Annotated in this window: 54 protein-coding genes and 9 pseudogenes (1 of these 63 only partly in view); 33 read left to right on the top strand and 30 right to left on the bottom strand. The window is 64.0% G+C overall.

The features are described 5' to 3' along the window. The 3 genes and pseudogenes from ACZY1I_RS10025 to ACZY1I_RS10015 form a co-directional block, all read left to right on the top strand. Positions 1-306 carry the 3' portion of a hypothetical protein gene (locus tag ACZY1I_RS10025; RefSeq protein WP_463754181.1) on the top strand. The gene continues 3 nt to the left of window position 1, outside the view, so the window shows 306 of its 309 coding nt (coding positions 4-309); its start codon lies off the left edge, out of view; the stop codon is at positions 304-306. A gap of 14 nt (positions 307-320) precedes the next feature. Continuing rightward, complete coding sequence (locus ACZY1I_RS10020; RefSeq protein ID WP_463754180.1) at positions 321-485, top strand: hypothetical protein; 165 nt, start codon at positions 321-323, stop codon at positions 483-485. A 232-nt stretch (positions 486-717) separates the two neighbouring features. Further along, a pseudogene (locus ACZY1I_RS10015) lies at positions 718-1,110 on the top strand (serine/threonine-protein kinase); the annotation flags it as partial. Positions 1,111-1,314: 204 nt separating this feature from the next. Here the strand turns inward: ACZY1I_RS10015 and ACZY1I_RS10010 are convergent. The 5 genes and pseudogenes from ACZY1I_RS10010 to ACZY1I_RS09990 form a co-directional block, all read right to left on the bottom strand. Beyond that, a pseudogene (locus tag ACZY1I_RS10010) lies at positions 1,315-2,145 on the bottom strand (alkaline phosphatase family protein); the annotation flags it as partial. 1,005 nt (positions 2,146-3,150) lie between these two features. Continuing rightward, positions 3,151-5,496, bottom strand: a pseudogene (locus ACZY1I_RS10005) (PE family protein); the annotation flags it as partial. Positions 5,497-5,731: 235 nt separating this feature from the next. Beyond that, the gene (locus ACZY1I_RS10000) at positions 5,732-6,214 is read right to left on the bottom strand and encodes a hypothetical protein (protein ID WP_463754179.1); all 483 of its coding nucleotides are present in this window, start codon (positions 6,212-6,214) and stop codon (positions 5,732-5,734) included. Beyond that, a complete protein-coding gene (locus ACZY1I_RS09995; RefSeq protein WP_463754178.1) occupies positions 6,211-6,423 on the bottom strand; it encodes a hypothetical protein in 213 nt (70 codons plus the stop codon). The genes ACZY1I_RS10000 and ACZY1I_RS09995 overlap by 4 nt, the downstream gene beginning before the upstream one ends. Positions 6,424-6,905: 482 nt before the next feature. Next, positions 6,906-8,078, bottom strand: coding sequence for a PPE family protein (locus ACZY1I_RS09990; RefSeq protein ID WP_463754177.1), 1,173 nt, complete (start codon positions 8,076-8,078; stop codon positions 6,906-6,908). A gap of 334 nt (positions 8,079-8,412) precedes the next feature. On the opposite strand from ACZY1I_RS09990, the gene ACZY1I_RS09985 reads away from it, so the two are divergent. The 3 genes from ACZY1I_RS09985 (at position 8,413) to ACZY1I_RS09975 (ending at position 10,973) form a co-directional block, all read left to right on the top strand. Next, a complete protein-coding gene (locus ACZY1I_RS09985) occupies positions 8,413-9,291 on the top strand; it encodes a helix-turn-helix domain-containing protein (RefSeq protein WP_463754176.1) in 879 nt (292 codons plus the stop codon). Positions 9,292-9,417: 126 nt separating this feature from the next. Then, positions 9,418-9,957: a VOC family protein gene (locus ACZY1I_RS09980; protein ID WP_463754175.1), complete on the top strand. Its 540-nt coding sequence runs from the start codon at positions 9,418-9,420 to the stop codon at positions 9,955-9,957. Then, on the top strand, positions 9,957-10,973 hold the full coding sequence (locus ACZY1I_RS09975; RefSeq protein ID WP_463754174.1) for an aldo/keto reductase: 1,017 nt from the start codon (positions 9,957-9,959) through the stop codon (positions 10,971-10,973). The genes ACZY1I_RS09980 and ACZY1I_RS09975 overlap by 1 nt, the downstream gene beginning before the upstream one ends. 774 nt (positions 10,974-11,747) lie before the next feature. On the opposite strand, the gene ACZY1I_RS09970 is transcribed toward ACZY1I_RS09975, so the two are convergent. Beyond that, positions 11,748-12,353, bottom strand: a complete 606-nt coding sequence (locus ACZY1I_RS09970) for a methylated-DNA--[protein]-cysteine S-methyltransferase (RefSeq protein ID WP_463754172.1) — start codon at positions 12,351-12,353, stop codon at positions 11,748-11,750. After that, positions 12,340-12,847, bottom strand: a pseudogene (locus ACZY1I_RS09965) (RNA polymerase sigma factor). The gene ACZY1I_RS09970 and the pseudogene ACZY1I_RS09965 overlap by 14 nt, the downstream one beginning before the upstream one ends. Positions 12,848-13,015: 168 nt before the next feature. Here ACZY1I_RS09965 and ACZY1I_RS09960 point away from each other — a divergent pair. Further along, positions 13,016-13,522 (top strand): methylated-DNA--[protein]-cysteine S-methyltransferase, encoded by a 507-nt coding sequence (locus ACZY1I_RS09960; RefSeq protein ID WP_463754171.1) that lies wholly within the window; start codon positions 13,016-13,018, stop codon positions 13,520-13,522. A gap of 239 nt (positions 13,523-13,761) precedes the next feature. Here the strand turns inward: ACZY1I_RS09960 and ACZY1I_RS09955 are convergent, their stop codons facing one another. The 3 genes and pseudogenes from ACZY1I_RS09955 to ACZY1I_RS09945 form a co-directional block, all read right to left on the bottom strand. After that, positions 13,762-13,911: a hypothetical protein gene (locus ACZY1I_RS09955; protein ID WP_463754170.1), complete on the bottom strand. Its 150-nt coding sequence runs from the start codon at positions 13,909-13,911 to the stop codon at positions 13,762-13,764. 702 nt (positions 13,912-14,613) lie between these two features. Next, positions 14,614-15,111, bottom strand: a pseudogene (locus ACZY1I_RS09950) (MMPL family transporter); the annotation flags it as partial. A gap of 243 nt (positions 15,112-15,354) precedes the next feature. Next, positions 15,355-16,605, bottom strand: a complete 1,251-nt coding sequence (locus ACZY1I_RS09945) for an EspA/EspE family type VII secretion system effector (RefSeq protein WP_463754169.1) — start codon at positions 16,603-16,605, stop codon at positions 15,355-15,357. Between the two features lie 448 nt (positions 16,606-17,053). On the opposite strand from ACZY1I_RS09945, the gene ACZY1I_RS09940 reads away from it, so the two are divergent. The 3 genes and pseudogenes from ACZY1I_RS09940 (at position 17,054) to ACZY1I_RS09930 (ending at position 20,013) form a co-directional block, all read left to right on the top strand. Continuing rightward, on the top strand, positions 17,054-17,191 hold the full coding sequence (locus ACZY1I_RS09940) for a hypothetical protein (protein WP_463754168.1): 138 nt from the start codon (positions 17,054-17,056) through the stop codon (positions 17,189-17,191). A 66-nt stretch (positions 17,192-17,257) separates the two neighbouring features. Continuing rightward, positions 17,258-18,420 (top strand): annotated as a pseudogene (locus tag ACZY1I_RS09935) (IS3 family transposase). A gap of 339 nt (positions 18,421-18,759) precedes the next feature. Further along, entirely contained in the window at positions 18,760-20,013 is a 1,254-nt protein-coding gene (locus ACZY1I_RS09930) for an EspA/EspE family type VII secretion system effector (protein WP_463754167.1), read from the top strand. Between the two features lie 393 nt (positions 20,014-20,406). Here ACZY1I_RS09930 and ACZY1I_RS09925 read toward each other — a convergent pair. After that, positions 20,407-20,791 (bottom strand): annotated as a pseudogene (locus ACZY1I_RS09925) (integrase core domain-containing protein); the annotation flags it as partial. Positions 20,792-20,824: 33 nt separating this feature from the next. On the opposite strand from ACZY1I_RS09925, the gene ACZY1I_RS09920 reads away from it, so the two are divergent. From ACZY1I_RS09920 to ACZY1I_RS09900, 5 genes are read left to right on the top strand one after another with little or no spacing between them, the layout of a single operon-like run. Then, positions 20,825-21,688 carry an SDR family NAD(P)-dependent oxidoreductase gene (locus ACZY1I_RS09920; protein WP_463754166.1) on the top strand — a complete coding sequence of 288 codons (864 nt, stop codon included), beginning with the start codon at positions 20,825-20,827 and terminating at the stop codon, positions 21,686-21,688. Positions 21,689-21,701: 13 nt separating this feature from the next. Beyond that, on the top strand, positions 21,702-22,271 hold the full coding sequence (locus tag ACZY1I_RS09915; protein ID WP_463754164.1) for a nuclear transport factor 2 family protein: 570 nt from the start codon (positions 21,702-21,704) through the stop codon (positions 22,269-22,271). After that, positions 22,268-23,347, top strand: a complete 1,080-nt coding sequence (locus tag ACZY1I_RS09910) for an NAD(P)H-dependent amine dehydrogenase family protein (RefSeq protein WP_463754163.1) — start codon at positions 22,268-22,270, stop codon at positions 23,345-23,347. Before ACZY1I_RS09915 ends, ACZY1I_RS09910 begins: the two co-directional genes overlap by 4 nt. 4 nt (positions 23,348-23,351) lie before the next feature. After that, positions 23,352-23,957 (top strand): TetR/AcrR family transcriptional regulator, encoded by a 606-nt coding sequence (locus ACZY1I_RS09905; RefSeq protein WP_463754162.1) that lies wholly within the window; start codon positions 23,352-23,354, stop codon positions 23,955-23,957. A 53-nt stretch (positions 23,958-24,010) separates the two neighbouring features. Further along, the gene (locus tag ACZY1I_RS09900) at positions 24,011-24,862 is read left to right on the top strand and encodes an alpha/beta fold hydrolase (protein ID WP_463754161.1); all 852 of its coding nucleotides are present in this window, start codon (positions 24,011-24,013) and stop codon (positions 24,860-24,862) included. A 5-nt stretch (positions 24,863-24,867) separates the two neighbouring features. Here the strand turns inward: ACZY1I_RS09900 and gnd are convergent, their stop codons facing one another. Next, a complete protein-coding gene (gene gnd / locus ACZY1I_RS09895; RefSeq protein ID WP_463754160.1) occupies positions 24,868-25,896 on the bottom strand; it encodes a phosphogluconate dehydrogenase (NAD(+)-dependent, decarboxylating) in 1,029 nt (342 codons plus the stop codon). Between the two features lie 145 nt (positions 25,897-26,041). Between gnd and ACZY1I_RS09890 the strand changes: the two genes are divergently transcribed. Further along, complete coding sequence (locus ACZY1I_RS09890) at positions 26,042-26,875, top strand: adenylate/guanylate cyclase domain-containing protein (RefSeq protein WP_463754159.1); 834 nt, start codon at positions 26,042-26,044, stop codon at positions 26,873-26,875. Here the strand turns inward: ACZY1I_RS09890 and ACZY1I_RS09885 are convergent. After that, positions 26,827-27,036, bottom strand: coding sequence for a hypothetical protein (locus tag ACZY1I_RS09885; RefSeq protein ID WP_463754158.1), 210 nt, complete (start codon positions 27,034-27,036; stop codon positions 26,827-26,829). The two genes, ACZY1I_RS09890 and ACZY1I_RS09885, sit on opposite strands and share 49 nt — an antisense overlap. A 440-nt stretch (positions 27,037-27,476) precedes the next feature. On the opposite strand from ACZY1I_RS09885, the gene ACZY1I_RS09880 reads away from it, so the two are divergent. Then, a complete protein-coding gene (locus tag ACZY1I_RS09880) occupies positions 27,477-28,169 on the top strand; it encodes a guanylate cyclase (protein ID WP_463754157.1) in 693 nt (230 codons plus the stop codon). 12 nt (positions 28,170-28,181) lie between these two features. Here ACZY1I_RS09880 and ACZY1I_RS09875 read toward each other — a convergent pair whose 3' ends face one another. From ACZY1I_RS09875 to ACZY1I_RS09860, 4 genes and pseudogenes are all read right to left on the bottom strand, one after another. Next, positions 28,182-28,694, bottom strand: coding sequence for an OsmC family protein (locus ACZY1I_RS09875; protein ID WP_463754156.1), 513 nt, complete (start codon positions 28,692-28,694; stop codon positions 28,182-28,184). Between the two features lie 316 nt (positions 28,695-29,010). Continuing rightward, positions 29,011-29,552, bottom strand: a pseudogene (locus ACZY1I_RS09870) (hypothetical protein); the annotation flags it as partial. A gap of 353 nt (positions 29,553-29,905) precedes the next feature. Continuing rightward, on the bottom strand, positions 29,906-30,259 hold the full coding sequence (locus tag ACZY1I_RS09865; protein WP_463754155.1) for a VOC family protein: 354 nt from the start codon (positions 30,257-30,259) through the stop codon (positions 29,906-29,908). Between the two features lie 63 nt (positions 30,260-30,322). Further along, on the bottom strand, positions 30,323-31,606 hold the full coding sequence (locus ACZY1I_RS09860) for a serine hydrolase domain-containing protein (protein WP_463754369.1): 1,284 nt from the start codon (positions 31,604-31,606) through the stop codon (positions 30,323-30,325). A 149-nt stretch (positions 31,607-31,755) separates the two neighbouring features. On the opposite strand from ACZY1I_RS09860, the gene ACZY1I_RS09855 reads away from it, so the two are divergent. Both ACZY1I_RS09855 and ACZY1I_RS09850 read left to right on the top strand, forming a co-directional pair. After that, a complete protein-coding gene (locus tag ACZY1I_RS09855) occupies positions 31,756-32,097 on the top strand; it encodes an HNH endonuclease (RefSeq protein ID WP_463754368.1) in 342 nt (113 codons plus the stop codon). After that, the gene (locus ACZY1I_RS09850) at positions 32,094-32,546 is read left to right on the top strand and encodes a DUF6010 family protein (protein WP_463754154.1); all 453 of its coding nucleotides are present in this window, start codon (positions 32,094-32,096) and stop codon (positions 32,544-32,546) included. Before ACZY1I_RS09855 ends, ACZY1I_RS09850 begins: the two co-directional genes overlap by 4 nt. On the opposite strand, the gene ACZY1I_RS09845 is transcribed toward ACZY1I_RS09850, so the two are convergent. Together ACZY1I_RS09845 and ACZY1I_RS09840 are read right to left on the bottom strand one after the other, a co-directional pair. Further along, positions 32,540-32,692 (bottom strand): hypothetical protein, encoded by a 153-nt coding sequence (locus tag ACZY1I_RS09845; RefSeq protein WP_463754384.1) that lies wholly within the window; start codon positions 32,690-32,692, stop codon positions 32,540-32,542. The two genes, ACZY1I_RS09850 and ACZY1I_RS09845, sit on opposite strands and share 7 nt — an antisense overlap. Positions 32,693-32,739: 47 nt before the next feature. Then, positions 32,740-32,949 (bottom strand): annotated as a pseudogene (locus ACZY1I_RS09840) (hypothetical protein); the annotation flags it as partial. Between the two features lie 192 nt (positions 32,950-33,141). Here ACZY1I_RS09840 and ACZY1I_RS09835 point away from each other — a divergent pair. Further along, positions 33,142-33,537: a DUF732 domain-containing protein gene (locus tag ACZY1I_RS09835; RefSeq protein WP_463754153.1), complete on the top strand. Its 396-nt coding sequence runs from the start codon at positions 33,142-33,144 to the stop codon at positions 33,535-33,537. Between the two features lie 9 nt (positions 33,538-33,546). Here the strand turns inward: ACZY1I_RS09835 and ACZY1I_RS09830 are convergent, their stop codons facing one another. The 3 genes from ACZY1I_RS09830 to ACZY1I_RS09820 all read right to left on the bottom strand — a co-directional run bounded on the left by ACZY1I_RS09830 (position 33,547) and on the right by ACZY1I_RS09820 (position 34,808). Then, entirely contained in the window at positions 33,547-33,918 is a 372-nt protein-coding gene (locus tag ACZY1I_RS09830; protein ID WP_463754152.1) for a hypothetical protein, read from the bottom strand. A 40-nt stretch (positions 33,919-33,958) separates the two neighbouring features. After that, positions 33,959-34,366, bottom strand: coding sequence for a VOC family protein (locus ACZY1I_RS09825; RefSeq protein WP_463754150.1), 408 nt, complete (start codon positions 34,364-34,366; stop codon positions 33,959-33,961). 70 nt (positions 34,367-34,436) lie between these two features. Next, a complete protein-coding gene (locus ACZY1I_RS09820) occupies positions 34,437-34,808 on the bottom strand; it encodes a DUF2255 family protein (RefSeq protein ID WP_463754149.1) in 372 nt (123 codons plus the stop codon). Between the two features lie 170 nt (positions 34,809-34,978). Between ACZY1I_RS09820 and ACZY1I_RS09815 the strand changes: the two genes are divergently transcribed. Further along, complete coding sequence (locus ACZY1I_RS09815) at positions 34,979-35,974, top strand: DUF6670 family protein (RefSeq protein ID WP_463754148.1); 996 nt, start codon at positions 34,979-34,981, stop codon at positions 35,972-35,974. Here the strand turns inward: ACZY1I_RS09815 and ACZY1I_RS09810 are convergent. The 4 genes from ACZY1I_RS09810 to ychF all read right to left on the bottom strand — a co-directional run bounded on the left by ACZY1I_RS09810 (position 35,971) and on the right by ychF (position 38,865). Beyond that, on the bottom strand, positions 35,971-36,537 hold the full coding sequence (locus ACZY1I_RS09810; protein ID WP_463754147.1) for a dihydrofolate reductase family protein: 567 nt from the start codon (positions 36,535-36,537) through the stop codon (positions 35,971-35,973). The genes ACZY1I_RS09815 and ACZY1I_RS09810 overlap by 4 nt on opposite strands. 97 nt (positions 36,538-36,634) lie before the next feature. Next, the gene (locus ACZY1I_RS09805; protein WP_463754146.1) at positions 36,635-37,177 is read right to left on the bottom strand and encodes a nitroreductase/quinone reductase family protein; all 543 of its coding nucleotides are present in this window, start codon (positions 37,175-37,177) and stop codon (positions 36,635-36,637) included. Between the two features lie 53 nt (positions 37,178-37,230). Continuing rightward, complete coding sequence (locus tag ACZY1I_RS09800) at positions 37,231-37,698, bottom strand: nuclear transport factor 2 family protein (RefSeq protein WP_463754145.1); 468 nt, start codon at positions 37,696-37,698, stop codon at positions 37,231-37,233. A gap of 93 nt (positions 37,699-37,791) precedes the next feature. Beyond that, positions 37,792-38,865, bottom strand: a complete 1,074-nt coding sequence (gene ychF, locus ACZY1I_RS09795; protein ID WP_463754144.1) for a redox-regulated ATPase YchF — start codon at positions 38,863-38,865, stop codon at positions 37,792-37,794. Positions 38,866-38,971: 106 nt separating this feature from the next. On the opposite strand from ychF, the gene ACZY1I_RS09790 reads away from it, so the two are divergent. Further along, the gene (locus tag ACZY1I_RS09790; protein ID WP_463754143.1) at positions 38,972-40,255 is read left to right on the top strand and encodes a DUF6542 domain-containing protein; all 1,284 of its coding nucleotides are present in this window, start codon (positions 38,972-38,974) and stop codon (positions 40,253-40,255) included. A gap of 16 nt (positions 40,256-40,271) precedes the next feature. Here the strand turns inward: ACZY1I_RS09790 and ACZY1I_RS09785 are convergent, their stop codons facing one another. Beyond that, positions 40,272-41,282, bottom strand: coding sequence for a 4-hydroxy-3-methylbut-2-enyl diphosphate reductase (locus ACZY1I_RS09785; RefSeq protein ID WP_463754142.1), 1,011 nt, complete (start codon positions 41,280-41,282; stop codon positions 40,272-40,274). Positions 41,283-41,391: 109 nt separating this feature from the next. Between ACZY1I_RS09785 and ACZY1I_RS09780 the strand changes: the two genes are divergently transcribed. The 4 genes from ACZY1I_RS09780 to ACZY1I_RS09765 are packed head-to-tail and all read left to right on the top strand — an operon-like array spanning position 41,392 to position 44,673. Next, on the top strand, positions 41,392-42,003 hold the full coding sequence (locus ACZY1I_RS09780) for a lipid droplet-associated protein (RefSeq protein WP_463754141.1): 612 nt from the start codon (positions 41,392-41,394) through the stop codon (positions 42,001-42,003). Then, positions 42,000-43,253, top strand: a complete 1,254-nt coding sequence (gene xseA, locus ACZY1I_RS09775) for an exodeoxyribonuclease VII large subunit (RefSeq protein WP_463754140.1) — start codon at positions 42,000-42,002, stop codon at positions 43,251-43,253. The genes ACZY1I_RS09780 and xseA overlap by 4 nt, the downstream gene beginning before the upstream one ends. Beyond that, the gene (locus ACZY1I_RS09770; protein WP_463754139.1) at positions 43,243-43,503 is read left to right on the top strand and encodes an exodeoxyribonuclease VII small subunit; all 261 of its coding nucleotides are present in this window, start codon (positions 43,243-43,245) and stop codon (positions 43,501-43,503) included. Before xseA ends, ACZY1I_RS09770 begins: the two co-directional genes overlap by 11 nt. A 54-nt stretch (positions 43,504-43,557) precedes the next feature. After that, positions 43,558-44,673 (top strand): 3-beta-hydroxysteroid dehydrogenase, encoded by a 1,116-nt coding sequence (locus ACZY1I_RS09765; RefSeq protein WP_463754367.1) that lies wholly within the window; start codon positions 43,558-43,560, stop codon positions 44,671-44,673. On the opposite strand, the gene ACZY1I_RS09760 is transcribed toward ACZY1I_RS09765, so the two are convergent. Beyond that, a complete protein-coding gene (locus ACZY1I_RS09760; RefSeq protein ID WP_463754138.1) occupies positions 44,660-46,195 on the bottom strand; it encodes a carboxylesterase/lipase family protein in 1,536 nt (511 codons plus the stop codon). The genes ACZY1I_RS09765 and ACZY1I_RS09760 overlap by 14 nt on opposite strands. Positions 46,196-46,288: 93 nt before the next feature. Here ACZY1I_RS09760 and ACZY1I_RS09755 point away from each other — a divergent pair, with 93 nt between their 5' ends. From ACZY1I_RS09755 to ACZY1I_RS09740, 4 genes are all read left to right on the top strand, one after another. After that, positions 46,289-47,407, top strand: a complete 1,119-nt coding sequence (locus tag ACZY1I_RS09755) for an AI-2E family transporter (RefSeq protein WP_463754137.1) — start codon at positions 46,289-46,291, stop codon at positions 47,405-47,407. Positions 47,408-47,429: 22 nt separating this feature from the next. Continuing rightward, entirely contained in the window at positions 47,430-48,020 is a 591-nt protein-coding gene (locus ACZY1I_RS09750; RefSeq protein ID WP_463754136.1) for a TetR/AcrR family transcriptional regulator, read from the top strand. Between the two features lie 95 nt (positions 48,021-48,115). Continuing rightward, entirely contained in the window at positions 48,116-48,862 is a 747-nt protein-coding gene (locus ACZY1I_RS09745) for a cysteine hydrolase family protein (RefSeq protein WP_463754135.1), read from the top strand. Further along, positions 48,849-49,787: an aldo/keto reductase gene (locus tag ACZY1I_RS09740; protein WP_463754134.1), complete on the top strand. Its 939-nt coding sequence runs from the start codon at positions 48,849-48,851 to the stop codon at positions 49,785-49,787. The genes ACZY1I_RS09745 and ACZY1I_RS09740 overlap by 14 nt, the downstream gene beginning before the upstream one ends. A 161-nt stretch (positions 49,788-49,948) precedes the next feature. On the opposite strand, the gene ACZY1I_RS09735 is transcribed toward ACZY1I_RS09740, so the two are convergent. Together ACZY1I_RS09735 and ACZY1I_RS09730 are read right to left on the bottom strand one after the other, a co-directional pair. Continuing rightward, positions 49,949-50,746, bottom strand: a complete 798-nt coding sequence (locus tag ACZY1I_RS09735) for a dienelactone hydrolase family protein (RefSeq protein ID WP_463754133.1) — start codon at positions 50,744-50,746, stop codon at positions 49,949-49,951. A gap of 25 nt (positions 50,747-50,771) precedes the next feature. Continuing rightward, positions 50,772-51,365 carry a DUF4245 domain-containing protein gene (locus tag ACZY1I_RS09730; RefSeq protein WP_463754366.1) on the bottom strand — a complete coding sequence of 198 codons (594 nt, stop codon included), beginning with the start codon at positions 51,363-51,365 and terminating at the stop codon, positions 50,772-50,774. A 103-nt stretch (positions 51,366-51,468) separates the two neighbouring features. Between ACZY1I_RS09730 and glpX the strand changes: the two genes are divergently transcribed. The 3 genes from glpX to ACZY1I_RS09715 all read left to right on the top strand — a co-directional run bounded on the left by glpX (position 51,469) and on the right by ACZY1I_RS09715 (position 55,144). Continuing rightward, the gene (glpX, locus tag ACZY1I_RS09725) at positions 51,469-52,557 is read left to right on the top strand and encodes a class II fructose-bisphosphatase (protein ID WP_463754132.1); all 1,089 of its coding nucleotides are present in this window, start codon (positions 51,469-51,471) and stop codon (positions 52,555-52,557) included. Between the two features lie 41 nt (positions 52,558-52,598). Then, on the top strand, positions 52,599-54,014 hold the full coding sequence (locus ACZY1I_RS09720) for a class II fumarate hydratase (RefSeq protein WP_463754131.1): 1,416 nt from the start codon (positions 52,599-52,601) through the stop codon (positions 54,012-54,014). Positions 54,015-54,148: 134 nt separating this feature from the next. Further along, complete coding sequence (locus tag ACZY1I_RS09715) at positions 54,149-55,144, top strand: hypothetical protein (protein WP_463754130.1); 996 nt, start codon at positions 54,149-54,151, stop codon at positions 55,142-55,144. Positions 55,145-55,278: the final 134 nt, after the last annotated feature.

Here is a 55,278-nt window from a genome sequence, read left to right as displayed (position 1 = left end):
AATCTGAATCTGAAGCGGACGGTCACCGGAGCGTTGCTTTCCGGAGTTGGCGCGGTCGCCACTCTGGGGTTGGCCAGCCTTGGCCCCGGGGTAGGCACCGCGCAGGCCGAGGTGAGGTGCGACCCGGTTTGCCACGGCACCTGGTGCCCAGGCGACCCGGTGTGGTCACAGGTCCGCGACCTGATGAACACCTGGGACAGGAATGTCTGCCATGAGTTCCACCAGGTGTTTGGTTCTACCTACGCCGAGGGACCGCTTCCGCCGGGAACGTTTGTGTGCCCGCCCATTTCGTTCATGTGCCCCTGAATCCGCTAAACGGAATGGCCATTGACTACGGCGAGGAGTGCGACACCCGCACGGCCCTGCGTAGTTGCAGTCGCGGAACGCTGGGGGTTGTCGCGAAGACGATGCGCCGGTGGATCGACCGCACCGAGGTCGACGCCGTTACCCGCGACGCCGCTACCCACCGATACGGCGCGGGGTAAGGACGAGACCGCCAATCTGGTGGGCGAATACACTCACCCCATTGCTGGCAGGCATTGCGCGCGAGGGGTTTACAGCAAACTGGTTCAGCCAAATCCATTAGCGTGCTGGGCCTTCTCCGACCCAACTTCATTCGCGCCGAAGCTGATGCCGATTTTCTGTCGCCGCACTGCATAACGAAATGGAGATGCGCTGGTATGCCCGCCCGAAGAACGACGCACGCGGCGACGGACGGTGAGCACCGCGGAGGGCACCCCGTTCGGCCGGTATCGGCTGATCGCGCTGCTGGGCCGCGGTGGGATGGGCGAGGTGTGGCAGGCCCACGACACCGTCACCGACCGGGCGGTCGCCATCAAAGTTCTGCCTGACTACCTTTCTGACGACGCGGACTTCCAGCAGCGGTTCCGACGAGAAGCCCATGCGGCAGCGCGATTAGAGACACCTCATGTGGTCCCGATCTATGACTACGGAGACATCGACGGCCGGTTGTTCGTCAGCATGCGACTGATCAACGGACGGAACCTGGCCACGACGCTGTCCGAAGGCCCACTCGAGGCCGCGCGAGCGGTACGGATCGTCACGCAGGTCGCGGAAGCCTTGCACGCAGCCCACGAAATCGGCCTGATCCAAGACTGTCGAATGATGCTGTGGCAGAAATATAATCGCCGCGCAGGACGTCGTCGAGGATCGTCAAGGCAGCTTTGCGCGATCCAACCCCCCGACGCGAACCGCGCGCACCACGCGACTCGGGTGCGGGCTCTTGAAGATTGCCGAAAGCTGTTGGGACGTTTAGCAGGGGCGTTCCTCGACGCGCGGCAGCGGGATCCGTTACTAGGACCAGAAATCGTTCATGGGTTGGGCGTACATGTCGTTGTACGTGAGCGGTGCCAGCGGAATTCCAGGCGCCGGACCCAAGGCGTATTCAAGCGTGCTCATCAGGCCGTAATGGTTGTAGTACGAGTTGGTGACGAAGTGGCCGGACTGCATCCCGCCGGCCACGGCACCGGCGTTCGGAATGACGATCATCGGAATGTGGTTGCCTTGGTTGCCGATGCCCAGCGAAATGTTGTTGTAGTCCTCGTCGAACGTGACGATGATCGCGTCCCGCTGCCCCGGCGTGTTCCAGGCTGTCGAGTTTTGAATGCTGGACACGGTTTGTTGGACGAACTGGTCGCCGGCCGCGGTGTTGTATTGATGATTGGTGAGTTGGCTGACAAGCCAATTGGCGGCGCCGCCGGGGAAATCGACCGGGCCTTCCATGTTGTTGGCCCCGTCGGCAGCGATCCACGAAAACCGTGGGGTGGTAGCCGAACTCTGCAGATCGGTGCTCAGCTGGGTTAAGGGGAGCAGGTGTGTCTGCAAGTAGGCGGGGGTGTTGTTGTACACGTAGCTGAACGTGGCGAAGGGTAATGCGTCGACGGCGTAGTCACCGGATGACACGATCGCACCCGGGTAGGGCATGCTCTGCGCGTATCCAGCCCACGTAATGCCCGCGGTATCCATTTCTTGCATGAGGCTCGGCGCGTTGATGGAGCCCGAGGGCGGGTTGTAAATCAGGCCGAAGTCCGATCCGCCCATGATGCGGAAGTAGTTGGGGTCGCTGGGGTGGCCCAGCGCGTAGTAGTTGTTCGCATAACCGTAGGTGTCGACCAGACTGTTCAGGTATGGCGCGTTGACGCTGCCTAGGATGTCGGCGGCACCCTTGTTCTCCATATAGATCAGGAACACGTGATCGAGTTGTCCGACATGGGATGTCGGCACGGTCAGGGCTGGCGCTGTGAGGCTTGGAACGCCGACTGTGAACGACAAATTATCGACGTAGGCGTTGTTGTAGTTGCCCAGGACGGGGTTGTGGTCGGCGAAGGTCGCGGTCACCACCGCTGAGGTGGCGCCCACCGGGATGGTCCCGGAGATGTCGCGTGGTTGAAATCCGGTCATTCCTAGGCGATCGAGCGCGGTCACCGGTGCGATAGTGCCGGTGCCCAGAGTGACCCCGCCAGCACTGAGGAAGCTGACCTGCACTGAGGTCGCGGACGGGTCCAAGAGGTAGCCGCCGAACATTCCGCTGAGCGTGTAGGGCGTAGTGCCTGTATTGATTTTTGCGGAAGCGGCAGTGAGGTTGACGGTTTGGCTGATGGAGGACGTGGCAACAGGCCCGCCACCTGCGAAGTTATTACCTCCACCGGGGGGTGGGTTACCTGGGAAGCCCAGGCCCAAGAAATTCGGCAGGGTGGGGAACGGAGTCGCAGTCGGCGAGGGATAAGTGAGCGGGGTGCCGTAGGGAATCACGGTCGGGGTGCCCGCCATTGTCCAGCCCGGAATGGTCACCGAGCTAAAGCCAGTCGTGGACGGGGTGGCTATTTCGAAGCCGGGGTTGACAAGCAAGTTCTCGCTCATCGGCAATCCGGGAATCCCGTTCCGGCCTAACAGCCAACCGCCGGGCCCGATGGTGCCAGGGCCACCTAGCAGCCCGAGAGTCGCACCGTTGCCGCCATTTCCGCCGTTGCCGCCGTCGCCGACCAACAAGGAACCGCCACCAGACCCGCCGTCGCCACCGCTGAATCCGGGGCCGGCCTCCGCACCGGCGCCGCCGCCTCCGCCGTTACCCAGCAACGACCCGCCGCCCCCGCCGTGCCCGCCTGCACCGCCCGTGCCCGCTATGGCGAATCCGCCGGGCCCACCGGCACCACCGCTGCCGAGCAAGCTCGCGTTGCCACCGAGCCCGCCCTGCCCACCGAGACTGCCTGCGGTGCCGCCAGCGCCTCCGGCACCGCCCGAACCCAGCCAGCCAGCGCCGGCGCCGGTCCCGCCGAGGCCACCAATGCCGGCAATGCTGGATCCGCCGGTCCCACCGGAGCCGCCAGTCCCGGCGAGCGGACCGCCAGCGCCGCCGTTCCCGCCGGGCCCGCCGGCGCCGTTCTGGCTGGAGCCGCCGTCACCGCCGGTCCCGCCGGCACCGAATAGCGAACCGCCGAACGTGCCGGAACCGCCGCCGAACGACGCGCCGCTGATACCGGCGGCCCCGCCCGCCCCGCCAGTGCCGCCGCCTGACTGGATGGACGGTCCACCTACCCCGCCGGTGCCGCCGCCGGCACCGACCAGCCCGCTAAGCAGCCCACCCGCCCCGCCGGACCCACCGGCGCCGGGTCGCAGACCAGCTGTCAGTTGGCCCGTCGACCCGCCGGATCCACCCGCCCCGCCGGAGCCCAGCAATCCGCCAGTCCCTCCTGCTCCGCCGCTCCCGCCGTTACCGTCGCCTCCGAGTGCTGTGGCGCCGACACCGCCGGCCCCACCGACCCCGCCATTACCGAAAATCAACCCGCCATTGCCGCCCATACCGCCGGCCCTGCCGACACCTGAGGCCCCGAACCCGCCGGCTCCACCGGCCCCACCGGCTCCCAAGAACCCGGCCGCGCCGCCGGGCCCGCCGGGCACTCCGTTGGCGCCGGAGCCTCCGGCCCCGCCGTCGCCGAGCAACCACCCACCGGGCGCGCCAGCGGCCCCGCTACCCGCGGCACCAGCGATGCCATTGCCGATCAGCGGGCGACCGGTCAGCGCCAGGCTGGGTGCGTTGATCACGTCGAGGGCCACCGCGGGCAATAGCAGTCCGTTGCCGCCGATTGCGCCGTTGCTGCCCGTCGGCGCACCGATCCCGCCGTTCCCGCCGCTTCCGCCAAGGCCGAGCAACATGGCCCTGCCGCCCGCTCCGCCGGTCCCGCCGGCCAAGCCGGTAGCGCCTTCCGCGCCGGCCCCACCGGTGCCGCCGCTGCCCAACAGCAGCGCACCGGTCCCGCCGGCGCCGCCCGCCCCGCCGGCCCCAGCCACCGCGAATCCGCCGGCTCCGCCGGTCCCGCCGAAACCGATCAAGCCAGCGTCGCCGCCAGCCCCGCCGAGGCCGCCGGTGCCAGCGCCAAAGCTGTTACCGCCGGCCCCACCCGAACCGCCGGAGCCCAACCACCCGGCATGGCCGCCGGCGCCGCCCGTACCTGCGGTACCGGACAAGCTGGTGCCGCCGGTACCTCCGGTGCCCCCGTTCCCGAATAAGGGGCCGGCCGCGCCGCCGGCACCACCGGACCCGCCGTCCCCGATGCCGCCTAGACCGCCGGTGCCACCGGCCCCGCCCACGCCGGCGAGCGGGCCTCCGGCGCCACCAGCCCCGCCGACACCGCCGGTGTTGCCGACTCCGCCCGCCCCACCGGTGCCGCCACCGGCGCTAACCAGCCCACTGAGAAGCCCGCCGGCACCACCGGTCCCGCCGACACCGCCAGTTCCGGCCGCCGCGAATCCGCCGACCCCGCCGGCCCCACCCGCACCGAACAACCCGCCGGCACCGCCGGTCCCGCCGACCCCGCCGGCACCGGCCGCCGCGAACCCGCCCGCCCCGCCGGCTCCCCCGGCGCCCAACAGCCACCCGCCATTCCCACCCTGGCCTCCGGCGCCACCGCCGGTGCCTCCGGAACCGCCGGCCCCACCAGTACCGATCAAGCCCCCGGCTCCGCCGGTTCCACCGACTCCACCGGCCGCGCCGGCCCCGCCAGCTCCGCCATCACCGAGCAACCACCCACCGGCTGCCCCATTGGCCCCCGTCCCAGGGGCCCCGCTGGCGCCATTACCGACCAGCACACGTCCGGTCAACGCCACCGAGTAAGCGTTCACCGTGCTCAACAAATCCCGATCCAGCAGGAACGCCAGTTGCGGGTTCTGTAGCAACAACCCCAACAACGTTCCGTTGCTCGCCTCAGCCGCCGCGTACGAGCCGGCACCCGCCCCCAACGCCTGCACAAACTGCTGCTGAAATACCGACGCCTGCTTGCTCAGTGCCTGAAAAGTCTGCGCATGGACGCCAAAAAACCGCGCAGCCGCCTGAGACACCTCATCAGCGGCCGCCGCCGAAATTTCCGTGGTCGACGGCGCAGCCGACTCCGCGGCCCGCCTGATCGCCTCCCCCACTGTGCGCAAATCCGCCGACGCGGCGGCCAAAGCGTCAGGTGCTGCTATCAGGAACGCCGGCATGTGCGGCTCCCATCAATCAATTCGCGACAGGAATAGTAGAACCGCTAACGCTATTCACCAGAGACGCATATGTGAAGCCCAACTTTCCGATGACTGAACGAGGCGCGCCGGAGAGGTCGTCCCGGGCGTGCTAAGTGCTTGTCCAGCTCAAGAAATAACGTGGAAATCGCTTCTTCGGCGAAGAGCTTTCCACTCAAAGCGATTAAACAATCCCAATTACTCAGCTGTACAGAACTCATCCACCAGCGCCACCGAGCGCTGCGATAGCAACGGTGGACAAAGCGCCGCTCAACCACAACGCCGCCTGCTTGGCCTTGACGCGCTCGGGCTCGTCAAGATCGTGATCCTGCCCGGCACCTTCCAATGCGGCAACGAGGCGCTCAAGCAGGTTCTCAGGCGTCGGCCATTGCCCTGCGGCGCGCAACGCGTCACCGGTCGGGCGCCCGACGAACAGCCGGTAACCGCCGCCGGCCGTCAGCCCTTCCCGAAAAAAAGGCTCTGTATACAGAGCCTGGACGGCGCGCTGGGTGACGTTGTCGGCGAGTCCGACCATCGCTGCGATGTCGCTGGTGCGGATTTTCTCCCTGCCGGTGTCCTCGTAGAGTTTGACCGCTGCCTTGAGTACCGGTAGGTCGCGATTCGTCCACGTATCGGGATTCACTGTCGGTGTCCTGGTTGCCGCAGGGGCTACCTGGTCGGCTGCGTCATTGGCGGTCATGAATCCAAGAGTTTCTCGAAGCCGTGATTGCGGATGGAGATTTCCATCATCGGTGTCAACTCGTGGGCTGTGAGCCACGTCTTGATCATTCGGGCCTGTTCGGCCCGAGGCGAGTCGTCCACCCCGTGGTGGCCAAACAGGGCCTGGACGGTCGTCGGCACGTAGTCCTCGGCGCCCTCCGCGTGCTGCTCGTCATCGAATTTGCCCATGAAATCACTTCCGGTTGGACGCCGGCCGGTTGCGTTGTGGGGGTGCAGTCCCAGGCAAGAAGGCGCGGCGAAATCCAGCGCGCACCGGGCCAACGCCACACGCATGATGCCGAGTTCGGGTAACCCACGTCTTGAGCCGACAAGCCCAACTCAGCACCACGCCGTCTGTCGGACAGCCACGCCACTTTCATCGTGCGTGTACCCAACGTTGATCCGTTCAGACGCCTGGGCGATGCCACATCGGCTGAATGAATGACCTCGGACAGCGGTCGGTCGAGGGTTTGCGCGCTGACGCACTCTGGAACCGTTACGGGCGACTACTTGCGGGCAAATAGAACAAGGACGTCGTCGGAATCCTATTGCAGGCGTGGCTATCTCGGGCTCGCGTCACGACGCGGCGGGGCTCCCCGTTACGAGAGCCCAGCAGAGGGCAACAGCTTCTGAGCATGCCGAGCGCGGCCATCGACGGGCCGATACCCGCGTTATCCGACGCCGGATCGCGGTATCACGCTCGGCCGGTTCTGCACCACGTGTGGATTGCCGCCGCCGCGTCCCGTCATGCCGCCGGGCATACCCCCTCCTGCGCCAGCACCGCCGCCCATGGGCATCGGCATCATCGGCATACCGCCGCTGGCACCCGCAGCCCCTGCGGCTTGCACCATCTCGGCGGAGTTCGCGCCCAAGCCCGACATCGCAGCCGTGGACATCGTCTTGGGTACCGAACCCTGCCAGGTCGGCGGCACGGACATCGCGCCTACCAAACGGGCTTGGCCAAGTCCTCCCGCCATCCCGGCACCGAGGCCGCCGCCGCCCAGACCCTTCAGCGGATTGACGTCACTGGCCAGCATCGGCACCGCCCCCAGATCGGCCGCCGTCGCGCCCGCGAGTCCAGCCGAGCCGGCACCGCCTACCTGACCCAACTGCATCAACGGCCCGATCAGCAGGCTGGCAGGGGTCGCCCCCACCTGCAATAGCGAAAGTGCCGACTGCAACGGCAGGGACGCCGCCGCTGATTGGACAGCCACCAACGCACTCGGAACAGTCCCTACGACACCTTGCAGGAGCGGGCTCACCCCGGCCGACGCTGTGGTGGCCACCCCACCAAGCGACACAGCCAAGCCCGCAAGGTCCACCGGCGGCGCAGCAAAAGGCGTCAAGCTCTCGGCCACCGCCGACGCGCCACCGTGGTAGCCCACCATCGCCGCAACATCCTGCGCCCACATCTCGACATAGTCGAACTCGTTGGTGAAAATCGCCGGAGTGTTGAAGCCCAAAAAATTCGTTGCGATCAACGACTGCAACGACATCCGGTTGGCAGTCACCGCAGCCGGGTGCACCGATGCAGTCAACGCCGCCTCGAACGCCGTCGCCGCCGCCCGCGCCTGACCGGCCGCCAACTGCGCCTGCGACGCCGCCGAACTCAACCACCCCACATACGGAGTGGCCGCGGCCGCCATTGACACCGCCGCCGGACCCGCCCACGGCCCGCTGGCCAGGCCGAGAATCACCGAGTCAAACGACGACGCTGAGGCAGCCAGATCGGCTGCCAGACCTTCCCACGCCGTCGCGGCGACATGTAACGGCCCGGACCCGGCCCCGGCGAAGATCCGCCCCGAGTTGATCTCCGGCGGCAACCAGGCAAAATCCAACATCACTGCTCCCCCAAACCTGCCAGAGGCGCCGCGAGGCTCGCGGCAGCGACTGTCTTGGACTTGGATTGAACCTGCAACGTCACGTTTCGATTCCTCCGCAAAAGGGTTGGCTTTGACACGGGTCCTGTGATCGAGCACACGTCATTCGGAGCTACGGCGACCACGGACGGGTCCGGGCCTCGAATAATCCACGCAATGTCCCGACCAGCGCACTGGGGTTCAAGCCTGGATGCATCCTGGCTTGCCCAGCGGGATAATGGGCAGCGCGGGACCGCCGCTCTCGCCCCGCGGTCGTCTTGGACACGTCGACGGCTACCGATTAATCCGGGAGGCTTGATTGAGCATCGAGACGATGGGCGATCGAAGGCGTGAGACCTGCCTGGTTCTCGGCAGATCCGTAGAGACGCTCGACATCGTGGTCGAGCGCCGCACCAATGGCGCCGGATCGCATAGTCCGCAGGCCTATCCCTGTAACGAATTGATCGTCATGTTCGGTGGCCAGGCGCTGGTCAAGCGTTCAGGCGAGGGCATCAATGAGCAGTGCTTCGCCCGCGCCGGGACGGGGTGGACGGGACCGGTCGGCTTCGTCGAGAAAGCCGAACTCTCCGGTCCCATCGATTGCGTGCACCTGTGCCTGCCGCCCGGATTGATCCACCGGAGTGCCGAGCAAGATTTCGACGTCGAACCGAGCAAAGTCGAACTCGCCTTTGCGGGCGGCTTTCAGGACAGCTTCATCAATGAGGCTGCGCGAGCACTGTGGAGCCTGTCAGAACAGCCGTCGCATTCCGCGGACCGGCTGTTTGTGGACGGATTGACCGCCGCACTCGTTGCTCACGTGATCAAGCGCTACACGGTCGATCGATGGAAGCCCAAGCGGATGCCACGAGCGCTCGACCCGCAGCGCCTGAAGGCAGTGATTGACTACATCGATGCGAACCTGTTCGAGCCGCTTGCGCTCGATCAGCTGGCAGCGGAAGCATGCTTGAGCCCATTCCACTTCTCGCGCTTGTTCAAGGAGGCCACCGGCTCTTCGCCGCAGCGCTACGTCACCGAGCGCCGCGTTGAGGCCGCGAAAATTGCGCTGAAATCGGAACATTCGTCGCTCATCGAGATCGCAGTGCAGCAAGGATTCGGCTCGCTCGACAACTTCATTCGGGTCTTTCGGAAGAACACGGGCGAGACGCCCGCCCGGTATCGACGGCAAGCGCTGGGCTGAGCAAGGACTGCGGGGAGCAAGAAGCGTCGGAAAGTTCGCAAGAAGCGTCGAGAAAGACGCGACACTGGTAGCTAGCCTTTCTGGAAAGTCAGCACTAGAAGGCGCATCAGAACGCGGGGACCTCGAATGGCTTACTACCCACTAGCTGTAACCCATGTCGGCATGACCGTGACCGATGTCTACACCGCGACCGCTTGGTACACAGAAGTGCTCGGCTGTCGCCACACGATCGGTCCGCTGCACATCAGGGACGACGGTTCTCCGATCGGGAACGTCTTCAAGGGAATCTTCGGCGAGCGCATGGAAGATCTCTACGTCAGCCACCTCGCCACGGCGAACGGTGTCGGCATCGAGCTGTTTCAATTCGTCACTCCGCCAACGGAAGACAACGTGAAGAACAACTTCGAATACTGGAAGACCGGAGTCTTCCACTTCTGCGTGGTCGATCCCGATATCGAGGGCCTCGCCAAGCGCATCGACGATTCGGGCGGGAAGCAGAATTCGGCGGTGTGGACGCTTTTCGAAGGCGAGCCGTTCAAGGCTGTCTACTGCCAGGATCCATGGGGCAATCTGATCGAGATCTACTCGCACTCCACCGAACTCATGTACGCCAACCGCGACACCAGCGCGATGATGGTTCCCCGTGAGTTGACGGACCGTACCTAGTGAGCATCAGGAGCACATTGCTTGCCGGTCCGCTCGGCTTCGGGACGGCACCGCTGGGAAACATGTACCGGAGCATCTCCGAAGACGAGGCGATCTCGACGGTCGATGCCGCCTGGGCGGCGGGCATCCGGTTCTTCGACACCGCCCCCTTCTACGGGGCCGGCCTTTCCGAGATTCGGCTTGGGAAGGCGCTGAAGAAGTACCCCCGCGATGAGTACGTGATCGCCACGAAGGTCGGCCGCCTGGTGCTGCCGGAACTCGTCGACACCAGCACACGCACTTTCGGCGAGAAGGGCGACATCTTCAAGGACGGCAATGCCAATGCGATCGGTTGTGACTACACGGCCGAAGGCACGAAGAGATCGATCGCGGAGAGTCTCGAGCGGTTGGGTGTCGATCGCCTCGACTACGTCTTCATCCACGACCTCGCCCAGGACTTTCATGGTGACGCATGGGTTTCGAAGTTCGTTGAGGCGCAGCACGGGGCCTTCCCCGTGCTGGATAAGTTGCGCGATGACGGCGTCATCAAAGCTTGGGGTCAGGGCACGAACAAGGTCGAGCCGATCGAGATCGGGCTCGAGCTCGCTGAACCGCGTGCCAACGGAATGCTCCTGGCCGGCCGATACACCATCCTTGATCACGAGTCCGCTCTGCAGAGGTTGATGCCGCTCGCGACCAAGAAGAACGTCGATGTCATCGTAGGGGGACCGTACAATTCGGGTGCCCTCGTGGGTGGCGCGCACTTCGAATATGGACCGATCTCGCCAGAGATCGCCGAGCGGGTCGCGAGGATTACCGCCCTTTGCGAGAAGCATGATGTCCCGATCAAGGCTGCTGCGCTGCACTTCTCGCTTGCCCATCCCGCGGTTGCCGCGGTCGTTCCGGGTTCCAGCAGGCCTAGCCGAATCGCAGAGGATGTCGCCGCAGTCGACTTCACGGTCCCTGCCGCTTTCTGGCGCGACCTCAGGAGCGGTGGCCTGGTAGCGGCGGCGGCACCGTTGCCCATCGACGTGTAGGCGCCATTCAGCCAGTCCTCACGGAGTAGCACCTCACGCCGACACGCCCCTGAGAGAATCGAGGATGCGATCGAGTTCGGCCGCTGCCGCTGCCGTCGCTACGAAATCCCCCACCGCGGAGGGCGGTTGGCACCCGGTACCGTGCGACGCAAAGCCGGGTGAGCTGCCGAGTCGTCGATCTGCACTGGGTAACCAGCCCGAATCACTTCAATGATCGATGGTGGCGTGAGCACGACAGCTGAGCCGGTCGTGGGGCGGGACACTTTCTCCCGGTAGATGTTGGCTAACGGATGCCACAGCGAAAGACGGTCACCGACGACGACGGCGGGTCCCGATTCGGTTGCCACGAACACGCCGTCGGGGAGAGTGCTCCACCGGGCGCTGAACCGACGTGCGTTGGTCCGCTCTTGATGGAGCTCAGCATCGATGTCTTTAGCGTAAACGCCAGTGCTGCTATGTGTTTGAGCCCATAGCGAGCGGTAACTTCGGTAGGCGGTGTTCCGGCATTCACCGCACGGCCGGTGTCCGGCGGCGAAAGCCACGGCTTCATCAAGAAAGAAGAGCGGCGTGTAGCGATTGGGTTCCCACTGTGGCACCCGTCGTCCCCGAAACGACAGGGCGCATGTGATCCAGGCCTTGGAACCATAGTTTCGGACGATGTCACGCGTGCCGCGACCCCGATGCAGTCGTCCGCGATTACCCGTCCATGCGCCTCGACCGGGAACAGCGATGATGTCGCCGAGCGGTGAGACCCTATTGCGTGCCGGCGCTTGCCTATTCACTTCTGCGCTCGGCATCAAGCAGGGTGCGTTTAGCGGCAGGACCACCACGGTAGGAGCCGACAACCCCATCGGAGCGAATGACCCGATGACACGGCACGACAATGGGAATCGGATTCGTCGCGCATGCGGTCCCGACCGCGCGAACGGCCTTGGGGGAACCGGCCAGTCCGGCAAGCATGGCGTAGCTGGCCGTCGTACCGTAACCGACATCTGTGTTCAGATGTTCCAGCACCGTGCGCCGAAAGCCCCGCGATAGCGACCAATCCAGCGCCACGTCGAATCGGCGCCGGCTGCCGGCGAAATACTCGTCGAGCTGACGCGCGACAGGATCCAGCTGCTTGGGTGCCTCGAGTATCCGCGGACTAATCCGCTCAGCAAGAGACAACAAGACGCTTTCGTGGCCTTCATTTGCGAACGCCACGCGGACAAGTCCGCGCGGAGTGGCTGCGAGAAGCAGCGGTCCGACGACGGAATCCACAGTGCGATAGGCAATGTCGAGCAATCTATGAGCTTGAGCCTCGTTTTCCAGACGCGCATGCAGGCGCCTCAGATCGTCGGGGGCAATGGGGTAATAGCGGGTCAGATCAGGTGAAATCATCGTCATTCCTTGCGGTCTCGACAAATGGATAGGTACGTCTCAGGTTGGCGATGCCATCCGCTGCGGCACGCCGGGCAGCGGCAACGCTGTTGTTCAGAATTTTCGCGACCTCTGCATAGGGCAGTCCTGCCAAGTAGTGGTAGGCAACAGCCTGGCGCTGTTTGGGCGGCAAGGCGCCGACAGCGGCTTCCAGATCGAGGTCGCGGCTATCGGCCCGTTGCAATGCGGGCGAATCCGGCGCGTCAGCGACGGGAATCGCGCGTCGCGATGCGGCACGCGATATCGATTGCTTTGCGGTGCGCGATGGTGACAAGCCACGCTTCGACGTTGGCATCGGCCGGCAACTGGGGGTAGGCCTTCAGCGCAGCCAAGAATGTTTCTGACCATGCATCATCAGCATCGGCGTGCCCGATCACAGCACGCACAACCCGCAGTACCGTGCCACCGTGGAGTGCCACGATGCTCTCGAATGGCAGCTTGACATCGTCAGTCATCGTGGTGTCACCGGCAACTATCACTGAGCATCCGCGTTCCTCCTCAGGCAATTGAATGCGCTCAAACTGAAGACGTGTGGGCGTCGCGGAACGTGAGTAGGCCAACTCACGCCTTTCGATCTCACGGTTATGACGCGGTCGTCGTCTACTGGGCAGGAGGTTGCAATGATGACGCCACGACACACCCGAATTGACAGTTCACTCGGCGAATTGACCTTGATCGCTGACGGCGAAACGCTGACAGGCGTGTACTTTCCAGGGCACTGGCACCCGCCCACGTCGCAAGCGCTGGGGCGATATGTAGAACCGTCGTCTGACGTTGTGTTCCGTGAGGCGGCTGACCAGCTGCGCGAGTATCTCAGCGGCGAACGCAAATCGTTTAGCCTTGCGATCGCGTTGGTCGGCAACGGGCGGCGGATCTGGGAACTGCTCTCTGATATTGAATACGGCCAGACCAAAACTTACGGTCAACTCGCTGCCCAACTGGCCGATGGCACCACCGCGTATGAAGTTGGTCAAGCCGTCGGCCGCAACCCGCTGAGCATCAGCGTTCCGTGCCACCGAGTCGTCGGAAAGGGCGGTGCCCTCACCGGTTACGCGGGTGGCCTGAAACGCAAACGCATTCTGCTCGACCTTGAAGAACCGGTCCCGGCATTGAACGGAAAGCTGTTCTGATGGCGTCGATGGTCCGCACAGACTACTCGAAATTCGTTGAGCCCGTTCAGCACACGACTGATCAGATTAGACGGCGATGACACCTCTCACGCGCAATCTGTCGAGAGGCCCGCCCCGAGCGGGCGACTGCGCTGGGTCATTCATGCCTTGCCGTCCACGGTCGCGTAAAGCCGAGGCCGACAGATGCCCCCGTAACGTTCGCTACCCGTCGTCGTCGGTCGATCGCAAGGTCCCTGAATTCAGCGACCCTCGTTGGCATCACCGGGATGGGGCACATTGTTCTCGTCGACGTAGGCGTTGCGATCAGTATCCACACCCTGATGGTCGCGTGGACCGTCGTTGGCCCCATCGGCTTCGATCCCATCAGCGGCGTCACTGGGCATCGTCATATGCATGTCCTCCTGCTCGTCACTCCGGGTCCACCGGAATGTGTATCGGATGGAAGGGTGCCCCGTCCGCGCCGTGCCGAACCGGGGCTTATTAATGCAAATGCTTTTGGCGCCGACACAGCATGCTTGGGTTACACCGGTAAATTCCGCAACCGCATCGACCCGATGGGTGCGGTCGCCGCGGCGGCCCTAAAGGTCGCCGTGAAGTGAGCGCGATGCTGTCAACCATGGCGTTGGCGGCGCGGTTCCTCAACTCCGCGTCGACCCCGCCTTCGCGAGTGCTTCAAGCCCGCGATGTGTCGTCAGGACTAGCCCACCGAGTACCACGGCGTCGGCGGCCAGATCTAGATCCCGGTATGTGACTGCGCTGCTCTAATGCGCTGAAGCAACTCCCGCGGAACCGTTAAAACGGCACCGATTTATCGGGCTTTGGCGCGTAATCTGATCGCCATGGTCAAGACCAAGACCTGTATACATTGCGGCCATACGTTCGATCCGAACGATCCACGGCGTCACCTTTCCGGTCCGGACTGGCTTCCCGTCGCATCGGGCTACTGTTCGCAAGAATGCAGCAACCAGTTCCATTGCAGCCTTTCGCATTGCTGCTCGACGCACGTGAAGCAGAAGGAGCGGCGCGAAGCCGCCAGGGCAGCTCAGCGATAAACCTATACCTCCCAATTCAATCCACGGGAGGTGCCATTACTAGGCCCGCGGATCCGGTTCGGCCGCGTGCCGCGGGTGGTGCAGCAGGGCGCGCACCAACGGGCGCGGCCCGACGGATCGAAGCATCTGGCTGGCCGGGCGGACCCGTACACGCTTGGGCCACCAGAACCAACGTCCCATCACCGTCATGATCGACGGGGTGATGAGCGATCGGACGACGAAGGTGTCGAACAGTAGCCCGATACCGATCGTCGTGCCGAATTGGCCGATAGCCCGCAGATCGCTGGTGAGCATCGTGCCCATGGTGACGGCGAACACGACGCCGGCGGCAGTAACCACCGGGCCGGTGACGCCCATCCCGCGGATGAGGCCTGTTTTCAGGCCGGCGCCGATCTCTTCCTCGATCCGCGACACCAGCATCAGGTTGTAATCCGAACCTACGGCCAAAAGAACGATCAACGCGAATTCAGTTGCCACCCAGTGCAACTGGAAATTGGCGAGATGCTGCCAAATCAGGGTCGAGAACCCGAAGGCGGCGGCGGCCAATCGATTCCAGGATCAATCGCGGCAGTGTAGAGCAGCAGCGATAGATCGCCGAAACCACCCGCCACGCTACGACTGTCGAGTGCGTGCGCCGGTGTGCAACGCTACGCAACAGATCGAGGCGGTTCGATAGCCCAGAGGATTCAGTGTGCTGCACCAGCGGCGGTTGCGGTCAGTTCGGTGCAGTTGCTGTGATCACCCTGGGCAGCGGCCATCTACGCGGCCCATCGATCATCTTCAGGCGCTAACCAGCACGGGTTTGGGTGCGGGTTGCGGCGCGGTCATGACTGCGTCGGTGAGGCCACGTTGCTCACCCGCCGATACTGCACTGTGGTCAGCAGCGTCTACGTCGTCTATGGGCTGCACTTGGCCGGCTTCTGATTCCGCTACCCGCTTGCGCTCAGTGCCAGTCGGGGCTGCGGCGCCCCTGCTGTGTTGGGCATCTCGCTGCCAGATCCCGCCCGCTGGGACCCCCACCGGTGGGGTGGCCCCTGTCGAGCCTCGAACGATTATGTTCAGGTCAGACCCACCATTATCACTCGCGCCCGCCACGTGCACCGCTGGCTGCTCAACCACACCAGCGGCATGCCCGCTGCCCTTAGATTCATCCAGCGCAGGACGGCGCACACCGCCTGAGCCCGCAACCGCAGACCCAACCACCGCACCAGCAGCTGGCGCCGATGAACCTGCCACCATCGATTTCGCAGACGTGCCGTATTTTTCGCCAAGTTCATTCACGTACACAGCGGTCCCCGCAGCAAAAAGTGGCGCGAAAGCCGTTCCCAAAGCAACCACAACCGCCGAACCAGCCACTTCCCATGCGAAGATAAAGCCAGCGCCAGCGTCGCTCATTTCAAAGGCTACGGCGATGGGGATGGCCGCGACCAGCAGATCCTTCAGGATCCCCAAGAGCAAACGCCCGATTGTGACAAACTCGGCTTGAACCTTCATGAGTGCTGCCAGCTTCACGTCAAGTTCACTCGTGGCGCGCGCTACTTCCTGCAGCGCCTCGTTGGATGACTTATACGATTGCGCCGCCTCGCCCTGCCAACGGTCATCCGGCACCGCCGACGCCAATTCATCGCAATACGCGGTGAATTGTTCGGCACCCGCCGTGAACTCGTCGCCCTCCGCAGGAATCAGGAAACCCCACAAAGTGCTGACCGCGTCGACGATACTGATGGCCCACAAAATAATACTCACCGGACGTGAGGCAGACGCTTTCAACGGGCGTTTGAGATCTTTGGGAACAACCCCGCCCGGCTCAAATTGCGAGGGATCGTTGGCAAACGCTGATCTAATCGCGCTGTCGACTGCACGATGGCGGGCTACATAGCTAACCGGCGCAGCGCCCAAGACTCCCGTATTAGTGGTACATGCCGCGATGTACGCCCCCGAAAACTTGGGGTCTGAACCGAGGTGGCCGAACTGCGAACCCACATTGCCCAACGCAAAAAGCACCCGGCCCGCATCACCAACAAACGACATCGAAAAAGCCCCTCCTCAGAGTCACAGACCGCGCGCTCCCAGCCACCGAGCTTTCACCGTAACATCGCCGCAATAACCGGCCGCGCGGCAATTTTTCGAGTATGCGCACCGGTGTGCAACGCACTCACAGCCATCGGCCAATCCATCTGAGTCTGCGAATCCCCGTGGAGCAGTGGTTGTTCGTCCGGGATCACAAGGGCAAGGACTTGGGCCAGCGCCCCTCAGGGCGGTCGCCGAAGTAGGATGGTTCCACGACGGATGTCGCGATCGGCCCACACTTCTGGTATTGGAGCTCTTCGCCATCTACGACTAATTCAGCACAGTCAACACATTTGGTAAATCCCGCCGTCGGCTGACGCTGATGTGTCAGGCCAAAACAGTAAATTTCAAGGCCATGAGTGCTGTCTCTGACTTCTTCACCCAACCGAGCCTGTGGTAGGGCATCCCCATGGGTGCCATTGTCTCGGGCATTGCGTCGTCGATCATCCCCGCGAGGTCGGTGCCCGCCAGCGACAAGCGGAAGTCCGATCCCGACAAAGAAATGCAGGATCGCAAGGGTCTGCTGCACGATCAGGTGACAGTTTGACCTGACCCACCGTGTGGGTTCCAGATTCGGTGACTAACTGACAGCCTGTACGAAGGGCTGACCGTCATGGCGCGCCCGTATCCTGCCGAGTTCCGTGCCCGAGCGATTGCCCTCGTGCGCGCCGGCAAGCCGCAGAAGCAGACCGCTGACGATCTGGTATCCACCCGGTCACGCTGTCCAAGTGGATCGAATAGGACGACATCGACCGCGCAGTACGACCCGGTGTCCCGACGAGCGAATCAACAGAGTTGCGAGCAGCGCGGCGAAGGATCCGCGAGCTGGAAACCGAGCTTGCCATCGTGCGCCAGGCCGCCACGTTCCTGGGTGAGGACAAGCCCCGCCCAAAAGCCTGTACCCAGTGATCGACCGACTCGTCGACGCCGGGGCGCCTGTGGATCGCTGCTGCCTCATTCTCGGGGTGACCCGGCAGAATTACTACAAGCACAAGCGAAAACCGATCACAGCCACTCAGCTGCGCCGGCAGTGGTTGACCGGACTGATCCGCGAGATCCATGTCGCCTCCCGCGGCACCTACGGCTATCGTCGCGTCCACGCCGAACTCGCCCTCGGTATGGGGATCACAGTATGCCCACGCACGGTGTCGGTCCTGATGACGCTCGCCGGAATCTACGGCCTGCCCGGTCCGATCCGGGTCAAATGGTTGCGCGGCGTAGTGACCGCCGATGATCTGGTGAACCGCAAGTTCCACCGGCTGGCGCCAAATGAGTTGTGGGTCACCGCCATCACCCAACACAGGACCCGGGAAGGATGGCTGTACTGCGGTGCTGTCCTGGATGCGTTCAGCCGCCGCATCGTGGGCTGGTCGATGGACTCGAAGGCCGATGCGACGTTGGTGGTCAACGCGTTGGACATGGCCATCCGCAACCGCCGCCCATCACCCGGTGGCATCGTTCACGCTGACCACGGAACCCAGTTCACCTCTTGGGTTTTCGGCGAAAAGATCCGCGCCGCGGGGCTTTTGCCGTCCTTTGGGACGATCGGCGACGGCCTGGACAAAGCCCGGCATGATGGAAAGCTTCTGGTCTTCGATGCAAATCGAGCTGCTCGACCGCCAGAAATGGAAGACCCGCGTCGAGCTGGCCAACGCGATCTTCGACTACCTCGAAATCTTCCATAACCGCCGACGCCGCCACTCCGCGCTCGGCTACCGCACCCCGGTCGAATACGAACTATCCTTCACCAACAACACCCTCACCGCCGCCAGTTAGTCACGGAAAATGGAACCCAACAGGTGGGTCAGGTCAGAACTGTCACCTGATCGCGCAGCAGATCCCCAGTTCATTCGCATGCACTGATGCAAGCCTCTTCCAGTCACTAAAGGTGGAGTTACGGAAGCGGTTAGCTTTTTACGCCTACACGAACAAAGTAAGAAGTCGCGCAAATGTACAGCCCAAACAGCGTGTCGGGATTGGCAGATGGCTATGAGTGCGTTGCACGCCGGTGCGCGTACTCGAAAATTGGTGCGTGATGGGTGGTTGCGGCGATGCTACGGTAACGGACGGCGGGCGTGCGTGCGAAATCGGTGAGGGTTGAGGCGGGGTTTTCTAATGTCGTTCATTGATGCGGGCCGGGTGTTGTTTGCGTTGGGCAATGTGGGTGCGCAGTTCGGTTACCTGGGTTCAGACCCCAAATTTTCGGGGGTCTACATTGCGGCATGTACTACCAACACGGGAGTCTTGGGCGCTGCCCCGGTTAGCTACTTCGCCCGCCGTCGTGCAGTAGACAGCGCGATCAGGTCAGCGTTTCAACGAAATCCGGCGGAATTTGGGCCGGGCGGCGTTCCTACCAAACTTCTGACCCGCCCGCTCAAAGCGCGGGTCGCACGTCCAGTGAACATCATCTTGTGGACCATCAGCGTCGTCGACGCGGTCAGCACCCTGTGGGGTTCCCTCATTCCCGCAGAGGGCGACGAGTTCACTGCGGGCGCCAAACAGTTCACCGCGCTCTCCGATGAATTGGCTTCGGCGGCGCCCGATGACCGCTGGCAGGGCACCACGGCGCAATCATACAAGTTAGCCGACGCCGCATTGCAGAAAATGGCGCAAGCCACGAGTGAACTCGACGTGAAGCTGGCAGCACTGACGAAAGATCAGGCCGAGAAGGTCGCCACAGTGCGTTTGGCCTTCGGGACGCTGAAGGATTGGCTGGTCGTGGCCATCCCTATCGCCTTAGCCTTCGAAATGAGTGACTATGGCAAGGGCTATGCTTTCGCGATTACCGCGGCTCTTGCCGCGGCCGCGGCCATCGCACTCGCCACGACTGTGTCGATGGTGTCTTCAGCGAGGGCCGCAGCGAAGGCGGATCAACTTGGCGATCAATACCGCGAGTTGGCGGGATTGGCGGCGGCGGGTTCGGCGGCGCCAGCCGATGCTGGTGCGTTGGCGGCGTCCGCGGTTGCGGGCTCAGGCGTTGTGCGCGGCCGTGCGGTTGATGGAGCTGAGGGCGGCGACCTGACCGCTGGCGTCGTTGAGCCGCCAGCAGTGGACGTGGCGAGCACGAGTGATGATGATTGGTCCGGACAGGACATAACCAGCGGCGCCCCGGCGGTCACCCAACCAGCCGGGGTGCCGGCAGCAGAAATCAACTGGCGGCGAGACGCCGGACTTAGGAGACGCGTGGCAGCCCCGGCGGGTGCCGCACAGAAACGGGCAGCGGAATCAGAAGCCGACCAAGTGCAGCCCATAGGCGACGTGGACGTTACTCACGACAGCACGGTGTCGGCGGGTAAGCAACGTGGCCCCACCGAGGCAGTCATGACCCCGCGGCAACTCGCATTCATACCCGTGCCGCGCAGCGCCTGAAGGCGATCGCTGCGCGCCGCGGCAGTTACTGAACTGATCGCCAACCGCCGCTACTGTGCAGCCACTGAATCCTCTGGGCCGAGCTAACGAACCGCCTCGGTCTGTTGCATAGCGTTGCACACCGGTGCACGCAGTCGATAGTTGGTTCGTTTGGCGGCCCGCCGATCGCATTGCACATCCCTTTCAGCTCAACGCCAGCCACATCGGCACCCTCGCCGGCGCACCGAAGCTGCCCTTCGCCAGAGCCGGGGAGCGCAGCAACTGGATGGCATCAACGAACAAGATGATGGCACCTCGAGTCGCCAGCCCTACCACCGTATATTCGCAGAGCGCACCGGCATCGCGTCCGGGTCGCCGAGCGTGATGACGGGGACCCGTTTGGTGGTGCAGTCGCTACGCGGCTCGGGATTGGTGGGTCGTGGTCCACTGTAGGGGCGAACTCGGTTGGGGTGAGTTCGCCGCGGGCGAAGTGGGGCCTGTTGGCGTTGAAGTCACGCCGCCAGTCTTCGATGATCACGCGGGCTTGCAGTAGTGAGTCGAAGCGCCGCCCGTTGAGCAGTTCATCGCGTAGCCGGCCGTTGAACAGTTTGATCCATGCGTTCTGCCACGGCGAGCCCGGGTCGATGAAAAGCGAACCGGCACTGTTGAATCGGCACCAATCACGCACGGCGTGCGCCACGAACTCGGGGCCGTTGTCGAAGCACACATAGGCCGGGGCGCCTTGCGGCACGCTTAGGCAGTCCAAGACCGCGACGACGCCGTCGCAGGTCAGCCCTTGCCAGAAAAATTACACGTGTGATTATCTGTACTCGTGGCCTCGCTTGACGGCAAAGTCGCCGTCGTCACCGGAACCAGCCGAGGGGTCGGCGTGGGCATCGCCCACGAACTGCTGCGCGCTGGCGCCACCGTCATCGGTTGTTCCCGTAGGCCATTGGACAAATTGCCCGGTACAGAGACCGAGCCTGACTGGGCAAACCGAAGCGCTCAAATAGTCTGCGACCAAGGCGATTACCGCGGCATCGACACTTTCGTGCAGCAGGTTGTCGACGACTACGGCCGGATCGACATCCTGGTCAACAACGCCGGTGGCACCGTCCCGGCACCACACGTCGAAGACATTCCCGAACTGGTGCAGCGAATGCAGGGCTCCCCGCGAAGCAAGGACGACTTCGAACGCACCGCGCTGTTCCACGCTTTCGCGGTACAGATGAACCTGATCAGCCCGATGTGGTTCGCGATTCGCGTCTGCCGGCAGATGAACACTCAGGATGGCACCGGTTGTATCGTCAACGTCTCCAGCGGTGCCAGCCATCCTGCGGGCGCGCCCACCCTGGTGTCCTATGGCGCCGCCAAGTCCGGGCTAAACCACATGACCCGCTCGCTGGCTCAGGAGTGGGGTCCGAAGATCCGGGTCAACTGCGTGGCCCTGGGCCCAACCATCACCGAGAACTTCCGCGCGTTCGTGCTGCCGAAGGACGACCCGACGGGCACTGACTACTTCAAGAACGTCCCGATGAAGCGGGGCGGTGAACCCGCCGAGGTCGGGCGCACCGTGGCCTTCTTGGCTTCGGGCGCAGCCGATTTCATCAACGGCACCACCATCGAGATCGATGGTGGCATGTTGCCGGGCGTGCTGTACGAGGCGGGTTTGAAGACGATTACCGACCTGATGTGAGGAGGAGGACCAAATGGCATATGACCGTGATGATTTCGACGAGTTCTGGGCCGCCTGGCTGGACGTCAACCGCAGGGGGCAGGATACTGGCGACTGGGGCGTGATGGCCGATTTCTATGAACCCGACGGCACTTACGGCTGGTCCTACTCCCCCACCGACCACTTCATGGCCAACGGCCGCGAGGAGATCCGCGACCTCGCGTTGGGTACCGAGATGCTCGGCTTTCAGGGCTGGATATATCCATACCAAACAGTGCTTTTCGACGATCGGTCTGGACAGGCCTTCGGGCTGTGGCGGCAACTGTCGACCTTCAACTCACCCAGCGGCGAGCCGTATGAGATTCAGGGATTGGGCGGCAGCTGGTTCCAGTACAGCGGAAACCGCAGCTGGTCGTGGCAGCGTGACATCTTTGACGTCGGAATGGCAACGGCCGCAATGGTCGATATCCTGCGTGACGGCAACAACTCACCCGAACTCGATGCACGGATGACTGCCATCCGCGGTGGCAAGCAGCCTGGCCACTACGACTCCTGGGCAGAACTCAGCGCACCCCTGTGGCCCGTCCCCACGGTGCTCACATGAGGCGCGTCATCCAATACTCGACCGGCAACGTCGGCCGGCACGCCCTGCGCATGCTGATCGAGCGGCCCGACCTGGAATTGGTCGGGGTGCACGCGTCCAGTCCGGACAAGGTGGGACGCGATGCGGCCGAATTATGCGGCCTGCCGACAACTACCGGAATCATAGCCACCGACGACGTAGATGCTCTACTCGCATTGAAGGCCGACTGCTTGGTCTACACCTCGCAGGCCGAGACCCGGCCGAAGGAAGCTATGGACGAAATCGCCCGCTTCCTCAAGGCGGGCACCAACGTCGTCGGGTCCTCGTTCGTCTGGATGGTCGCGCCCGAACAGGCGGGCTCGTGGTTGCGTAAACCCTTGCAGCAGGCCTGTTCTGACGGCGACACCACGCTCTACATCAACGGCGTCGACCCCGGCTACTCCGGCGACACCCTGGCCTACACGGCGCTGAGCCTGGCCGGGCAGGCCACCAGCATCACGGTGCAGGAGATCTGCGACTACGCCAGTTACGACGATGCCGAATTCACCGGCGTCAGTTTCGGTTTCGGCACCACACCCGATCACACGCCGGTGATGTTCCTGCCCGGCGTGTTGACCTCGATGTGGGGTGTGCAGGTGCGCAGCCTGGCACGGGACCTGGGCATCGAACTCGACGAGGTCCGTGAGCGCTGTGAGAAGTGGGTGACCCCGGAGCCCATCGATTGCGTGATGATGCACGTCGACCCCGGACAGGTGGCCGCGGTGCGATTCGGCGTCGAGGGCCTGCGCGACGGCGAAGTCGTCATCACCATGGAGCACGTCAACCGCCTCGGCCCACAGACCGCACCCGATTGGGCCTATCCCCCGGACGGCCGACTCGGTGTGCACCGCGTCGTCGTCACCGGCAGCCCGGGCGTCGAAATCAACACGCACCTGGGCGGTTTGGCGGGCGGAGGCACAGACCACAATGACGGTGGAGTGATTGCGACAGCCGCGCGGGTGGTCAATCTGATCGACGCCGTCTGCCGCGCGCCGAGCGGAATTCTTGCCGCGCACGATCTTCGGCCACTCGACCATCTCCATGGGGTGATGCGGTGAACCCGTGACGGCACCGCGCCGGCCACCGGGCGGTGGACAGGCCCGTGCGGAACGCAGCCGTCAGGCCATCATCGACGAGGCCGTCCGCTATATCCTCAAAAAGGGATTCGCCCCGCCCAGCGTGCGTCAGATCACCGAGCGGGCCGGATTGACTTGGGGTGTAGTGCAATACCACTTTGGCGACCTCGACGGCATTTTGATGGCCGTGGTGGACAAGGGTTTTGCCGAACTGATGGAGACGCTCGACGAATTGCCCGCGCGGTCGGCGCAGATGCGGCCCGGAGACCGGCCGGCATTCGTCGTCGAGGCTGTGTGGCAGGCGTTTTCCAGCCCAACCTCGATGGCGGCACTGGAGATCCTGATCGCAACCCGCGGCGAACGCACGGCGAAGGCCAATGCGCACCTGGCCGCGATGACGGCGCGGATGGCCGAGATCGGCCAGCACCTCGGCCCCGGCATCGACCCGGCACAGGCCAGCCGGCTGGGCAACCTCATCTGGGCCACCATCCGCGGTCTGGTAGCGGTTCAGCTGACCTGGCCCAAGCCGTTGGACAGCTCGCGGGACCGCGCGATGCTCGTCGAGGTGATCTCTGCATACCTGGACGAATAGCGGCGCCGCGACCCGTATGCAGCAACATCCCCGAACTAGAGGAGACTCAGCAAATGAGCAGCACCGCCCAAACGGTCGAGTTTTCCGGAGTCGACGGCCTCAAACTGGTTGCCGACGAGTGGAACCGAGGCGCTTGGGGCGATCGGCCGACGATCCTGATGCTGCACGGCGGTGGCCAGAATCGTCACTCATGGAAGAACACTGGCCAGATCTTGGCCGACGACGGATTTCACGTCGTCGCCATCGACACCCGCGGGCACGGCGACAGCGACCGCTCACCCGACGCCGACTATGACGTCGAGACACTGACCGCCGACGTGATGGAAGTGCTGAATCAGATCGCCCGTCCCGTCGTGATCATCGGGGCCAGCATGGGCGGGCTCACCGGCATTCTCGTTGCCGACCGGGCCGGCTCCGACAAGGTCACCAAGCTGATACTCGTCGACGTCGTGCCGCGGTTCGAGAAAAACGGCAGCGCCCGCATCCGCGATTTCATGATGACCAACATCGACGGCTTCGAATCGCTGGAGCAGGCCGCCGATGCCGTCGCGGCCTACCTACCGCACCGGGAAAAGCCGCGCAGCCCCGAGGGACTCAAGAAGAACCTGCGACTGCGTGACGGACGCTGGTTCTGGCATTGGGATCCGGCGTTCATGACCAAGCCCGGAGATGATCCCGAACTGCGCACCGAGGGCTTCGAAGAAGCCGCCGCACGCCTGACCATCCCGGTCTTGCTGATCCGCGGAAAGCTGTCCGACGTCGTCAGTCCCGAAGGCGTGCAGCACTTCCTGAGCCAGGTACCACGGGCGGAATTCGTCGAACTGTCCAACGCGGGGCACACCGCGGCAGGCGACGACAACGACGCCTTCAGCGAAGTCGTGGTGGCGTTCGCCGAACGCGCGTAGGCAGGTTAGCCGGCCAGTCCCGGCTTCTCCGCGTGTCCGCCGAACTGCTTGCGCATCGCCGACAACGCCTTATTGGCGAAATCGTCGAGATCACGAGAGGCGAAGCGGGACTGCAGGGCTGTCGTCAGCACGGGCGCGGGAACTCCCTCGTCGATTGCTGCGATGGAAGTCCAACGGCCCTCCCCGGAGTCGGAGACCCGTCCCGAGAACTCGCTGAGGGTGGGCGACTCGTGCAGGGCGATCGCGGTCAGATCAAGGAGCCACGAGCCGATGACACTGCCCCGCCGCCACACTTCGGCGACCTCTGGGATGTCGAAGTCGTACTGGTAGCACTCGGGATTGGACAGTGGCGCGGTTTCGGCATCGCCCGCCGCGATCCGCTTGCCGATGTCGGCGCAGCGCAGGATGTTCAGCCCCTCGGCGAGCGACGCCATCATCCCGTACTCGATGCCGTTGTGCACCATCTTGACGAAGTGCCCGGCACCCGCCTCGCCGCAGTACAGATACCCCTGCTCCGCCTGGGCGACGTCGCCGTCCCGGCCGGGTGTGCGCTCGGCGGCCTCCACACCGGGCGCGATCGTGGCGAACAGGGGTTCGGCGTGCTCGAACGCGTCCGCGTCACCGCCGATCATCAGGCAGTAGCCGCGTTCCCGACCCCACACCCCGCCACTGGTACCTACATCGAGAAGACGAATACCACTCTCTGCCAACTGCTTTGAATGCTTGAGGTCATCGCGGTAGTACGAGTTGCCGCCGTCGATCACGATGTCACCGGGCTCCAGGGTGGCGGCGAGTTCCGAGATCACTCCGGAGGTGATGTTGCCCGCGGGGACCATCACCCACACCACACGCGGAGCGGTCAGCTTGTCCCGCAAGTCCGCCAGCGACGAGGCGCCGGTGATGTTGTCCTCGCCCGCAATCGCCTCAACAGCGTCCGCGCTGTTGTCGTAGACGACACCCTCGTGACCGTCCGCGACAACGCGGCGGATGATGTTGGCACCCATCCGGCCCAGACCGATCATGCCTAGTTGCATCTTGTTTCGTCTCCTTAGAGGTGGTCCGGTAGAGCGAGATGCCAACTACGCCGTCGGCCAGCCACCTCGAGGTGCGGATGGCAAGACCCAACCCTAGACACTGGGTCTGCGGCCCGACAAGGTTCAGTAATGGCGGCCTGTCAGGATGGTTGGCATGGATGACGCGCTGCACATCGCGCTCTACATCCTGGGCGGGATCGCGGTGGTTGAAGCCGGCGGGCTCGTCGTGCTGTGGCAGATGCTCAAACGCAGCCGTCAGGAAGTCGCGGAGCTCCAACACCGGGCCGACGTCCGCACCCGGCTGTGGACCGGCGGCCGCGAGGCCGTCAAGACCGTATGGAACACCGCGAACATCGTGCGCAAAGAGGGTTTCGGTGCCGCCGTGCGCAGCAACATCGAGGACCTGGCCGACTGGGCGGAGGTCGAGCGTCCGGATCTGGCCCGCGTCACCCCGGACGGCCGGGTGGTGATCTTGTTCTCCGACATCGAGGAATCCACCGCCCTCAATGAGCGGATCGGCGACCGCGCGTTTGTGAAGCTCATCAGCGCACACGACAAAATGATCCATCGCCTGGTGAAGCGCCGGGAAGGCCACGTGGTGAAGAGCCAGGGCGACGGATTCATGATCGCCTTTTCCCGCGCCGAGCAGGCGGTGCGGTGCGGCATCGAGGTACAGGACGAGCTTTACAAGGACGGAAAACGTAAGCGGCACCACGAGATTCGGGTCCGAATCGGCATCCATATGGGCCGGTCGGTACGCCGGGGCGATGACCTGTTCGGTCGCAACGTCGCGATGGCCGCACGGGTCGCCGGAGAGGCCGTCGGTGGTCAGATTCTGGTGAGCGAACCTGTCCGGGATGCCGTCTCCGACTGCGAGGACATCAGCTTCGACGACGGCCACGAGGTCGAACTGAAGGGGTTCTCCGGTAGCTACAGGTTGTTCGAAGTAGAGCCCGAACCCGATCCCGACCGGGACTGAAAGCCCTCGGCATCGCTTTCGGCCAACCGCTCATGTAGCCGCGACCGAATCTCGTCGGGCGTGTAAGCCTCGCGTTTGCGTTGATCGCGCGCTACCAGCGCACCACCGGCGACGACACCCGCTGCACCGGCCAATCCGACCCACTTCCACTTGTTGCCCATGCGCCCAGGCTATCGGTGCGTGGGGTGGTTCTGTCCACGAGTTGATTCATAAACGAGCCTGTTTGAATTTCCAGAAATAGACGACAGACAAGGACGGCGAGGTTGATTGCGTTGCCGGGGCGGCGGCATTGGCGCAGTATTTGCCAGTTCTCATGCGGGCGAGACCCAAGACCTCCCGATCACCCGGGAAACGGCCCAGCAAGAGGGGCCGGTCCGGTCAACCATCCACCACAACCCGCCGACACCCTCGCCGCAAACTGGTGAGGATGGCAGCCAGAGCGATCTGGCCCCTGCCGGACAAGGGGAACGCCCCGCCCTACCCCGCAACAGACCCCACCGCTACACCTGGGGACGTCGGCGGCACAGGCGAACAAGCAACCCCCCCAACGATTCACCAGCCCGTGTGCTGTGACCTATGAATCAACTCTTAGAGTGCTGGCGTGGACTCGAGCACGCTCACCTTGGACAAAGCGCTGGCCGAAACCCGGACCGGCGATCTCTGGCTATTTCGCGGCGGTTCCCGGCCTGACCGCGCCATCCAGACGCTGACGAACGCCCCGGTGAACCACGTCGGCATGACGGTGGCCATCGATGACATGCCGCCTCTGATCTGGCACGCCGAACTGGGCGACAAGCTGGTCGACGTGTGGACCGGCACCAATCACCGTGGCGTGCAGCTCAATGACGCCCGGCAGGTCTTCGAGCAGTGGACCGGCCGCTACCAGCAAAGCTGCTGGTTGCGTCAGCTGACGCCGTACGCCAACCACGAGCAAGAGAATGACCTGCTGAAGGTGATCGCTCGAATGGACGGCACCGCATTCCCCACCACGGCCCGGCTGACGGGCCGGTGGCTGCGCGGCCAGCTGCCCACCGTCAACGACTGGTTCCGCGGAATCCCGTTGGTGGACAAGAAGGTTAAGGAACACACCGAGCGCCGCAGGGACGAGCAGCGCAAGATGGGCCTGGCTACGGCCTACTGTGCGGAAACGGTCGCGATCACCTACGAGGAAATGGGATTACTGATCACCGACAAGGACACGAACTGGTTCGACCCAGGGAGGTTCTGGAGCGGTGACACCCTGCCATTGGCGCCCGGCTATCAACTGGGCAAGGAGATCACGGTCGAACCCTGACACTCGGTGACGTCAGCCGATCTCCACCCGGGTGGTCACCGGGGTGGAATTGCGGGTCAGGTCCAGTACCGGACAGTGCGCGTCGACGGCATGCTGTAGCTCGCGATAGCGCTCCGGCGATTCTGGTCCGCTCACCTTGATCACCACGCGAACCTCCTGGAATCCGGCGCGGACGTTGTCGTCCAAGCCGAAGACGCCGTGGACGTCCAGGTCGCCCTCGGCGTGCGCGGAGATCTCATCAACCGCGATACCCAGCTTCTCGGCCCAGAACCGCCAGGTGACGATCTGGCAGGACAGCAGCGAGGCCAGGTAGTACTCGACCGGATTGGGTGCTTTGCCTTCACCGCCCAGGGGCGTCGGTTCGTCCACCTCGATCTGATATTGGCCGAGGCTGATAGTGCTGGCCACCGCACCGTGCGCCACGGCGGAAGCGCGAAAGACCACGGCGGCGTTAGCCCGGTTCTCGGCGACGGCTTCCCGGGTGGCGGCGATGACGCCCCCGAGGTGGGTTGTCGTTGATGTCACAGGAGGGCCCCTTCCGGTTTCGACAATCGTACAAATCGATGGCCGTTGAATCGACTCTCGCGCTCATCGTGAGGCCAACCGCCTTCTTAGAAACCCTGCCAAATTCTTTTCGATCGAATTGCGGAGCGGCAATTAGCGACATGACTGTGAAACGAAGTACGCCCGCGACGCATTGTGATGTGTCCCACAATTGCGTCAACGGGCGTAGCTGCGCCTATCCAAATTAATGTGATCCAGGTCGCAAATCTATCTTGTTGTGTAGATCACTTTGTCGCGGTTGTTACGAGTTCGGCATTTCGGGATCGCCGATGGGTGCAGGCTCGGGCGCGGGTTCTGGCGCCAACTCGGGAGCCGGCGGGGCCGGTTCCACTGCGTCGACGAGAACGACAGGCTCATCCGGGGCAGGCAAATCGCCGACCGCCATATCCCAGTCCTCCGCGGGCAGGAACATGTGGTGGGTGAATTGTGCCTGGTAGGCACCCCCGCCACCAACGCGGACGCCGCCGCCTTCACCACTGGACACCGGGGTGCCGTCGGGCAGGGTTACCGCGGTGTGGCCACCGTTCCAACCGATGACCAAGGCATTGGGGGCCATGCCGTGCTGGAAACCACGGGCCGCCAGAGCGGACTCTTCATTTCCGGTATTAAAGCGACTACCGAATACTGGCCGCTCGCTTGCAGCATTCGCGACCCACGATGCCAGTCCTGAGCAGTCGGTCCCCGCGGGGGAGTCGCCACCCGGAACATACGGGGTTCCAGACACCTGATTAACGAGTGCTAAAAGCGTTGCTAGAGCAATCATGAGCAGAAACCTACCGACAATATGCATAAGAAATCAAACATTGTGGTTTTTATCACCAGCATTCCAACAATGGCCGTTTGACCTGCACATACACCAGACAAGTAACGGTCTTATCTATTAATGAAACAGAAGTGATTACCGTTGAAAAATATAACACTTAGCAAATTACGCTACTGTCGGTCTATGCACGTTGAACAGGGAAAACATCGACATTGAGTTTGTATTGGCAACGCAGGTAGTTCATATGAAAGGCATGGTAGAGGCCGCCAAGCCATCAGAACGGCCCCTGACAAGGGCGTGACCAGGGCTTTATTCCCAGGCCAGCGTATGGCCTCGATCACAGGATCGGCTGGCCATCGACCCGTCTAAGCGCAGGTGTTCGCCCACCACCGCCGGGTGCGAGGCTGCGTCAGTCGCGGTGCTGAACGACATTGATCAGATTGCCGTCCGGTGCTCGAACAAAGAAGCGGCGCACACCCCAGGGTTCGGTCGTCAGCGGATGGACGATTTCATAACCCGACTCCTGCGCCTCGGAGTACGCACGGTCGACGTCGTCGGCGTGCACCGACATCACCGAGCCTTCACGGGCCGTCGCATCCCCGGTCACTAACTGGACGTGCGCCCCGGTGTCCGGGTCGGTATATCGGGCCACCCAGCCGAGGTTGAACTCCTCGGTGCTCAGCCCGAGGTAGTCCGTGTAGAACGTCTTCGCTGCCTCGATATCGGCAACTGGCAGGTTGACGGTGATTCGCTTGGCACGCATGGGCGTCTCCTGAGTCGGCGATCTTTCGCAACCGGTCAACCAAGTCTGCTCCAACAGCCAGTTTTACCTGGTGGTCGTGGTAGTCGGCGAAGGTGACGCCAGGGACAGGCCGGCGTAGATCTCGTCGAGAACCGCGGGCAGCATGGCGTTCGCCGTTGTCTTGCCCTCGGGCGAGAGCGTCAGGTTGGTCCAGATGACCAGGGTGACGTCATTGTCCGGGTCATATCCCATGAATGAGTTGAAGCCGGGAAGCTCACCACCGTGGTAGTACATCGCGGCGTTGGGGCCGAAACGCTGATAGGAAATCCCGTAGCCGTATTTCTGTCCGTCCGGCGCGGCGGGATTCTCGGCTTGCAGGCTCGCCAGCCACTGTCGCTGAAACTCAACATTGAGAACCTTGCCGGAGACCAGTGCCCGAATCCACGTCGCCAGATCGTCGGCCGTGGAGATCGCCCCTCCGGCGGCGGTGGCATAGGAGGAATTCTGATTGGTGTAGTCGATCGGTTTCAGCGTCCCGGCCTGTGCGGCAGCCTGCAATTCGGCGGGGTAGGGGTCGTCGCCCAGCGCGAAGCCGCTTCCGCCATACATGTATCCGTGTGAATACGGCGCGGGGATCGATGTGTCGTCGACGGCGGGAAGGGATGTCTGGCCCAGTCCCACCGGACTAAACAATCGTTCCCGGAATTGTTGCGCCAACGGTGCGCCGCCGGCCTTTTCGGCGATCAAGCCCAACAATGCGTAGTTGGTGTTGCTGTACTCATACGAGGTGTCCGGCGCGAACTGTGGCGGGTGCGCAAACGCGATGTCCAACACTTCCTTCGGCGTCCAGGCCTTGCCCGGGTCGGCGTCCATGCTGACCGCGAACGCGGGGTCAGCCGTGTAGCCGTAGAGGCCGCTGCGCATCTTCAAAAGCTCTGCGACAGTGATGTTCTGCCCGTTCGGCACATCAGCTACGTAGGCCGAGACGGGGTCGCTGAACTTGACCTTGCCATCCTGAGCGAGCAGTAGGATCAACGCGGCCGTCATCGTTTTGGTGTTCGACGCGATCCGAAAGTGCGTGCCCGCTTGCGGGGGCGTCTGTGTGCCCAGTTCAGTGCTGCCAACTGACGCGTCGAATGTTCCCTGCGGGGTGCGCAGCAGAACCATCGCGCCCGGCACCTTCATTTTCGTCGCGGCGGCTTCGACAACGGTCCGAAGAGCCTGTGGATCAATCTTTTTCAGTGCACGCTCTTTCGGTGCGGGGCTGGTCGCAGTGGTGGTGGCCGACGATGCTGTTGGTTGTTCCCCCGAGCGCGAACAGGCTGGGATCGACGCCGCGACACAGATCGCTAGAACAGCGATACGCATGGGTCGCGCCGCGCGGAAAAGGATGGTCACCGCCGGAGCGTAGCCGAATGCGAAATCGAAGTCGTTGAATAATCTCCGCCAAACATCACGGAATCAACCGCATTTCGCTGCCCGAGTTCACCCGTCTGGACGGTTAGCGTTTTCTGGTGGTGTTATCCCGGCGCCCAACTCGCGCGCAGAGATATGCTCGCCGCCGGAAACGGCGGCTGGCCAACCATGTCCATGACCTCACTGAAGCTCAATGGGCAGCGTTGAAGTCAGCGTGGGGCAAGTGCGCCTACTGCGGGACCGTCGGAACCGGGCTGCAGAAAGATTGCATGCTTCCCATCGCCAATGGCGGTCGGTACACCCTGGCCAACGTGGTGCCCAGTTGCCCGTCGTGCAACGCAAGCAAGTGCGACTCCGAAGTCACGTCATGGCTGCGGCGCAAGAAGTTGGACGAGCGCAACTTCCTGCTGCGTCAGGCCGAGATCGTCCGGTGTATCGCGTGACGGAATCCAGCGAGCCGTCGGACACCGCGCGGCGTCCCAACCAAGACACCTGGATCAGCAACTGGGTCGGAGTCACGGCCGCCCTCGTCGGACTCGCCGTGACCGTGTTGGCCGCGGCAACAATCGACCACCCCAAGTTCATCGCCTTGTGCGCCGTCACTGTCGCGATGGTCTACGGCGTCTACCTCGGCTTCGCAATCAAGGGCGGCTCGGCACGCGACCTCCTAGTCGAGAGCCTTTTCGTCGGCGTCGGCCTGGCCACCGCGATGCTGGGTCTCCTGTACGGAGCTGTGTGGTTGGCGGTCGGTTTGGCACTGCACGGACTGTGGGACCTGCTTCACCACCCACACCGGGTGGTCATCGGGACAAACGGTGTGCCCCGCTGGTATGTGCCGTTCTGCGCGGTCTACGACTTCACCGCCGCGATAGCGGTCCTACTCATTCATTGAGGTTCCAGACCGATCAGATCGGGGTCCAGATTCCGTTGTTCCAGAATCCCCAACCCTGGTTGAGCGGGTTCCACATCAGCTGAGCCCCAGGCGCCCATGACGGTTGCGGAGGCCGCGGCGACGCCCACCCGGGCGGGGGTCCCCATGGCCCCCAACCTGCGAAGCGGCCCGAATCTTGCCAGTCGTGGCACTGATTCCAGTTCCAGTTGTAGATGTCTTGCCAGCCCGGGTCCCAGAAATCACCCGGACACCAGTGGCTGCTCGGCGCGGGGGCCGGAGCCGCGTGGGCTGTCCCGCCGGCGAGTCCGAAAAGGGACCCAGCCAACAACCCAGTCAATGCGGTCCCGAGCACTGCGTTCAGAGACCGCCGGAACCACGGCCCGCTGCGCTTTGAAGTCGCCATACCTCAAGAATTTCCCGCTGCAGGAATCCAGGCAAGTACCAATTCCTGCCGGTGCGCTCGGCGACGACCGCGTACTCGACCCGCAACAGCGAGAAGTATGCGAACTTTGCTCGCTAAAATGCAGTGGAGTCTCGTCGACTTGCCTGGCGCTGTGCACCGGACGCGTCGAAATCTAACTAGCAGGGGGATGCCATGGTGCTCAGGGTTCTAGCGCTGGTAGCGCTTTCAGTCGGGTTGGCCGCGCCGGCCTACGCGGACTCCAAGGACGATGCATTCCTCACCAACCTCGACACCTCCGGCATGAATTACGGAGCGCCAGACAAGGCGATCCAGGTCGCCAAGACGGTCGTCTGCGGGTCGCTCGACGCGAACCCCCACGCCAGCAACGCGGATCTGATCGCCAAGGTCGTCGACGCCACCAAGTGGCCGTCGCTCAACGCCGCCTACTTCACCGGTGCTGCGATCCAGGCGTACTGCCCGCAGTACGGCAAACTCGAGGCCCCATCACTGCCCAGCAGGGCTCCTTCGGCGCCCAGCACGGCTCCCGCTACTCCCAGCCCTACCACCCCGAGTTCTCAACCGGCGTAAACGCGCGGCCTAGTGCGGCGACGACTCGCCTCCGAAACTCCTTCGCGTCTCGGCAACCGCGCGCCTGACCTCGGCGTTCTCGCGCTTGGCAGCGGCTGCTTGGCGGGTCGCCAGATCGCCGGCACGTTGCATTCGCTCGCGCTGACGTTGCTCGGTCGCCCCGTCGCGTTGATCGGCCAGCAACTCACGCTCGTCCGCCGCTAACTCGCGGTCATCTGCAATTCGATCCCGCTCATCGGCGACGCGATCACGTTCGTCAGCGACCCGCTGGCGCGCCATGAGCGCGTTCTCGCGCAGCGCGAGAGCTTCGTCGCGCATATCGAACTCACGAGGGCGAGGGTCAAACGCGCCCTGACCGTCGACACGGTCCCCGCCGGCCACACCTCACCCTAGCGCCGCGCACGGTCGCCAGCGCGATGTGCTAGTCGGCAGACAATCCGAACTTGGCACGAGCGCCGTCCGTCACCGGGGTAAATAAGTTGACGAGGTTGCCGTCCGGATCAGGGAACAGCAGAGCCCGATTGCCCCAGGGCATCGTCGTCGGCACGGTGACAATCTCATCGACCCGCCTACGGAGTCGCTCATACTCGGCGTCCACATCCTCAACCAGGAATTCGATGATCGCGCTGCGATTGGCGGCCGGCTGGGCGGATCCCGCTCCGAACAGCGGTACGGTCTTGTCGCTCCCGATGGCGAGCGCTCCGACCGGCGTCGGAATCTCAGCGAACAGTTCATTGCCCCATACCGCGGAAGTTTCGGTGACCATCTCGTAGAAGGCAACCAGGCGACTGACATCGGCTGTGATGATGCGGGTCGAAACGAATTTCATATGCCCTCCTGGTCGATTTGTCTTCGACGAGAAGGCTAGGCGGCCGCACCGACAATTCAGGCCGGCGCGATTAGCTTCGGAGCAACCGAAGCGTCGTCGTCGCGGCGTCGTCGCCGACCATGTTTCCGGTCGAACCGCCCCCGTATTTGCCGCGGTAGGCGCTATCGACGTCTTCGCGCAGCCCCGAAGGGCCCACACCGACGTCGTCGATGCGCACGCCGACTTCAACGCCAGGGACGCGCACACGTCCGCTTTTCGTCCTCAATGCAAGGCCGAACCACCCGGTGTCCCTGCGATACCAGGTGCGGACGTAGACGTCTCCGGCAACACACACCGCCCAAATCGGGGTCCACGGCCGAAGCGATTCATCCGCACGGCGGACCGCAATCTCGAGTTCGCGGGCGACGTCGACGAGAGCGAGCTGCTCCGGTGTCCAGCTCATGGTCCGGAGCGTACACATCAAGCGAGGCCGCTCCGGGGCGCCTGTGTAGCGTCACCACCATGGCACCAAATCCCCTTTGGCGCGCCGTTACACCTGCGCTTTACCGCACGGCCTCGTTGCTGTCCGGGACGGCGATCCGTGCATCTTCTCGGCCATTTTCACAGCCGTCAATGCTCAAACCGCATGTCGGCGGACACCGCTACGGGTGGACGCACTACGGCGTGATGATCCCCGACCTGCCCGAACCGCATCGATACTTCAGCACGATGGTCATCGCCGGTCTTCCCGGTGCCACGGCCCTCGACAACGATGCGGCGGTCACCACCAGTCCGCGGGACACGGTCACAGTGTCTGTTTCCACCGCCGCGCCCGGCGCGGCCCTGTTCCGCGCACTTTCGATGACCGAGGAGTGCGAGCTCGAGCCCGACGGCTCGCTACTCGATTTCGGCGGCGACGTGATTATCACCGGCACCTACCCGGACATGCAGATCTCGGTCATCTCAGGGGATTTCACCGCCGAGCTCAGTGTGTCCGGCACAGATCAGGTCGCTTGGTTCGTGCGGAATCCGGCCTACGATCACCTGAGTCTGTGCGCGAAGTATGACGGCTGGATCTCCGTCCAAGGCGAGCGCACCCAGGTATCGGCACTCGGAACTTTCGAATACGCCGCCTGCGCGGGGCTACACGGCCTGCTCGACCGTTCACTCCCCCGGTCGGCCAAAGTCCCGGTCGACTTTTTCACCTATCAAGTAATCGCTGTCGATCACCGGTCACACCTGCTGTTGGTCGATATTCACGCGATCGGCAAACCGTTGGTGACCATGGCGTACCACCGCTCACTCGGCGGACCGACCTGGGTCACCCACAGCGGCGTCCGATTCGAAGTGACGGAATACGCCGCCGAGACCACGACGGATCCTTATGGCAACCGAATGCGGCTACCGGTCCGCTTCAGTTGGACGGCCGGCCGCGATCTAGCCGTCGAAGGCATCGTCGACTCGCTACCCCGATTCGGTGTCGGTCGCGGCTACATCCTCGGCTACCAGTGCCACGGACATTTCCGCGACCAGCATTTCGTAAGCCGCGGCTATATGGAATACATCGACACCGAGGCGGCCAACCGTGCCGCGCCGGACTTCCTCATCCCAGCCTCGTCGCCGGACTAACGACGAGGCTGATAGCGGAGTAAAGCAGTCCCGTCGTCGAAGACGCGGTGCTCGACGAGGCTCAGGTCGAGGCGCACGTCGTCCGGCAGGGCGCGTAAGCCGCCGCCGACGATCTTCGGAACGACGAAGAACTCAAACTCGTCGATCCGGCCGGCCCGGATAGCCGGGCCCGCGACGGTCGGCCCAAAGATCGCGACCACGCCTGTCGCGCCTTCCACAATCTGCTGCAACTCGTCCAGGCTCAGATCGTGCACGAGGCGGTCCTTGCCCGACCCGAGGTCGTCGCGCGTCATTGTCGACGACACCACCACCTTGTGGATGTCCCGCCAGCGCCTGGCGAACTCCCGGTCGGCCGCGGGAAAGTCTTCGTCGTCGCGGACGGTCTCCCAATATTGCATCAGCGCATAGGTTTTGCGGCCCAGCACCTCGGTCGACACCGCGGCCATCCGGTCGATGTGAGCGGCGAAGACCGGATCGCCGGGAGCCGACCACTGGAAGTCGCCGTCGGCGTCGGCGACGTAGCCGTCAAGTGACACCGTCGCGGTGTACGTCAAAATCCCCATGCCGTGCTGGCCTCCTCAGGCTCGACTCTGTCCGACAACGTGACTGCCACCGATATGGACTCGCGCGCTCCGCCGAACTCATCGCGCGGGTGCAGCGTCATTTCGCGGGCGTCAACCGCATCACCGGAATCGTCCGCGCCTCACCACTTCGCTTGTCGTGCAACGCGAATACGTGACTTAGCCGGTCGACGGCGAGCTCGTAGAGCCGATCCCGGTCGGCTGCAACGGCTTCCGTTGCCAGGAAAGAACCCCCTCGAGACCCGATGCGCAACTCACATTCGGGGTGAGCCTTCAAGTTGTAGTACCACGCAGGATGCGCCTTCCCGCCGTAGTTCGACGCGATCAGTACCACGTCATCACCATCGGTGAAGTACGCGAGTGGAACCTCTCGACGTTGCCCACTTCGGGCCCCCACCGAAGTCAGCACCACCATTGGCAAATTGAGGCTCAGCTTCAAGCGCCCTCCGGTGGCTTTGATGAACGGCGCTTCGATGGGCGCACCCACCTTCCGCCAAGCGGCCAAAAACGTCTTACTGAGAAGGATGGGACCGCCCAACCACCACCACATTCGACGTCTCCATGGCCCGCGGTTCTGCAAGTCGACGCGGGCGATGCCCTGGATCGTGTCTCCCGACTTCATCGGGTGATTTTAGGAGCCCGGGAGCGGATCCGCACCAAGCTCCTGGCGACGTCTCACCAACTGATGTCCGGCCGCCACATCTCGTAGCCGTTCTCACGGATGATCAGCCCGTCCTGGATATGGAAGTTGTGAACGACTCGAAGCGCAACCCGAGTGCCGACCGGCAGCGGGTGATTAGGAAAACCCTTGCCATCGATCAGTTTGAACGTCATCTCGAGGTCATCGAAGACCCGCTTGGGCGTGGCGTAGCGCTCGACGGGGACGACCCTTGTCTCAGCACAGCTTTCGAAGATCTTCGCGTAGTTCGCGAGCACGTCTGTCTTGCCACGATGAATCACCCTGCGGGACGGCACCTCCCACACAATGTCGTCGTGATACAGGTGCTCGAGCATCGGGAGCTGCTCGGGGTTTTCAAATTGGAAGTGCCAGTGAGCCAGCCACAACGCATGCTCGGTCGTGCCAACTTGCGGTGGCGAGTCCCAGTCAGCGACACCGGGCACCGCTGTCGACGAACTTCCCATGCTGCTCTCCAAACACAAGGCTGCTATTCGGAGCATCTTCGCACTGAAGACCCGGTCGGCACGGACTTCAGCACGATTCTTGTGGGTTGCCGACTAGACGTTGAACCGGAACTCCACCACGTCACCGTCGGCCATCACGTATTCCTTGCCTTCCATGCGCACCTTGCCCGCCGCCTTGGCCGCCGCCATGGACCCGGCGGCGATCAGGTCGTCGTAGGACACGATCTCGGCCTTGATAAAGCCTTTCTCGAAGTCGGTGTGAATCACTCCAGCCGCCTTCGGCGCGGTATCGCCTTGATGAATGACCCACGCCCGCGACTCTTTTGGACCTGCCGTCAGGTAGGTCTGCAGCTTCAAGGTGTGAAAACCCGCCCGCGCCAACGCATCCAGGCCCCGTTCGGTCTGTCCGATCGACTCCAGTAGCTCCGCGGCCGACTCTTCGTCCAGTTCGATGAGCTCGGATTCGATTGCAGCGTCTAGGAATACCGCATCGGCAGGTGCGACGAGCGCGCGCAATTCGGCGACCCGTGCGGCGTCGGTCAGGACCGACTCGTCCGCGTTGAACACATAAAGGAACGGCTTGGTGGTGAGCAAGTTCAGCTCCCGCAGCACGGAGGTGTCCGCCCGCGAGGCAAATAGCGTCGTGCCACCGTCGAGAATCTGCTGCGCCGCTACCGCCGCTTCGTGCAGCGGCCGGCGATCCTTGTTGGTCCGGGCCTCCTTCTCCAGCCTGGGCAGAGCGCGCTCGAGGGTCTGCATGTCGGCCAGAATCAATTCGGTCTCGACAATCTCGATGTCCGATCTGGGGTCGACCTCTCCGGAAACGTGCGTCACATCGTCGTCGGCGAACACCCGCACCACCTGACAGATGGCGTCGCACTCGCGGATATGAGCCAGGAACTTGTTGCCCAGACCGGCCCCCTCAGACGCGCCCTTGACCAGTCCGGCGATGTCGGTGAAGGTCACCGGCGCCGCCACGACCCGCGCTGATCCGAATAGCTCCGCGAGCTTGTCCAGCCGCGGATCGGGCAGCGATACCACCCCTTCGTTCGGCTCGATCGTCGCGAACGGATAGTTCGCCGCCAACACGTTGTTGCGCGTCAACGCGTTGAACAGGGTCGACTTACCGACATTGGGCAGTCCCACGATTCCCAGGCTCAGGCTCACGGGAAGCCAAGTGTACGGGGCTTTCCGACTGAGAAAGCCTGGCTATGTTCTGTCGATTCGGCGCTGCATATACGGGCCATCGCCTCATTGCCGGTACGGTCAACGTGTGTCAGCGCAGCGGGAGAGACCAGCGGCGGAGGCGAATCACCGCTCGGTCGTCCCCAATATTCCAGGTGTGCCGTGGTGGGCGGCGGTGTTGATTGCCGTCGGAATGACGGCCGTGGGCTACGCGTTTGACGCCGGCCATAAGGACCTGACACACACTTTCGCTGGTTTCTACGTCGTCGGCTGTGTGGCTGCCGTCCTGGCGGTCCGGCAGGCGGCGGTGTTCACCGCCGTCATCCAGCCGCCGCTGATCCTGTTCTGCACCGTGCCCGGCGCGTACTGGCTTTTTCACGGCGGCAAGGTCGACAAGTTCAAGGATCTGCTGATCAATTGCGGCTATCCGCTCATCGAACGCTTCCCGCTGATGCTCGGTACCGCCGGTGGCGTATTGCTGATCGGACTGCTTAGGTGGTTCTTCGGCAAGAACGCCGGGACTGCCCTGACGTCCAAGGACGGCGAGGGCGCGCCCGTTGAGCGACCGCCCCTCCTCAGCAGCATCGTGGCGAAACTCACTGCGCTTTTCACCGCCGAGGAGGACCTGGACCCCGCTGACGCGCCGCCGGCTCACTCAAGGGCTCGGTCCGCGCGAAACAGCAGAACTTCGCGCAGCACCGCCAGATCAGGTCAGCGGTCAACCCGGACTCGTTCCCGGCCCGTTCGACCGGACGAGACCTATGAAACGGGCGCCGAACGCACGCGCGAACCCGGCAGCGAGCGCACCCGCGAGCCCCATGGTGAGCGGCCGCGCCGTAGCACCACCCGCAGGAGTTCGGTGCCGCCCTCCACGGGAACCGAGTACGACCCCGCCGCCCCGCCGCGCACCCGGCGCCGTCGTCCGCCGGTTGATTCGGATCTGGGCGAAGCCCCGCCCCGGGAAACGCGTCGTGAGCCAACCCCCCGCCGGAACCCCTACGAGCGGCCCTACGACCGGCCAGAGCCTCGCGGCAGCCGGGTCAATCCGTACGAGACTTACGACCGCCCGAAGCCGTCCGAGCCAGGTGAACGCCGCAACCGCCATGAGCGCCGTGGCTCTAGTTACGAGCCCTACCAGCCGTACGAGCCGTCCTACGACCCCCCTCGCGAGCCTCGCAGCCGCCGAGCAGCACCTACGGGGTCGAACACCACCAACCCGAACCATCAATCGGTGTCCCAGGTTCGCTACCGGGGCCAACCACCCCGCACCGAGCCTCGCGACGACCGCCGGGCTGAGGCACACGAGGAACCGAGTTCAGAACGACGGAGTCGGCCTCGAACCCAACGCAGGCCCCAGGACTACGACGCTTAGCAAGCGCCTCGGGTAGCTAGCCGCGCGAGCGAGGCGGACGAATCTCGCGGGGCAACGCGAACACCAACGTCTCATTGGCTGTCGTCACCGGCTGCACCATGTCGTAGCCGAATTCGGCAAGCCGTTCCAGCACCCCGCGGACCAGCACCTCGGGCACCGACGCACCGGAGGTCACCCCGACCGTCGTGACATCGGCCAGCCACGCCGGGTCGATGTCATCGGCGAAATCGACCAGGTAGGAGGCCCGGGATCCGGCGCCAAGCGCCACCTCGACCAGCCGTACCGAGTTGGACGAGTTCCGGGAACCGACGACGATCACCAGTTCACATTCGGGAGCCATCGCCTTGACCGCCACCTGGCGGTTCTGGGTGGCATAGCAGATGTCGTCGCTGGGTGGGTCCTGCAGTTTCGGGAAGCGCTGACGCAGCCTCCCGACGATCTCCATCGTTTCGTCGACTGACAGCGTGGTCTGCGACAACCAGATCACTTTGTCCTCGTCACGGACGGTGACGTGTTCGACGGATTCCACCCCGTCGACCAACTGCACGTGGTCAGGCGCCTCGCCGGCCGTGCCGACGACTTCCTCGTGGCCCTCGTGGCCGATCAGCAAGATGTCGTAGTCTGCGCGGGCAAAGCGGCGGGCCTCGTTGTGCACCTTGGTGACCAGCGGGCAGGTAGCGTCGATGGTCCTCAGGTTGCGTGCGGCGGCGTCCACGTGCACCGTCGGGGCCACCCCATGCGCGGAGAAGACGACGATGCCTCCCTCGGGAACCTCGTCGGTCTCCTCGACGAAAACCGCACCCGCCTTGGCCAGCGTGTCCACTACGTGCCGGTTGTGCACGATCTCGTGCCGCACGTAGACCGGGGCGCCGTGCTTCTCCAGCGCGCGCTCCACTGTTTCGACGGCACGGTCCACTCCGGCGCAGTAGCCCCGGGGCTCAGCGAGCAGTACCCGCCTGCGGGTCGGGTCGTCGTGCGCCACCGACCTCGATGCACCGGGAATCCCCATGTCAACAGTCGGCACCATGTCAACAGCGTACTTTCCGCCGGCACCGCTGTGCCATTTCGCGGTGATATCTCACTCCTCCAGCGCGCTCAGCTTGGAGTTAGCCGCTGCTTGAGGCAGGGTGGAATGCATGGCCAGTGCACCGTACGGGGTTCGGCTGCTCGTCGGCGCGGCGACAGTCGCCGTCGAGGAGACCTTTCGGCTTCCCCGAACCATCCTGATGTACCCGATGACCCTTGCGAGTCAGGCAGCGCACCTTGTGATGCGTTTTCAGCAGAACCTTGCTGATCTGGTCATCAAGGGTGACACCACGTTGGAGAACATCTTTCCCCCGAAGGACGAGCAACCCGAATGGGCGACGTTCGACGAGGATCTGGAAGTCCTGGACGGCGGAGGCGCCGGATTCTCCAATATTCCGGTCGACGGCGTCGATGGCGATCGCCGGGCCGAGGGGCGGTTCGCGCTGTACTCGGTGTCCGATGTCGCCGAATCGAGCGATTCGGCCACTCAGCCGATTTCCCGTTCGACAGCCGAGTCGGCGTCCGCGTCGTCGGTGCCGGCACCGGCCGTCGCGACCGAACTCGACTACGCCCAGCTCACCCTGGCGCAACTGCGGGCCCGTCTGCAGACGCTGGATGTCGCCGACCTCGAAGCGCTGCTGGCCTACGAGCAGGCCACCAAGGCCCGCGCCCCGTTCCAGACGCTGCTCGCCAACAGGATCACCCGCGCGACCGTGAAGTGACCCGCGCTTCGCAGCGAGATCCCGCGGCGAACTCTGCGGACAACCCGTTCCCTGTTCGCGCGGTCGCCATCCGGGTAGCGGGCTGGATCGACAAGCTGGGCACCGTGTGGGTCGAGGGACAACTGGCGCAGATCTCGATGCGGCCGAACACCAACACGGTTTTCATGGTGCTGCGCGATCCTGCGGCCGATATGTCGCTGTCGGTGACCTGTTCTCGTGACCTGGTGCTGCGCGCGCCGGTGAAGCTGACCGAAGGCACCCAGGTGGTGGTCTGCGGCAAGCCGTCGTTTTATACCGGGCGCGGAACATTCTCGCTGCGGCTCAGCGAGATTCGCGCCGTCGGTGTCGGCGAACTGCTGGCCCGCATCGAACGGTTACGCCGACTGCTGGACGCCGAGGGACTTTTCGATCCACGACTCAAGCGACCAATTCCTTTTCTGCCCAACATGATCGGCCTGATCACCAGCCGGGCCAGCCATGCCGAGCGGGACGTGACGACGGTGGCCGCGGCGCGCTGGCCCGCGGTGCGATTCGCGATCCGGCATGCCGCCACGCAAGGCGTCAATGCCGTCGCGCAAATCGTCGATGCACTGCGCGATCTGGACCAAGACCCCGATGTCGACGTGATCGTGATAGCCCGTGGCGGCGGCAGCGTCGAGGACCTGCTGCCGTTCTCCGACGAGACCCTGTGCCGCGCGATCTCGGCCTGCCGTACGCCGGTGATCAGCGCGGTCGGCCACGAACCCGACAACCCCCTCTGCGATATGGTCGCCGACCTGCGTGCCGCCACCCCGACCGATGCCGCCAAGAAAGTGGTTCCCGATACCGCTGCCGAGCAGCGCCTGGTCGACGACATGCGCCGGCGCGGCGCCCAGGCGCTGCGCAATTGGGTCTCGAGGGAGCAACGCGCGCTGAGCCAGTTGCGTAGCCGTCCGGTGCTGGCCGACCCGTTGCGCATGGTGACCACCCGCGCCGACGAGATCGTGCGGGCGAGATCCGCACTCCGTCGCGACATCAATCGGCTGCTCACCGTCGAGACCGACCGCATCGGCCACCTCGGTGCACGACTGGCCACTTTGGGCCCAGCCGCCACGCTGGCGCGCGGCTACGCGGTGGTGCAGGTCGTGACACCGGGAGCGCCGGGGATCCTGCGTTCAATCGACGAGGCGCCGGCCGGCACCAAGCTGCGGGTGCGGGTCGCAGACGGCGCGATCGCGGCGGTCAGCGAAGGGCGTACCGATGGTTCGTGAAAACAAGAGCGAGAAGAAGCCGGCCGACGAGGAGGCGGTTACACCCATTAGTCAGCTCGGCTATGAAGATTGCCGGGATGAACTGATCGAGGTTGTACGTGTTCTCGAGCAGGGCGGGCTGGACCTCGACGGGTCGCTGGCGCTGTGGGAAAGGGGCGAGCAACTAGCCAAAAGGTGTGAGGAGCACTTAGCTGGCGCTCGCCAACGGGTGACCGACGCGCTGGCCGCCAACGACGACCCGGAACGTTAGTTCCGACCAAAGTCGTACACCCGTTTTTGTTCCAAACTGGAACACGTTTCAGTTATTCTCTCCGGCATGGGTGATGCAGCACTGACAACCGAACTCGGCAGCGTCCTGGTAACCGGAGGCTCCGGCTTCGTCGGCGCCAACTTGGTGAGGACCTTGTTGGAGCGTGGACACCAGGTCCACTCCTTCGACCGCGCTCCCTCCCCGCTGCCTCAGCACCCGAAGCTGGAGGTGCTGCAGGGTGACATCACCGACAAGGCGGTCTGCGAGGCGGCGGTGGCCGGCATCGACACGATCATCCACACCGCGGCCATCATCGACCTGATGGGCGGCGCATCGGTGACCGAGGAGTACCGGCAGCGCAGCTTCTCGGTCAATCTCGGCGGCACCGAGAATCTCGTGCACGCGGGACACAAGGCCGGTGTCAAGCGGTTCGTCTACACGGCGTCCAACAGTGTGGTGATGGGCGGCCAAGACATCGCCAACGGTGACGAGACCATGCCCTACACAAAAAGATTCAACGACCTCTACACCGAGACCAAGGTTGCCGCCGAGAAATTCGTGCTGTCCCAGAACGGTGTTGACGGCATGCTGACGTGCGCTATCCGTCCCAGCGGCATCTGGGGCACCGGCGACCAGACCATGTTCCGCAAGCTGTTCGAGAGTGTGATCAAGGGACACACCAAGGTACTGGTGGGCCCCAAGACGGTGAAGCTGGATAACTCCTACGTGCACAACCTGATTCACGGCTTCATCCTGGCCGGTGAACACCTGGTGCCCGGCGGCACCGCGCCCGGTCAGGCGTACTTCATCAACGACGGCGAACCGATCAACATGTTCGAGTTCGCCCGCCCAGTGGTCGTCGCGTGCGGTGAAAAGTGGCCGACGCTGCGCATTCCCGCCCCTCCGGTGCGCTTGGCGATGACTGCATGGCAGCGGCTGCACTTCCAATTCGGTGCGCCCGCACCACTTCTCGAGCCATTGGCCATCGAGCGCGTTGCCATCAACAACTACTTCTCGATCGCCAAGGCACGTCGCGACCTGGGCTACGAGCCGTTGTTCACCACCGAACAGGCGCTCAAGGAGTGCCTGCCGTACTACGTCGACCTGTTCAACAGGATGAAGGCCGAATCCCGGGCGGGTAAAGCAGCAAAGGCGGTCAGCGGAAGCTGACCAACTGGTCGCCCCAGGCGCCGCGGGCGGGTGCGTCGACGTCGGGCACCACGGCGTCCTGGCTGTCGATCACCAGGCATGTGCGGTTGACCTCGTCGTATAGCGGCCAATGTGGTTCTCCCGCCAGCCCTTCCGGCTTGCCGTGCACAGCGAAGTTGATCCACCGGGCCCGCATTCGCGCGGCGACGGCCATCGCGGTCTTGGCGCCACCGAGCTTCAGGCTCATATCCCCCGGTCCGCCGAGATTGCCCCATACGTAAGGCAATTCGGTGGCGTGTGCGGCTCCGACCAGTAGCAGCCTGAACACCCGGGTGGAGAAGTCGAACCGGTACATGTGCACCGGCGCCACCCTGCTGTGCCCGTCCGCCAGCCACACCGACGGCATCCGGAAGCCGATGTCGGTGGCCATGTTGATCGTCTTGCGTCGTCCGGTGTAAGCCGAACCCACTTCCTCGATGGTCGGCAGTTGCAGGTCGGGCTGCTCGGCGGCGATCTGACTGAACATCGTCGTGATCGCCTTCGGCGTGTGCGGCATCAGCGACGAGCGCATCAACCGGAACAGCGCCGCCTCCCGCTTGTTAGTGCCGATGAGCAACGGGACCGGCAGCGTGCGACCTTCCTGCGCCAGCTTGACGGGAAGGTCGTGCAGCAGGTCGCCGTCGACAATCGGCACGAAAGCCAGCGTGCCGGGATTGGTGACGGGCACTTCGTCGAAAACTTCTCTGGACGCCGCGACCAGCGCCGCGGTCGGTACCTCCGCCACTTTGTGGCCCTCGGAAGCATCGACGCCGACCTTTGCCAGCACGGTCTCAGCGACACGACGGCCCCGGTCCCGGTCGTAGACCGACGTGGCCGGTGAGCTTTGCGCGATCGCCCGGACGAACAGGCCCTCGGCCGCCGGACAGGCGAGCAAGGTGGTGACCATGCCGGCACCGGCGGACTCCCCGAACAGCGTGACGTTGTCGGCGTCGCCGCCGAAGGCCGCGATGTTGTCGCGCACCCAAGCCAGCGCGGCGAGCGAGTCACGAAGCCCAATGTTGGTCTCGAACCGGCGCTGCGCGGTGTTGAACGATGACAGGTCCAGAAAGCCCAGCGGTCCGAGGCGGTAATTAACGGTGACCACGACGACGTCGCCGTCCTGGGCCAAGATCCGGCCATCGTAGAGCGGTTGACTGGCCGACCCCAGCACGTAGGCGCCGCCATGCAGCCACACCATCACCGGCTTCCCGGCTCCCGGCTCCGCGCCCGACGGGGTCCAGATATTCAGCCGTAGGCAGTCGTCACCCTGGGGACTTCCCAGATCAAGCGGAAAGGCGGATATGACAGGCTGCGGGCAGGCCGGCCCGTAGCTGAAGGCGTCAAAGACCTCGGTCCAGCACTGCGGTGGCTCCGGTGCGCGGAAACGGAGTTCGTCAACGGGCGGCGCGGCGAACCGGATTCCTTTCCAGGTCTGCACTGCCCCTTCTTGCAGTCCCCGAACCGGGCCGTAGGTGGTTTCGACCACCCAGTCGTCGTTCGCCATGCTCTCCTCTTACTGCCGAGCGGGGGCCGACAGCACTGTCCAACCGTTAATGTTGCGCTGAACACCGATGCGGAGGGTGGCGCGGTTGGGAGCATGAACACCGAATTCACACTTACCCAGAAACGAGCCCTCGCGGTCTTCACCCTGATCGCTCTGGTGTTCGGCGCGTACTTCCTGCGTAATTACTTCGTCCTGATCGTAGTTGCCGCAGTCGGCGCTTACCTATTTTCGCCGCTTTTCAATTGGTTCAACAAGCGACTGAACGCCGGTTTGTCGGCGACCTGCACCTTGCTGTCGGCGCTGGCCATTGTCATCGTGCCCGTCGGACTGTTGGTGACCCTGTCGATCGTGCAAATTGCGCGCATGGTCGACTCCGTCGCGGGATGGGTGCGGACCACGGACCCGAGCAGCCTGGGCGACAAGGTTTTGCATCTGCTCAACGAGTTACTCGCGCGCGTCCCATTCGTGCACGCGACGGTTACTGCCGAGACGCTGCGCAAGACGATGATCTCGGTCGCACAGACGGCCGGCCGCTGGTTGCTGGACCTGCTGCAGGACACCGCGGGCAGCCTCGCGACCACCATCACCTCGGCGATTATTTTTCTGTATGTATTTCTTGCGCTGCTGACGAACCGGGAAAAGCTGCGGACCTTAATCGGCCAACTCAATCCGCTCGGCGAAGAAGTCACGGACCTGTACCTGAAAAAGATGGGCTCGATGGTCCGCGGCACCGTCAACGGCCAGTTCGTCATCGCGCTCTGCCAAGGCGTCGCCGGCGCCGGGTCGATCTACATCGCCGGATTCCACCATGGCTTCTTCATCTTCGCGATATTGCTTACCGCGCTGTCGATCATTCCGTTGGGCGGCGGAATCGTGACCATTCCGTTCGGCATCGGAATGACGCTGTTCGGCAATGTCGGCGGTGGACTGTTCGTGGTCCTCTTCCACTTCATCGTGGTCACCAATATCGACAACTTCCTGCGGCCGATCCTGGTGCCGCGCGATGCTCGACTGAACTCCGCACTGATGCTGCTGTCGGTGTTCGCGGGTATCTCGATGTTCGGCCCGTGGGGCATCATCATCGGCCCGGTGCTGATGATCCTCATCGTCACCACCATCGACGTCTACCTTGCGGTCTATAAGGGCGTCGAACTGAAGACCATCGAGGAGAAGCCCGAACGGCGCAAGTGGTTCGCGCGCCAAGATAAGTGACCGGTCGGCTAATATAGTCGGTGTGCCACGGCCCCCCAACCCCGATGTGCGCCGACGCCTGCTCGAGGCCGGCCTCGAACTCGTGCACGCGCGCGGGTTCTCCGCCAGCGGCGTCAAGGACATCACGGATTCGGCGGGGGTGCCGAAGGGATCGTTCTACGCGTATTTCGCCAGCAAAGAAGCGTTTGCCGCGGCTATCCTCGAGCACTACTGGTCAGACATCGAAGCTCGGCTACTGCCAATCCTGAAGACGGACGCAACGGCGGGTGAGCGAGTCACGAGCTTCTTTCACGCCCTGGCCGACGAGCACGAAGCCGGCGATTTCCTGCTCGGCTGCCTGGTGGGCAACATGTCGCTCGAACTTGGCGGGGCGAGCGAACCGGTACGCACTGAGCTTGTCCGCATTCTGGGCCGCTGGGACGAGGCCCTCGCGTCATGCCTGCGTTCCGGCCAGGACGAATCTGGGGACGTCCGATCCGACATGGATGCGGCCGAACTCGCCGCGATGCTGATCGAGTCCTGGGAAGGCGCGGCGTTGCGCGGCAAGGTGACCCGCAGTCGTGAGCCGTACCAGCGGTTTGAATCGTCCACTGTCGCAGCCTTGTTGCGCTGATCACTGTCGCTGACAAACTCTCAGGCCGCCCGGGGGCTTGTTTATAGACGACTGGTCATCTATTCTGGATTCAGTCGATCCAGAGGGCGGACCCAATGACAGAGCCGAGCAGTTACGCCGAACCGGCAAACCCGGCGCTGCCGGATTCAGGATTCGTGCTTGATTTCGAGCGGGCCGCCCTCGTCGTCACCGACCCGCAAGTGGATTTCCTCAGCCCGGACGGCGTCTCGTGGCCGGTGTTCGGCGAGAGCATTCGCGACAACAACACCGTCGCTCACATCGGCGAACTGTTCAGCGCGGCCAAGCAGGCCGGGCTCACGGTCGCGGTGTCACCGCATTACTTCTACCCAACCGACCGACAGTGGCTGTTCGGCGATCCGCTGGAGAAGTTCATGGGCGCGGTCGGCATGTTCGACCGCCGGGGCGCGTACACGACGGACGGCTTCGCCGGATCCGGCGCGGACTTCCTGCCTGCCTATCAGCACCACATCCACGACGGACGAACCGTAATCACTTCACCCCACAAGATCGTCGGCCCGGAGTCGAACGACCTGGTGCTCCAGTTGCGCAAACGCGGTGTGAGCCAGGTGATCCTTGCTGGCATGGCCGCCAATCTGTGCGTCGAGGGCCATCTGCGCGAACTCATCGAGCAGGGCTTCGAGGTGGCCGTCGTCAAGGACGCGACGGCGGGTCCGCGCCTGCCCGAGGGCGACGGCTATCGGGCCGCGCTGGTGAACTTCCGATTCTTGGCGAGCGCAATCTGGACCACTGCCGAGGTGGTCGCGCTGCTGAGCAAACACACAGAACTCTCGATTAGAGGAGGCCGCAATGGCATCGAATGAACATCTGGGTCAACGCAGGTTCGTCCTGAACAACGGAGACGCGATTCCCGCGCTCGGGTTCGGAACGTCCTTATCGGACAACCGCAAGACACGCGATGCGGTGAAGAGGGCGGTCAAGGTGGGCTTCCGCCACCTCGACGCCGCCGAACGGTATCGCAACGAAGCCGAAGTAGGGGCCGCGCTCAAAGACTTGTTCGCCGACGGGACGGTCCGCCGCGAGGACCTGTTCGTGACCACGAAGCTGTGGAACAACAACCACCGACCCGAGCGGGTCAAGCCGGCACTGCAAGCGAGTCTGAACCGGCTCGGATTGGACGCGGTGGATCTGTATCTGGTGCACACGCCGTTCGCGTTCCGCCCGGGTGACGACCAGGACCCCCGCGACCAGCACGGGGCTGTCGTCTACGACGACGGAGTCACGCTGAAGGAGACATGGACCGCCATGGAATCCCTCGTCGACGAAGGGCTCTCGCGGTCAATCGGTTTGTCCGACATCGACGCGTCCGGTGCCCGCGAAATCGTCAACAGCGCGCGAATCAAGCCCGCGGTCGTGGAAGTCGAGTCGCATCCGTACCACCCGCAATGGGAGCTTCACGAATTGGGCCAGTCAGAGGGCATCATCTTGCTGGCCTTCGCGTCGCTGGGACACGGCCTGGAACCGCGACTGCTCGACGACCCGCTGGTGATCTCGTTGGCTCAGCGCTATGGGAAAACTCCCGCGCAGGTGCTGCTGGCTTGGGGCATCCAGCGCGGCAGCGCGGTGCTCACGGCATCGGTCACGCCCGCCCGCATCGAGGAGAACTTCGATGTCACTGCGCTGCCCGACAGCGCGATCAGCGAGATCAACGAGCACCTGCGAACCCGCGTCCGGTTCAACTCGGTCGTCGACGCGGGCGAACCCGGGTTTACCGAGGTGCCGGCCTAGGACTTTGGCAAGATCCGGCCGTCACACCCGTCACTTGCGCACCCGCAAAGCAGGGCATGATCCGTTCTGAAATCCGATATCGCCGGCGATATCGCTTTTTCAAAGCGGTCATGCCGACCCTGGCGGTGACGTGTGTGACGGGAGTGACACGACCGGAAGGTTCAGGTCAGACGTTCGTTGAAGAACTCCACCACTCGCTTGCGCGCCTCGTAAGCCGGCTGCCCGTCGACCTCACGGACCTGGTCAGTGAGCACCGAGTGGGCCATCCGGTTGAAACCGTGCCCGTTGCCAGGGCCGGAGTCGATTTCGATCACTTCGAACGCGTCCCCGAGCCGCTGCTTGAGCGTTTTGAACCGGGCGCCCGGCGCCATCTTGTCTTCGCTGAACCGCAATCCGAGGGCACACAGACCTTCGTTGGCACAGCGATCGGCGACGACACTGAGTTCTGATTCGCTCAGGCCTGGGTCGCGCCGGTGCTTGCCGGTCAGCGGGAACGGCACCGACGGCTGGCTGAGCACCGGCGCCAGCACGCTGTCGTCGACGGCAGCGGCGAGGGCGAACCCGCCGGTGAAACACTGACCGATCACGCCGACGCCCTTGCCCGGGGTCGAGGCGTTGAGGTCGCGCGCAAGGGCGCGCAAGAACAGCGACACCGGCCGCTGCTTGTTGGTGGCCATCGCGGCGAATTCCTTCGAGACGCAGGCCCGGCTGATCTCGGCCACGATGTAGACGGGCGAGATGGGCCTGCCCGGCTCGCCGAACAGGGACGGGATGACGACGGTGAAGCCGTTGTCCACCAGGTGATTACCCAGCCCCAGCACACCCGGATGAATGCCCGGCATCTCCGGGATCAGCACCACTCCGGGGCCGGACCCTTTCCGATACACGTTGTGGGTGTAGCCGGCACCGGTGAACGGCGACACCGACCACCCGGAGAGATCTGCTTCGGGTGCGGTCACGAGTGTCCCTTTCTGAGGCGGGTTTCTATCGTGTGGCCGGCAAAGGCTGCTGCGATTGCGTCGCCGTCGCTAGCGTACGGAACTGCTCGGGGGGACCGGCTCCCGTGACCGCGACTTGGCTGGGCCCGGCCGGACTGACAAGTCTGGTGGTCCAGACGGGCTCGAGGGCTCCGCTCTGGTCCGCGCCTTGGTAGACGACCCAGCGGGTTCCCTCGACGTCAACGGTTCCAGTGGGGTACATCCCCGCATGGATTGACCCGACGAGCTTGTCTTCGTCGGCGTTGCTCTGGGTCAAACTCAGATAGAGACCCGTCGGGCTGATGTAGCCGACCGTCGAGGTGGCCGCATGCACGCGCTGACCTGCGTCGGTACGTCCACCGTCGATACCGCCGCGGCCGCCTGAATTGGATCGCCAGCCCTCGGGGAGCTGCGGGAGCCGAATGGGAAAGCCGAGCGCCATGGCATCGGCCCGCAAAGCTGTCGCCGCGTCGAAGGACGGCACTGTGCCGCGGTTCGTCCCGCCCGGCTCGAAAGAACACATTCCGACCAGCCCCGCGAGCACAATGCAGCCGATCACCAGGGGCGCCAGCGACCAGAACATGTCCCGGCCGTCCTGCATGAACCGCGGCTTGGCCGGTCGGGGGGTCGGATGCGGCTCCAGCGTCACTCCCCGAGTATCCCAGCTCCAGCCGGGTGTTCCGCTTCTGGGACAATCAGCAACCATGACAGCACAGGGATCCGGCGTGTCGCCAACCGCCGTTGCGAGCCCAGCCACTTCCTCCACGCGGTCGCCGCGCAGGGAAGCGCCCGACCGCAACCTGGCTCTCGAACTGGTGCGCGTCACCGAAGCCGGCGCTATGGCCGCGGGCCGGTGGGTCGGCCGCGGAGACAAAGAGGGCGGCGACGGCGCCGCAGTCGACGCGATCCGCGAACTGGTGAACTCCGTGTCGATGCGAGGTGTCGTGGTCATCGGTGAGGGTGAGAAAGACGAAGCGCCGATGCTCTACAACGGCGAACACGTCGGCAACGGCGACGGTCCCGAGTGCGACTTCGCCGTCGACCCGGTTGATGGCACCACGCTGATGAGCAAGGGTATGCCCAATGCCATCTCGGTGCTGGCAGTGGCTGAGCGCGGCGCCATGTTTGACCCGTCGGCGGTGTTCTACATGAACAAGATCGCGGTCGGACCCGACGCCGCGCACGTGCTGGACATCACCGCTCCGATCGCCGACAACGTCCGGGCGGTCGCCAGAGTCAAGGAACTGTCGGTACGGGACATGACCGTGTGCATCCTGGACCGGCCGCGGCACGCTCAGTTGATCGAAGACGTGCGCTCCACCGGCGCCCGCATCCGGCTGATCACCGACGGCGACGTCGCCGGCGCCATCTCCGCCTGCCGACCGGGCTCCGGCACCGACATGTTGGCCGGCATCGGCGGCACCCCGGAGGGCATCATCACCGCCGCGGCGATCCGCTGCATGGGCGGGGCGATCCAGGCTCAACTGGCTCCCACCGACGAGGCCGAACGCCGCAAGGCACTGGACGCCGGCCACGACATCGAGCGGGTGCTGACTACCGAAGACCTGGTGTCCGGCAACAACGTCTTCTTCTGCGCCACCGGGGTCACCGACGGCGACCTGCTCGAGGGCGTCCGTTACTACCCGGGCGGCTGCACCACCCAATCGATCGTGATGCGTTCCAAGTCTGGCACTGTCCGGATGATCGAGGCCTATCACCGGCTGTCGAAGCTCAACGAGTACTCGGCGATCGACTTCACCGGCGACAGCACCGCCGCTTACCCCTTGCCGTAAACCCCCCCAACCCACAAACCCAACAAAACGAGGAAGCCACAATGGCCGACGGTGCCACCGAAGACACTGAATACCGCATCGAGCACGACACCATGGGCGAAGTCCGGGTGCCGGCAAAAGCGTTGTGGCGCGCGCAGACCCAGCGCGCCGTGGAGAACTTCCCGATTTCGGGCCGTGGCCTCGAGCGCACCCAGATCCGCGCACTTGGACTGCTGAAAGGCGCCTGCGCGCAGGTGAATAAGGACCTTGGTCTGCTGGCGCCGGAGAAGGCCGAGGCGATCATCGCCGCCGCCGGGGAGATCGCGGACGGCAAGCACGACGACCAGTTCCCCATCGATGTCTTCCAAACCGGCTCAGGCACCAGCTCGAACATGAACACCAACGAGGTGATCGCCAGCATCGCGGGCGCCAACGGGGTTACGGTGCACCCCAACGACGACGTCAACATGTCGCAGTCGTCCAATGACACCTTCCCGACCGCCACCCACATCGCGGCCACCGAAGCTGCCGTGAGTCATCTGATTCCGGCACTGCAGGTACTGCAGGATGCGTTGGGCGCCAAGGCACTTGAGTGGCAGACCGTGGTCAAGTCGGGCCGCACGCACCTGATGGACGCCGTTCCCGTCACGCTGGGCCAGGAGTTCAGCGGATACGCCCGTCAGATCGAGGCCGGCATCGAGCGCGTTCGCGTCAGCCTGCCGCGACTGGGCGAGCTGGCCATCGGTGGCACCGCGGTGGGCACCGGACTCAACGCACCCGAGGGCTTCGGCGTCAAGGTGGTCGCCGTTCTGGTAGCGGAGACCGGGCTGTCCGAACTACGCACGGCGGCAAACTCTTTCGAGGCGCAAGCGGCCCGCGATGGCCTGGTCGAGGCGTCCGGGGCGCTGCGCACTATCGCGGTATCCCTGACCAAGATCGCCAACGACATTCGCTGGATGGGATCCGGCCCGCTGACCGGTCTGGCCGAGATCCAGCTGCCGGATCTGCAGCCGGGTAGCTCGATCATGCCGGGCAAGGTGAATCCGGTTCTGCCGGAGGCGGTTACCCAGGTCGCCGCACAGGTGATCGGCAACGATGCCGCCGTCGCCTGGGGCGGTGCTTTCGGTGCCTTCGAGCTCAACGTCTACATCCCGATGATGGCCCGCAACATCCTTGAGTCGTTCAAGCTCCTGACCAACGTGTCAAAGCTTTTCGCCGACCGCTGCATTACGGGACTGGTCGCCAACGTCGACCACCTGCGCGAGTTGGCCGAGTCGTCGCCGTCGATCGTGACACCGTTGAACTCGGCCATCGGCTACGAGGAGGCCGCCGCGGTGGCCAAGCAGGCTCTTAAAGAGCGAAAGACCATCCGCCAGACCGTCATCGATCGTGGCCTGATCGGCGACAAGCTGTCGATCGAGGAGCTTGACCGCCGCCTCGACGTGTTGGCGATGGCCAAGGTCGAGCCACTCGACTAGCCAAACAACGGCGCAGCGCGGCCACACCGCGCTCACGACGGGCACCTATCGCCTTCACACGGGTACCCTGCGGTTGACGCACTGTTGTGGTTATCTCACGCGAGGTAACCGTTGAGAGTAAGGGTTGTTCAGCAATGACGGTTCCTCCCGGCGGACCATACGGTCAGGATTCCTATGGTCAGGATCCCTATGGGACGAACCCGTATGGGCAGCAACCCTATTGGGGTGGTCAGCCGCAGGGACAACCCCAGGGACCACCTCAGGGACCGCCGAGCGGCTCTTACCCGTACCCGCCTCCCGGCGGCGCCTATCCGCCCGGCACCGACCCCTACGGCGCGCAGGGCTACCCGCCCCAGCAATACACCCAGCCCGGGCAACAACCGGGCTGGCAGCAAGGGGGCTATCCGCCTGGGCCGCCGCCGTCGAATTCCAAAACGCCCTGGCTGATCGTGGCCGGCATCGCAGTGCTGGGCATCATCGTGCTGGTGGTGGTGCTGGTCGTGGCCCTCAATAGCAAGGACGACTCGACACCCTCGGCTAACCCGTCGGCGACGAGCAGCGCTGCCCCCTCGACACCGCAGAACACCATGCAGACCGCGACGGGCTGCACACCCAACGTGTCCGGCGGCAACAAGCCCGAAGACACCGTCTCCGCGGGCAAATTGTCATTCCCGGCCAGCATCGCTCCGGGCTGGTCGCCCTTCGTGGACGACCAGAACCCGAACGTCATCGACGCGGTCGGCCTCGGCTCGGAAGTTCCCGGCGGCAGCCAGTGGATGATGCAGCTCGAGGTCGCCGTCACCAACTTCGTGCCCAGCATGGACGTCGGCAAGCAGGCCTCCACACTGATGGACTGCATCGCCAACGGCCCCGGCTATAACCAGGTATCGCCCACCTTGGGCTCGAAGAAGACATCGTCGACGACGGTCGACGGCGTCAAGGCCGCGCGGGTGGACGCCGACATCACGATCGGCGACACGACACGCGGGGTGAAGGGTGACTCCGTCACGATCATCGCGGTGGACACCAAGCCGGTGACCATTTTCCTGGGCGCGGTGCCGATCGGCGATGCGGCATCGGCCGCGATTGTCACCAAAACCATTGCAGCGCTCAAGGTTTCGAAGAATTAGCGTCGCGATCGCAAGCGCGGCGTAGCCGGGCGCAGCGGGTCGCGACCATCGGGCCGTCGCGATCGCAAGCGCGGCGTAGCCGGGCGCAGCGGGTCGCGACCATCGGGCCGTCGCGATCGCAAGCGCGGCGTAGC

It is taken from the genome of Mycobacterium sp. IDUB_37 (assembly GCF_055419245.1).
Note: the sequence above shows the minus strand (reverse complement) of the source record. Positions and strands in the feature narration are given on the sequence as shown.

Excerpts from the sequence above, each read along its gene's own strand:
- ACZY1I_RS09815 (WP_463754148.1), top strand. The coding sequence starts at position 34,979 with ATGCTCAAACCGCATGTCGGCGGACACCGCTACGGGTGGACGCACTAC.
- ACZY1I_RS09940 (WP_463754168.1), top strand. The coding sequence starts at position 17,054 with ATGGGTGCCATTGTCTCGGGCATTGCGTCGTCGATCATCCCCGCGAGG.
- ACZY1I_RS09915 (WP_463754164.1), top strand. The coding sequence starts at position 21,702 with ATGGCATATGACCGTGATGATTTCGACGAGTTCTGGGCCGCCTGGCTG.
- ACZY1I_RS10000 (WP_463754179.1), bottom strand. The coding sequence starts at position 6,214 with ATGACCGCCAATGACGCAGCCGACCAGGTAGCCCCTGCGGCAACCAGG.
- ACZY1I_RS09890 (WP_463754159.1), top strand. The coding sequence starts at position 26,042 with ATGGTTGGCATGGATGACGCGCTGCACATCGCGCTCTACATCCTGGGC.
- ACZY1I_RS09715 (WP_463754130.1), top strand. The coding sequence starts at position 54,149 with ATGACGGTTCCTCCCGGCGGACCATACGGTCAGGATTCCTATGGTCAG.
- ACZY1I_RS09800 (WP_463754145.1), bottom strand. The coding sequence starts at position 37,698 with ATGGGAAGTTCGTCGACAGCGGTGCCCGGTGTCGCTGACTGGGACTCG.
- ACZY1I_RS09720 (WP_463754131.1), top strand. The coding sequence starts at position 52,599 with ATGGCCGACGGTGCCACCGAAGACACTGAATACCGCATCGAGCACGAC.
- ACZY1I_RS09810 (WP_463754147.1), bottom strand. The coding sequence starts at position 36,537 with ATGGGGATTTTGACGTACACCGCGACGGTGTCACTTGACGGCTACGTC.
- ACZY1I_RS10020 (WP_463754180.1), top strand. The coding sequence starts at position 321 with ATGGCCATTGACTACGGCGAGGAGTGCGACACCCGCACGGCCCTGCGT.
- ACZY1I_RS09755 (WP_463754137.1), top strand. The coding sequence starts at position 46,289 with ATGAACACCGAATTCACACTTACCCAGAAACGAGCCCTCGCGGTCTTC.
- ACZY1I_RS09900 (WP_463754161.1), top strand. The coding sequence starts at position 24,011 with ATGAGCAGCACCGCCCAAACGGTCGAGTTTTCCGGAGTCGACGGCCTC.
- ACZY1I_RS09960 (WP_463754171.1), top strand. The coding sequence starts at position 13,016 with ATGACGCCACGACACACCCGAATTGACAGTTCACTCGGCGAATTGACC.
- ACZY1I_RS09825 (WP_463754150.1), bottom strand. The coding sequence starts at position 34,366 with ATGAAATTCGTTTCGACCCGCATCATCACAGCCGATGTCAGTCGCCTG.
- ACZY1I_RS09970 (WP_463754172.1), bottom strand. The coding sequence starts at position 12,353 with ATGATTTCACCTGATCTGACCCGCTATTACCCCATTGCCCCCGACGAT.
- ACZY1I_RS09780 (WP_463754141.1), top strand. The coding sequence starts at position 41,392 with ATGGCCAGTGCACCGTACGGGGTTCGGCTGCTCGTCGGCGCGGCGACA.
- ACZY1I_RS09945 (WP_463754169.1), bottom strand. The coding sequence starts at position 16,605 with ATGTCGTTTGTTGGTGATGCGGGCCGGGTGCTTTTTGCGTTGGGCAAT.
- ACZY1I_RS09730 (WP_463754366.1), bottom strand. The coding sequence starts at position 51,365 with ATGCAGGACGGCCGGGACATGTTCTGGTCGCTGGCGCCCCTGGTGATC.
- ACZY1I_RS09910 (WP_463754163.1), top strand. The coding sequence starts at position 22,268 with ATGAGGCGCGTCATCCAATACTCGACCGGCAACGTCGGCCGGCACGCC.
- ACZY1I_RS09995 (WP_463754178.1), bottom strand. The coding sequence starts at position 6,423 with ATGGGCAAATTCGATGACGAGCAGCACGCGGAGGGCGCCGAGGACTAC.
- ACZY1I_RS09885 (WP_463754158.1), bottom strand. The coding sequence starts at position 27,036 with ATGGGCAACAAGTGGAAGTGGGTCGGATTGGCCGGTGCAGCGGGTGTC.
- ACZY1I_RS09770 (WP_463754139.1), top strand. The coding sequence starts at position 43,243 with ATGGTTCGTGAAAACAAGAGCGAGAAGAAGCCGGCCGACGAGGAGGCG.
- ACZY1I_RS09820 (WP_463754149.1), bottom strand. The coding sequence starts at position 34,808 with ATGAGCTGGACACCGGAGCAGCTCGCTCTCGTCGACGTCGCCCGCGAA.
- ACZY1I_RS09860 (WP_463754369.1), bottom strand. The coding sequence starts at position 31,606 with ATGCGTATCGCTGTTCTAGCGATCTGTGTCGCGGCGTCGATCCCAGCC.
- ACZY1I_RS09745 (WP_463754135.1), top strand. The coding sequence starts at position 48,116 with ATGACAGAGCCGAGCAGTTACGCCGAACCGGCAAACCCGGCGCTGCCG.
- ACZY1I_RS09865 (WP_463754155.1), bottom strand. The coding sequence starts at position 30,259 with ATGCGTGCCAAGCGAATCACCGTCAACCTGCCAGTTGCCGATATCGAG.
- ACZY1I_RS09805 (WP_463754146.1), bottom strand. The coding sequence starts at position 37,177 with ATGAAGTCGGGAGACACGATCCAGGGCATCGCCCGCGTCGACTTGCAG.
- ACZY1I_RS09845 (WP_463754384.1), bottom strand. The coding sequence starts at position 32,692 with ATGGGGACCCCCGCCCGGGTGGGCGTCGCCGCGGCCTCCGCAACCGTC.
- ACZY1I_RS09930 (WP_463754167.1), top strand. The coding sequence starts at position 18,760 with ATGTCGTTCATTGATGCGGGCCGGGTGTTGTTTGCGTTGGGCAATGTG.
- glpX (WP_463754132.1), top strand. The coding sequence starts at position 51,469 with ATGACAGCACAGGGATCCGGCGTGTCGCCAACCGCCGTTGCGAGCCCA.
- ACZY1I_RS09760 (WP_463754138.1), bottom strand. The coding sequence starts at position 46,195 with ATGGCGAACGACGACTGGGTGGTCGAAACCACCTACGGCCCGGTTCGG.
- ACZY1I_RS09785 (WP_463754142.1), bottom strand. The coding sequence starts at position 41,282 with ATGGTGCCGACTGTTGACATGGGGATTCCCGGTGCATCGAGGTCGGTG.
- ACZY1I_RS09980 (WP_463754175.1), top strand. The coding sequence starts at position 9,418 with ATGGCTTACTACCCACTAGCTGTAACCCATGTCGGCATGACCGTGACC.
- ACZY1I_RS09740 (WP_463754134.1), top strand. The coding sequence starts at position 48,849 with ATGGCATCGAATGAACATCTGGGTCAACGCAGGTTCGTCCTGAACAAC.
- gnd (WP_463754160.1), bottom strand. The coding sequence starts at position 25,896 with ATGCAACTAGGCATGATCGGTCTGGGCCGGATGGGTGCCAACATCATC.
- ACZY1I_RS09835 (WP_463754153.1), top strand. The coding sequence starts at position 33,142 with ATGGTGCTCAGGGTTCTAGCGCTGGTAGCGCTTTCAGTCGGGTTGGCC.
- ACZY1I_RS09955 (WP_463754170.1), bottom strand. The coding sequence starts at position 13,911 with ATGACGATGCCCAGTGACGCCGCTGATGGGATCGAAGCCGATGGGGCC.